Annotated in this window: 55 protein-coding genes and 1 tRNA gene (2 of these 56 only partly in view); 27 read left to right on the top strand and 29 right to left on the bottom strand. The window is 73.4% G+C overall.

Annotated elements, in window-relative coordinates:
- Nucleotides 1–1,065: the 5' portion of an adenylosuccinate synthase gene (locus ACIRBY_RS12380; protein ID WP_390688174.1), read on the bottom strand. Its footprint begins 219 nt before the window's first position; 1,065 of the gene's 1,284 nt are visible here — the first part of the coding sequence; it begins with the start codon at nt 1,063–1,065; the stop codon falls past the left edge of the window.
- Nucleotides 1,066–1,249: 184 nt separating this feature from the next.
- Here ACIRBY_RS12380 and ACIRBY_RS12375 point away from each other — a divergent pair, with 184 nt between their 5' ends.
- A complete protein-coding gene (locus ACIRBY_RS12375) occupies nt 1,250–2,086 on the top strand; it encodes a diacylglycerol kinase (protein WP_403900543.1) in 837 nt (278 codons plus the stop codon).
- 62 nt (nt 2,087–2,148) lie between these two features.
- Here the strand turns inward: ACIRBY_RS12375 and ACIRBY_RS12370 are convergent, their stop codons facing one another.
- Complete coding sequence (locus ACIRBY_RS12370; protein WP_403899860.1) at nt 2,149–2,664, bottom strand: GbsR/MarR family transcriptional regulator; 516 nt, start codon at nt 2,662–2,664, stop codon at nt 2,149–2,151.
- 63 nt (nt 2,665–2,727) lie between these two features.
- On the opposite strand from ACIRBY_RS12370, the gene ACIRBY_RS12365 reads away from it, so the two are divergent.
- Nucleotides 2,728–3,627, top strand: coding sequence for an ATP-binding cassette domain-containing protein (locus ACIRBY_RS12365; protein WP_403899858.1), 900 nt, complete (start codon nt 2,728–2,730; stop codon nt 3,625–3,627).
- Nucleotides 3,624–5,216, top strand: a complete 1,593-nt coding sequence (locus ACIRBY_RS12360; protein ID WP_403899856.1) for an ABC transporter permease — start codon at nt 3,624–3,626, stop codon at nt 5,214–5,216. The genes ACIRBY_RS12365 and ACIRBY_RS12360 overlap by 4 nt, the downstream gene beginning before the upstream one ends.
- A 4-nt stretch (nt 5,217–5,220) precedes the next feature.
- On the opposite strand, the gene ACIRBY_RS12355 is transcribed toward ACIRBY_RS12360, so the two are convergent.
- From ACIRBY_RS12355 to ACIRBY_RS12325, 7 genes are all read right to left on the bottom strand, one after another.
- Nucleotides 5,221–6,438 (bottom strand): cytochrome P450, encoded by a 1,218-nt coding sequence (locus ACIRBY_RS12355; protein ID WP_403899854.1) that lies wholly within the window; start codon nt 6,436–6,438, stop codon nt 5,221–5,223.
- A gap of 9 nt (nt 6,439–6,447) precedes the next feature.
- Nucleotides 6,448–7,107, bottom strand: a complete 660-nt coding sequence (locus tag ACIRBY_RS12350; RefSeq protein WP_403899852.1) for a response regulator — start codon at nt 7,105–7,107, stop codon at nt 6,448–6,450.
- Nucleotides 7,104–8,432: a sensor histidine kinase gene (locus ACIRBY_RS12345; RefSeq protein ID WP_403899850.1), complete on the bottom strand. Its 1,329-nt coding sequence runs from the start codon at nt 8,430–8,432 to the stop codon at nt 7,104–7,106. Before ACIRBY_RS12345 ends, ACIRBY_RS12350 begins: the two co-directional genes overlap by 4 nt.
- 87 nt (nt 8,433–8,519) lie before the next feature.
- Complete coding sequence (locus tag ACIRBY_RS12340) at nt 8,520–9,191, bottom strand: response regulator (protein ID WP_403899848.1); 672 nt, start codon at nt 9,189–9,191, stop codon at nt 8,520–8,522.
- Nucleotides 9,188–10,510, bottom strand: coding sequence for a sensor histidine kinase (locus tag ACIRBY_RS12335; protein WP_403899846.1), 1,323 nt, complete (start codon nt 10,508–10,510; stop codon nt 9,188–9,190). Before ACIRBY_RS12335 ends, ACIRBY_RS12340 begins: the two co-directional genes overlap by 4 nt.
- Nucleotides 10,511–10,520: 10 nt before the next feature.
- Nucleotides 10,521–11,726, bottom strand: a complete 1,206-nt coding sequence (locus ACIRBY_RS12330) for an acyltransferase (protein WP_403899844.1) — start codon at nt 11,724–11,726, stop codon at nt 10,521–10,523.
- Entirely contained in the window at nt 11,719–12,711 is a 993-nt protein-coding gene (locus ACIRBY_RS12325; protein WP_403899842.1) for an alpha/beta hydrolase, read from the bottom strand. Before ACIRBY_RS12325 ends, ACIRBY_RS12330 begins: the two co-directional genes overlap by 8 nt.
- Nucleotides 12,712–12,906: 195 nt before the next feature.
- Between ACIRBY_RS12325 and ACIRBY_RS12320 the strand changes: the two genes are divergently transcribed.
- Entirely contained in the window at nt 12,907–13,386 is a 480-nt protein-coding gene (locus tag ACIRBY_RS12320) for an HIT family protein (protein WP_403899840.1), read from the top strand.
- A gap of 52 nt (nt 13,387–13,438) precedes the next feature.
- Here ACIRBY_RS12320 and ACIRBY_RS12315 read toward each other — a convergent pair whose 3' ends face one another.
- The 4 genes from ACIRBY_RS12315 to ACIRBY_RS12300 form a co-directional block, all read right to left on the bottom strand.
- Nucleotides 13,439–14,080 (bottom strand): LysE family translocator, encoded by a 642-nt coding sequence (locus tag ACIRBY_RS12315; protein WP_403899838.1) that lies wholly within the window; start codon nt 14,078–14,080, stop codon nt 13,439–13,441.
- A gap of 5 nt (nt 14,081–14,085) precedes the next feature.
- Nucleotides 14,086–14,481, bottom strand: a complete 396-nt coding sequence (locus tag ACIRBY_RS12310) for a nuclear transport factor 2 family protein (RefSeq protein WP_403899836.1) — start codon at nt 14,479–14,481, stop codon at nt 14,086–14,088.
- Between the two features lie 98 nt (nt 14,482–14,579).
- The gene (locus tag ACIRBY_RS12305; protein ID WP_403899834.1) at nt 14,580–15,071 is read right to left on the bottom strand and encodes a MarR family winged helix-turn-helix transcriptional regulator; all 492 of its coding nucleotides are present in this window, start codon (nt 15,069–15,071) and stop codon (nt 14,580–14,582) included.
- A complete protein-coding gene (locus tag ACIRBY_RS12300; protein ID WP_403899832.1) occupies nt 15,064–15,705 on the bottom strand; it encodes a DJ-1/PfpI family protein in 642 nt (213 codons plus the stop codon). The genes ACIRBY_RS12305 and ACIRBY_RS12300 overlap by 8 nt, the downstream gene beginning before the upstream one ends.
- Nucleotides 15,706–15,920: 215 nt before the next feature.
- On the opposite strand from ACIRBY_RS12300, the gene ACIRBY_RS12295 reads away from it, so the two are divergent.
- The 3 genes from ACIRBY_RS12295 (at nt 15,921) to ACIRBY_RS12285 (ending at nt 18,808) form a co-directional block, all read left to right on the top strand.
- Nucleotides 15,921–17,273, top strand: coding sequence for an aspartate aminotransferase family protein (locus tag ACIRBY_RS12295; RefSeq protein WP_403899830.1), 1,353 nt, complete (start codon nt 15,921–15,923; stop codon nt 17,271–17,273).
- 108 nt (nt 17,274–17,381) lie between these two features.
- Nucleotides 17,382–18,047: a GntR family transcriptional regulator gene (locus ACIRBY_RS12290; protein WP_403899828.1), complete on the top strand. Its 666-nt coding sequence runs from the start codon at nt 17,382–17,384 to the stop codon at nt 18,045–18,047.
- 110 nt (nt 18,048–18,157) lie between these two features.
- Nucleotides 18,158–18,808: a hypothetical protein gene (locus ACIRBY_RS12285; protein ID WP_366449808.1), complete on the top strand. Its 651-nt coding sequence runs from the start codon at nt 18,158–18,160 to the stop codon at nt 18,806–18,808.
- Nucleotides 18,809–18,846: 38 nt separating this feature from the next.
- Here the strand turns inward: ACIRBY_RS12285 and ACIRBY_RS12280 are convergent, their stop codons facing one another.
- Nucleotides 18,847–19,572, bottom strand: a complete 726-nt coding sequence (locus tag ACIRBY_RS12280) for an SLATT domain-containing protein (protein WP_403899826.1) — start codon at nt 19,570–19,572, stop codon at nt 18,847–18,849.
- Between the two features lie 277 nt (nt 19,573–19,849).
- Here ACIRBY_RS12280 and ACIRBY_RS12275 point away from each other — a divergent pair, with 277 nt between their 5' ends.
- From ACIRBY_RS12275 to ACIRBY_RS12245, 7 genes are all read left to right on the top strand, one after another.
- A complete protein-coding gene (locus ACIRBY_RS12275) occupies nt 19,850–20,194 on the top strand; it encodes a YbaB/EbfC family nucleoid-associated protein (protein WP_042816379.1) in 345 nt (114 codons plus the stop codon).
- A gap of 68 nt (nt 20,195–20,262) precedes the next feature.
- Nucleotides 20,263–20,862 carry a recombination mediator RecR gene (gene recR, locus ACIRBY_RS12270; protein ID WP_351887389.1) on the top strand — a complete coding sequence of 200 codons (600 nt, stop codon included), beginning with the start codon at nt 20,263–20,265 and terminating at the stop codon, nt 20,860–20,862.
- Nucleotides 20,855–21,502 (top strand): DUF5063 domain-containing protein, encoded by a 648-nt coding sequence (locus ACIRBY_RS12265; RefSeq protein WP_403899823.1) that lies wholly within the window; start codon nt 20,855–20,857, stop codon nt 21,500–21,502. Before recR ends, ACIRBY_RS12265 begins: the two co-directional genes overlap by 8 nt.
- 89 nt (nt 21,503–21,591) lie before the next feature.
- Nucleotides 21,592–22,872, top strand: coding sequence for an aspartate kinase (locus ACIRBY_RS12260; RefSeq protein WP_007264986.1), 1,281 nt, complete (start codon nt 21,592–21,594; stop codon nt 22,870–22,872).
- On the top strand, nt 22,869–23,945 hold the full coding sequence (locus tag ACIRBY_RS12255; protein WP_403899821.1) for an aspartate-semialdehyde dehydrogenase: 1,077 nt from the start codon (nt 22,869–22,871) through the stop codon (nt 23,943–23,945). Before ACIRBY_RS12260 ends, ACIRBY_RS12255 begins: the two co-directional genes overlap by 4 nt.
- A gap of 184 nt (nt 23,946–24,129) precedes the next feature.
- Nucleotides 24,130–24,888 (top strand): SigE family RNA polymerase sigma factor, encoded by a 759-nt coding sequence (locus ACIRBY_RS12250; RefSeq protein ID WP_403900541.1) that lies wholly within the window; start codon nt 24,130–24,132, stop codon nt 24,886–24,888.
- Complete coding sequence (locus tag ACIRBY_RS12245) at nt 24,885–26,051, top strand: hypothetical protein (RefSeq protein ID WP_403899819.1); 1,167 nt, start codon at nt 24,885–24,887, stop codon at nt 26,049–26,051. The genes ACIRBY_RS12250 and ACIRBY_RS12245 overlap by 4 nt, the downstream gene beginning before the upstream one ends.
- Here ACIRBY_RS12245 and ACIRBY_RS12240 read toward each other — a convergent pair.
- Nucleotides 26,029–26,853 (bottom strand): SURF1 family protein, encoded by an 825-nt coding sequence (locus ACIRBY_RS12240; RefSeq protein WP_403899817.1) that lies wholly within the window; start codon nt 26,851–26,853, stop codon nt 26,029–26,031. The two genes, ACIRBY_RS12245 and ACIRBY_RS12240, sit on opposite strands and share 23 nt — an antisense overlap.
- Nucleotides 26,854–26,896: 43 nt before the next feature.
- Entirely contained in the window at nt 26,897–28,744 is a 1,848-nt protein-coding gene (locus ACIRBY_RS12235) for a prolyl oligopeptidase family serine peptidase (RefSeq protein WP_403899815.1), read from the bottom strand.
- A 99-nt stretch (nt 28,745–28,843) separates the two neighbouring features.
- On the opposite strand from ACIRBY_RS12235, the gene ACIRBY_RS12230 reads away from it, so the two are divergent.
- The 3 genes from ACIRBY_RS12230 to ACIRBY_RS12220 all read left to right on the top strand — a co-directional run bounded on the left by ACIRBY_RS12230 (nt 28,844) and on the right by ACIRBY_RS12220 (nt 30,985).
- On the top strand, nt 28,844–29,011 hold the full coding sequence (locus ACIRBY_RS12230; RefSeq protein ID WP_403899813.1) for a hypothetical protein: 168 nt from the start codon (nt 28,844–28,846) through the stop codon (nt 29,009–29,011).
- 68 nt (nt 29,012–29,079) lie between these two features.
- On the top strand, nt 29,080–30,381 hold the full coding sequence (gene codA / locus ACIRBY_RS12225; protein WP_403899811.1) for a cytosine deaminase: 1,302 nt from the start codon (nt 29,080–29,082) through the stop codon (nt 30,379–30,381).
- A gap of 10 nt (nt 30,382–30,391) precedes the next feature.
- Nucleotides 30,392–30,985 (top strand): HD domain-containing protein, encoded by a 594-nt coding sequence (locus ACIRBY_RS12220; RefSeq protein WP_403899809.1) that lies wholly within the window; start codon nt 30,392–30,394, stop codon nt 30,983–30,985.
- 46 nt (nt 30,986–31,031) lie between these two features.
- Here the strand turns inward: ACIRBY_RS12220 and ACIRBY_RS12215 are convergent, their stop codons facing one another.
- From ACIRBY_RS12215 to ACIRBY_RS12205, 3 genes are all read right to left on the bottom strand, one after another.
- The gene (locus tag ACIRBY_RS12215; RefSeq protein ID WP_403899806.1) at nt 31,032–32,357 is read right to left on the bottom strand and encodes a chloride channel protein; all 1,326 of its coding nucleotides are present in this window, start codon (nt 32,355–32,357) and stop codon (nt 31,032–31,034) included.
- 234 nt (nt 32,358–32,591) lie between these two features.
- Nucleotides 32,592–32,665 (bottom strand) — tRNA-Pro (locus ACIRBY_RS12210).
- A 97-nt stretch (nt 32,666–32,762) separates the two neighbouring features.
- Nucleotides 32,763–33,701, bottom strand: a complete 939-nt coding sequence (locus ACIRBY_RS12205; RefSeq protein ID WP_403899803.1) for a metallophosphoesterase — start codon at nt 33,699–33,701, stop codon at nt 32,763–32,765.
- A 68-nt stretch (nt 33,702–33,769) separates the two neighbouring features.
- Between ACIRBY_RS12205 and ACIRBY_RS12200 the strand changes: the two genes are divergently transcribed.
- Nucleotides 33,770–34,231, top strand: a complete 462-nt coding sequence (locus ACIRBY_RS12200; RefSeq protein ID WP_403899801.1) for a GatB/YqeY domain-containing protein — start codon at nt 33,770–33,772, stop codon at nt 34,229–34,231.
- Nucleotides 34,232–34,315: 84 nt separating this feature from the next.
- Here the strand turns inward: ACIRBY_RS12200 and ACIRBY_RS12195 are convergent, their stop codons facing one another.
- On the bottom strand, nt 34,316–36,652 hold the full coding sequence (locus ACIRBY_RS12195) for a transglycosylase domain-containing protein (protein ID WP_403899798.1): 2,337 nt from the start codon (nt 36,650–36,652) through the stop codon (nt 34,316–34,318).
- A gap of 397 nt (nt 36,653–37,049) precedes the next feature.
- Here ACIRBY_RS12195 and ACIRBY_RS12190 point away from each other — a divergent pair, with 397 nt between their 5' ends.
- Nucleotides 37,050–37,400 (top strand): WhiB family transcriptional regulator, encoded by a 351-nt coding sequence (locus ACIRBY_RS12190; protein WP_052291094.1) that lies wholly within the window; start codon nt 37,050–37,052, stop codon nt 37,398–37,400.
- A gap of 38 nt (nt 37,401–37,438) precedes the next feature.
- Here ACIRBY_RS12190 and ACIRBY_RS12185 read toward each other — a convergent pair whose 3' ends face one another.
- Nucleotides 37,439–38,746, bottom strand: a complete 1,308-nt coding sequence (locus ACIRBY_RS12185; RefSeq protein ID WP_403899795.1) for an ArsA family ATPase — start codon at nt 38,744–38,746, stop codon at nt 37,439–37,441.
- Nucleotides 38,743–39,729, bottom strand: a complete 987-nt coding sequence (locus ACIRBY_RS12180; RefSeq protein WP_403899792.1) for an ArsA-related P-loop ATPase — start codon at nt 39,727–39,729, stop codon at nt 38,743–38,745. The genes ACIRBY_RS12185 and ACIRBY_RS12180 overlap by 4 nt, the downstream gene beginning before the upstream one ends.
- A 46-nt stretch (nt 39,730–39,775) precedes the next feature.
- Between ACIRBY_RS12180 and ACIRBY_RS12175 the strand changes: the two genes are divergently transcribed.
- From ACIRBY_RS12175 to ACIRBY_RS12155, 5 genes are all read left to right on the top strand, one after another.
- Nucleotides 39,776–39,937 (top strand): DUF4177 domain-containing protein, encoded by a 162-nt coding sequence (locus ACIRBY_RS12175; RefSeq protein ID WP_007264966.1) that lies wholly within the window; start codon nt 39,776–39,778, stop codon nt 39,935–39,937.
- On the top strand, nt 39,934–40,407 hold the full coding sequence (locus tag ACIRBY_RS12170) for a RidA family protein (RefSeq protein WP_403899789.1): 474 nt from the start codon (nt 39,934–39,936) through the stop codon (nt 40,405–40,407). The genes ACIRBY_RS12175 and ACIRBY_RS12170 overlap by 4 nt, the downstream gene beginning before the upstream one ends.
- Nucleotides 40,408–40,636: 229 nt before the next feature.
- Nucleotides 40,637–41,548, top strand: a complete 912-nt coding sequence (locus tag ACIRBY_RS12165; protein WP_403899786.1) for an NUDIX hydrolase — start codon at nt 40,637–40,639, stop codon at nt 41,546–41,548.
- Nucleotides 41,545–42,390 (top strand): MBL fold metallo-hydrolase, encoded by an 846-nt coding sequence (locus ACIRBY_RS12160; RefSeq protein WP_403899783.1) that lies wholly within the window; start codon nt 41,545–41,547, stop codon nt 42,388–42,390. The genes ACIRBY_RS12165 and ACIRBY_RS12160 overlap by 4 nt, the downstream gene beginning before the upstream one ends.
- The gene (locus tag ACIRBY_RS12155) at nt 42,387–42,689 is read left to right on the top strand and encodes a hypothetical protein (RefSeq protein WP_403899780.1); all 303 of its coding nucleotides are present in this window, start codon (nt 42,387–42,389) and stop codon (nt 42,687–42,689) included. The genes ACIRBY_RS12160 and ACIRBY_RS12155 overlap by 4 nt, the downstream gene beginning before the upstream one ends.
- Nucleotides 42,690–42,696: 7 nt before the next feature.
- Here ACIRBY_RS12155 and ACIRBY_RS12150 read toward each other — a convergent pair whose 3' ends face one another.
- Together ACIRBY_RS12150 and ACIRBY_RS12145 are read right to left on the bottom strand one after the other, a co-directional pair.
- Entirely contained in the window at nt 42,697–43,506 is an 810-nt protein-coding gene (locus ACIRBY_RS12150; protein WP_403899777.1) for a nucleotidyltransferase domain-containing protein, read from the bottom strand.
- 154 nt (nt 43,507–43,660) lie between these two features.
- Nucleotides 43,661–44,335: a Crp/Fnr family transcriptional regulator gene (locus ACIRBY_RS12145; RefSeq protein ID WP_042811540.1), complete on the bottom strand. Its 675-nt coding sequence runs from the start codon at nt 44,333–44,335 to the stop codon at nt 43,661–43,663.
- A 302-nt stretch (nt 44,336–44,637) separates the two neighbouring features.
- On the opposite strand from ACIRBY_RS12145, the gene nth reads away from it, so the two are divergent.
- The 3 genes from nth (at nt 44,638) to ACIRBY_RS12130 (ending at nt 47,565) form a co-directional block, all read left to right on the top strand.
- A complete protein-coding gene (gene nth, locus ACIRBY_RS12140) occupies nt 44,638–45,513 on the top strand; it encodes an endonuclease III (RefSeq protein WP_403900539.1) in 876 nt (291 codons plus the stop codon).
- Nucleotides 45,514–45,629: 116 nt separating this feature from the next.
- Nucleotides 45,630–46,349, top strand: a complete 720-nt coding sequence (locus tag ACIRBY_RS12135) for an NUDIX hydrolase (RefSeq protein ID WP_403899773.1) — start codon at nt 45,630–45,632, stop codon at nt 46,347–46,349.
- Nucleotides 46,350–46,362: 13 nt separating this feature from the next.
- Nucleotides 46,363–47,565, top strand: coding sequence for a MarP family serine protease (locus tag ACIRBY_RS12130; protein ID WP_403900537.1), 1,203 nt, complete (start codon nt 46,363–46,365; stop codon nt 47,563–47,565).
- A 420-nt stretch (nt 47,566–47,985) separates the two neighbouring features.
- On the opposite strand, the gene ACIRBY_RS12125 is transcribed toward ACIRBY_RS12130, so the two are convergent.
- The 5 genes from ACIRBY_RS12125 to ACIRBY_RS12105 form a co-directional block, all read right to left on the bottom strand.
- Entirely contained in the window at nt 47,986–48,960 is a 975-nt protein-coding gene (locus ACIRBY_RS12125; RefSeq protein ID WP_403899770.1) for an alpha/beta fold hydrolase, read from the bottom strand.
- Nucleotides 48,957–49,415 carry a phage holin family protein gene (locus tag ACIRBY_RS12120; protein WP_403899767.1) on the bottom strand — a complete coding sequence of 153 codons (459 nt, stop codon included), beginning with the start codon at nt 49,413–49,415 and terminating at the stop codon, nt 48,957–48,959. The genes ACIRBY_RS12125 and ACIRBY_RS12120 overlap by 4 nt, the downstream gene beginning before the upstream one ends.
- Nucleotides 49,416–49,469: 54 nt before the next feature.
- Complete coding sequence (nhaA, locus tag ACIRBY_RS12115) at nt 49,470–50,927, bottom strand: Na+/H+ antiporter NhaA (RefSeq protein WP_403899764.1); 1,458 nt, start codon at nt 50,925–50,927, stop codon at nt 49,470–49,472.
- A gap of 237 nt (nt 50,928–51,164) precedes the next feature.
- Entirely contained in the window at nt 51,165–53,120 is a 1,956-nt protein-coding gene (gene acs / locus ACIRBY_RS12110; protein WP_403899761.1) for an acetate--CoA ligase, read from the bottom strand.
- A gap of 272 nt (nt 53,121–53,392) precedes the next feature.
- Nucleotides 53,393–54,664, bottom strand: the 3' portion of a protein-coding gene (locus ACIRBY_RS12105) for a SulP family inorganic anion transporter (RefSeq protein ID WP_403899758.1). 1,227 nt of this gene lie beyond the right edge of the window; the window shows 1,272 of its 2,499 coding nt (coding positions 1,228–2,499); the start codon falls outside the window, past its right edge; it ends in the stop codon at nt 53,393–53,395.

Genomic DNA, 54,664 nt, shown 5'->3' with positions numbered 1-54,664 from the left:
CTCCTCGACGCGCTTGCCGTCGATCTCGTACGCGACGCAGACCGGGATCTCCTCCCAGCCGGTGAGCACGTCGAGCTTGGTGAGGAAGAAGTCCGTCAGGCCGTTCACGCGGGTCGCGTAGCGGGCGATCGGGGCGTCGAACCAGCCGCAGCGGCGGTCGCGCCCGGTGGTCACGCCGCGCTCGCCGCCGATGCGGCGCAGCGCCTCGCCGTCCTCGTCGAACAGCTCGGTCGGGAACGGGCCGGCGCCGACGCGCGTGGTGTAGGCCTTGAGGATGCCGATGACGCGGCTGATCTTCGTCGGGCCCACGCCGGTGCCGGTGCAGGCGCCGCCGGCGGTCGGGTTCGAGGAGGTGACGAAGGGGTACGTGCCGTGGTCGACGTCGAGCAGGGTGCCCTGGCCGCCCTCGAAGAGCACGACCTTGTCCTCGTCCAGCGCGTTGTTGAGGATCAGGGTGGTGTCGGCGACGTACGGCTTGATCTGCTCCGCGTACTGGAGCATCTCCTCGACGATCGCCTCGACCTCGATGGCGCGCCGGTTGTAGAGCTTGGCGAGGAGCTGGTTCTTGTTCTCCAGCGCCGCCTCGACCTTCTGGCTGAGGATCGACTCGTCGTACAGGTCCTGGACGCGGATGCCGACGCGGTTGATCTTGTCCGCGTAGGTGGGGCCGATGCCGCGGCCGGTCGTACCGATCTTGCGCTTGCCGAGGAAGCGCTCGCCGACCTTGTCGAGGGTGACGTTGTACGGCGTGATGAGGTGCGCGTTGCCGCTGATGAGCAGCTTGGAGGTGTCGATGCCGCGCTCGTTCAGGCCGCGCAGCTCGGAGAGCAGGACGGCGGGGTCGACGACGACACCGTTGCCGATGACCGGCGTGCATCCGGGGGAGAGGATGCCGGAGGGGAGGAGGTGCAGCGCGTACTTCTGGTCGCCTACGACGACCGTGTGGCCGGCGTTGTTGCCGCCCTGGTAGCGCACCACATAGTCAACGGAACCACCGAGCAGGTCGGTGGCCTTTCCCTTGCCCTCGTCACCCCACTGAGCTCCGAGCAGCACAAGAGCGGGCACAGGCGTACACCTCTTCCGGATGGGGCATGTCCAAGGTCAGGGGGCGTACGACGATGTACACCGCAGGCTGAGCCGTCGGACCGGTGCCCCGGAATAGACGAAGGCCCTGGCGCAATAGCGCAAGGGCCTCTTGCACAAAGATGCTACCCGAGGAAGGACCGAGGTGTCGGCTCCAGAGCCCACCATGAGCCATGCGGGCGCGCCGGTAGGCGGTCTGCTCGTGCTCGTCGACCCGGTCGCCCGCCGTCTTGACGGCGAGTCCGTGCGCATCGCGAAGGATGTGCTGTCGGCGGGGGCCGCGGCGAAAATCTGTCTCCCGGACTCGCAGGAGGAATTTGCGCGGGCGCTCGCCCGCCGCGGTCATCGGCGGCCCGTGGTGGTGGGTGACGACGGGGCGCTGGTGCGGGCCGTGGGGCTGCTGCACCGGGAGCACCGGGAGCCGGAGCCGGGGGACGGCGCGGTCTCCCTGGTGCCCGTGGGGCCGGCCGGGTCGCTGGCGCTGGCCCGCTCGCTGGGGGTGCCGCTGTCGGCGGTGTTCGCGGCGCGGGCGGCCCTGGACGGGGTGACGCGGACCCGGGACCTGCTGGTGGACGACTGCGGCGGGGTGGTGCTGGGCGGGCTGAGGATCGCCGCGCAGCCGGCGCCGGCCCTGTGGCGGGCCGGGGGGTACCGGTCGCTGCTGCGGACGCTGCTGCCGGCTCCGGCGGCGGCGCGGGGCGCGGGCCGGCCGGTGCAGTCGCTCCGGGTGGAGGTCGACGGGGCGGTGCTGGTGGACGGGGACCGGCCGGTGGAGGACGTGGCCGTGCGGGCGCGGGAGGACGGCGGGCCGGCGCGGGTGGTGGTCCGCCTCTCGGGCGGGGCGCCGCTGACGGGCAGCGGGGAGGTGGTGACGGTGTCCGCGGCCGGCCCCGCCACGGATTTCCGCTACCGCGCCGACCACGCCCCGCCCGGTGCCCCGGTCCGCCGCCGGACGTGGACCCGCCACCCGGGGGCGTGGTCCCTGACCCTGCCGAGGGGCTGACGGCGGGGGCGGAGGTTCCGGCCCCGCCGGCGTGTGGGGCGCGGGCTCGCCCCCCCGGGCGGCTACGGCAGGCGGAGGCCGGCCCGGTGGACGCGCCAGCGGTCCATCAGGCCGTGCATCTCCTCCTGGAGGAACGCGAAGAACGCCGCCGTCTCCGCGACCCGCGAACCCGCGGGGGTGTCCGTGCCCAGGCCGGCCGCGCCCTCGCGCAGGGTCTGCTCGAAGCGGGTGAGGGCCTGGTCCCGGCGGGTGAAGGTCTCGTACCAGAGCTCGTTGTGCAGCACGTAGCGGTCCCGGCGGGAGCCCGGCTCGCGCTCCCGGCTGACCATGTTGAGCTGCGCCAGGTAGGCGACGGCGCCCGATACCGCCGCCGGGCTGATCCGCAGGGCGGCGCCCAGCTCCGCCGAGGTCATCGCACCGCCGTCGCTCGCGAGCAGGCAGGAGAAGACCCGGGCGGCCATGCGCTGCATGCCCGCCTCGGTGAGCTGCGCGGCGAACCGCTCGACGAAGCGGGAGACCGCTTCCCCGTCACGCGTCGCGGCGTCCTGCACTTCGGCCTGTACGTCGTCCCTCGTCACACCCTGAACTTTACGCGATTCGCTATCTTCACAATTTTGTGAAAGGAGCGTACGTTCGGAGGCATGACGAAGGCCATCGGCGTCACCGGACTCCACAAGGCGTTCGGCCGCACCCGCGCCCTGGACGGGCTCGACCTGGACGTAGCCACCGGCGAGGTCCACGGCTTCCTCGGCCCCAACGGCGCCGGCAAGTCCACCACCCTCCGGATCCTGCTCGGCCTGCTGCGCGCCGACGCAGGGACCGTCACCCTGCTCGGCGGCGACCCCTGGGCCGACGCCGTCGCCCTCCACCGCCGCATCGCGTACGTCCCCGGAGACGTGACGCTCTGGCGGGAGCTCACCGGCGGCGAGGTCATCGACCTCTGCGGGCGCCTGCGCGGCGGCCTCGACCGGGCGCGGCGGGCCGAGCTGCTGGAGCGGTTCGAACTCGACCCGACCCGCAAGGGCCGCACCTACTCCAAGGGCAACCGCCAGAAGGTCGCCCTGGTCGCCGCCTTCGCCTCCGACGCGGAGCTCCTGGTCCTGGACGAGCCCACCTCCGGCCTCGACCCGCTGATGGAGGAGGTCTTCCAGGGCTGCGTCGCCGAGGCGCGCGACGCGGGCCGCACCGTGCTGCTCAGCTCGCACCTGCTCAGCGAGGTCGAGGCGCTCTGCGACCGGGTCAGCATCGTCCGCGCCGGCCGCACCGTGGAGAGCGGCAGCCTCGCCGAGCTGCGCCACCTCACCCGTACGTCGATCACCGCCGAGCTCGCCGGCCCGCCGAACGGCGTCGCGCAGCTGCCCGGCGTCCACGACGTGGAGGTGCGCGGTGCGCGCGTCAGCCTCCAGGCCGACACCGACCGGCTGGACGCCGTGCTGCGCGCCCTCACCGCCTCGGGCGTGCGGTCGCTGACCGCGACCCCGCCCACCCTGGAGGAGCTTTTCCTGCGCCACTACGCGCCGGAGGCGGTGGAGGGGCGATGACCGGCCGGTTCGCCGGCACCGGGACCCTGCTGCGGCTGGCGGTGCGCCGGGACCGGGTGACGGCGCCGGTCTGGGTGCTGGTCACCGGGCTGCTGGTGGTGAGCATGCCGCGCTCGCTCGGCAGCGTGTACGCCACCGCCGCCGAACGGGCCTCCGTCGCCGCCTCGATGAACGCCAACGGTTCGATGCGCGCCTTGTACGGGCCGGTGTCCGGCGAGTCCCTCGGCGCCCTCACCGCCTGGCGGGCGGGGGTCTTCGGGGCGGTGCTCGCCGCCGTGATGAGCCTGGTCGTCGTCGTCCGGCACACCCGCGAGGAGGAGGAGACGGGCCGTCAGGAGCTGCTCGGGGCGGGCGCGGTGGGCCGCCGGGCCCCGCTGACGGCGGCCCTGCTCGCCGCGTTCGCCGCCGACGCGGCCGTGGCCGTGCTCGTCGCGGGCGGCCTCGCCGGGCAGGGGGCCTCCGGGGCCCTCGCCCTCGGGCTGGGCATCGCCGGGACGGGAATGCTCTTCGCGGGCGCGGCGGCCGTCGCCGCCCAGCTGACCGGGAGCGCCCGGGCCGCGAAGGGTCTGACGGCGGGCGTGCTGGGGGCCGCGTTCGTGCTGAGGGCGGTGGGCGACGCCGGGACCCCGGGCGGGAGGTCGGCCCTGACCTGGGCCTCGCCGCTGGGCTGGCTGGAGAACGTACGGGCCTTCGCGGGCGAACGCTGGTGGGTGCTCGGCCTGTTCGCCGCCGGTGCGGCGGCGCTGACGGGCGGGGCCTACGTGCTGGCGGGCCGGCGCGACCTGGGTGCGGGCCTCCTGCCCGACCGGCCGGGCCCGGCCGAGGGGCGGCTCGGATCGGCCGGGGCGCTGGCCCGGCGGCTCCAGCGGGGCACCGTACTCGCCTGGAGCGCCGCGTTCCTGATCGCCGGTCTGGTCTTCGGGGGGATGGCGGACGGCGCCGCCGAGGTGGTCGGCGACAACGAGCGGACCCGCCGGATCATCGAGCGGATGGGCGGGCAGAGCGGGCTGACCGACGCCTTCCTCGCGGCGATGGCCGGGCTGCTGGGCATGGCCGCCGCGCTGTTCGCCGTCTCCTGCGTGCTGCGGCTGCACGGGGAGGAGACCTCGCAGCGGGCCGAGCCGCTGCTCGCGAACGCCGTCGGCCGGCTGCGCTGGGCCGGCGGGCACCTGACCGTCGCCTTCGGGGGCTCGGCGCTGATCCTGCTGCTGGCGGGGATCGGCCTGGGACTCGGGCACGGCGGGGGCGACGGGGCCGGTGCGGGCCCGGCCGCGACCGTCGGCGCCTGCCTGGCGCAGCTCCCGGCGGTGTGGGCGGTCGGGGCGCTCGCGGTCCTGCTGTACGGGGCGGCCCCCCGGTACGCCGTCGCCGCGTGGGCGGTGGCCGGTGCGGCGCTGGCCCTCGGCTGGATCGGGCCGGCCCTCGGGCTGCCGCAGGCGGTCATGGACCTCTCGCCCTTCGCCCACCTGCCGAAGCTGCCCGGCCCCGGTGCCTGGGACCCGGCCCCGTCGCTGGTGCTCACCGCCCTGGCGGCGGCCCTGACGGCGGCCGGTCTGGCGGCCCTGCGCCGCCGGGACCTGGCGGCGTAGCCGCTCAGAACTCGACGAGCAGCTCCCGCAGCCCCCGGATGACGTAGCCGTCCTGCCACTGCGGCTCCCGTACGAGCCGCATCGGCGGGACCTTCTCGTCCAGCAGGGCCCCGAAGGAGGAGGTCAGCTCCAGGCGGGCCAGCGGGGCGCCCAGGCAGTAGTGGATCCCGGCCCCGAAGGCCAGGTGCGGATTGTCGGCCCGCCCGAGGTCCAGCGCGTCCGGGTCCGCGAAGCGCGCGGGGTCCCGGTTCGCGGACCCGAAGAGCAGGGCGACCTCGGCCCCGCGCGGGATGACGGTGTCCCCGACCTCGATGTCGTCGAGCACCCAGCGTTCGAACATCTGGAGGGGCGTGTCGTAGCGGAGGAGTTCATCCACAGCTGTGGACAACTTTTCCGGACCGGAGGATCCGGGGAGCGCGCGCAGCCCGGCCAGCTGCTCGGGGTTGCGGAAGAGGGCCCACCAGCCGTTGACGGTGGTGTTGACCGTCGCCTCGTGCCCGGCGTTCAGCAGGAGGACGCAGGTGGAGATCATCTCCTGCTCGCTGAGCCGGCCCCCCTCATCGTGGGCGGCGATCAGCGCGGAGATCAAATCCGTGCCGGGGCGCCGGCGCCGCTCGGCGATCAGCTCCCGCAGATAGGCGCTGAACTCCACGCTGGCCGTCACCGCCCGCCGCGCGGTCTCCGCGTCCGGCCGGAGCTCGAACATCCCGCAGATGTCCGCCGACCAGGGCCGCAGCAGCCCCCGGTCCGACCCGGGGATCCCCAGCAGCTCCGCGATCACCGCCACCGGCAGCGGCTCGGCAACGGCCGTGAGCAGGTCCCCGCCCCCCTCGGCCAGCAGCCCGGCCGCCAGCTCCCGCGCCATCCGGTCCACGGCGGGCGCGAGCCGCTCGACGGTGCGCGGGGTGAACGCCTTCGACACCAGCCGCCGCACCCGCCCGTGCGCGGGATCCTCCAGGTCCAGCAGGCCGTTGCCGTTGAGCACGTGGAAGGGCTCGTGCTCCGGCGGCGGCGCCTGGCGCCCGAACTCCTCGTGGCCGAACCGGTGCAGGTACGTCCGCCCCAGCCGGCGGTCCCGCAGCAGCGCGCTCACATCGGCGTGGTGCGACACCAGCCACTGCCCGGTCGCCTCCGACCACTCGGCCCGCCCCCGCTCGCGCAACTCCCGGTAGGCGGGGTACGGATCGGCGACGAAGGCGGCGTCCCACGGATCAAAACCCATCCCCGCAGCCTAAGCCGGTGTCACCAGCCGTGTCTCGTAGGCGTACACCGCCGCCTGCGTACGGTCCCTCAGCCCCAGCTTCACCAGGATGCGGCTCACATGCGTCTTGATCGTCGACTCCGCGACCAGCAGCCGGTCGGCGATCTCCGCGTTGGACAGGCCCTGCGCGATCAGCACCAGCACCTCCGTCTCCCGCTCCGTCAACTCCCCCACCCCCGACGGATCCGTGGTCCGCTGCACGTCCGACAGCTTCGAGAACTCCACGATCAGCCGCTTCGTCACCGAGGGGGCCAGCAGCGCCTCCCCGGCCGCCACCACCCGCACGCCCTCCGCCAGCTGCCGGGCGGACGCGTCCTTCAGCAGGAACCCCGACGCCCCGGCCCGCAGCGCCTGGTACACGTACTCGTCGAGGTCGAAGGTCGTCAGGACCAGCACCTTGGCGTCCGTGTCGGCCGCCACGATGTGCCGCGTCGCCTCCAGCCCGTTCATCTCCGGCATCCGGATGTCCATCAGCACCACGTCCGGCCGCAGCGCCGCCACCCGGGCGATGGCCTGCCGGCCGTCGACCGCCTCGCCGACGACCTCGATGCCCTCCATCGCGTTCAACAGGACGGAGAAGCCCTCGCGGACCATCATCTGGTCGTCGACGATCAGCACCCGGATCGTCATACCGGAGCCTCCTCGGGCCGCGGCCGGCTGCGCACCGGCAGGAACACCGCCACCTCGTACCCGCCGCCGGAGCTCTCCCCGGCCGTCATCTCCCCCTCCAGCATCGCCACCCGCTCCCGCATGCCCGTGATCCCGTGCCCGGCGCCCGGCGAGGGCCGGACGTCCCCGACCGCCGGACCGTTGACGACCCGTATGCCCAGTCCGCCCAGCACGTACGAGATCTCCACCCCCGCCACCGCACCCGGGGCGTGCCGCAGGCTGTTGCTCAGGGCCTCCTGGACGATCCGGTACGCCGACAGCTCCACCCCCTGCGGCAGCTCGCGCACCGCACCCGTGACCGTCTTCTCCACGCTCAGCCCGGCTTCCCGGACATTGGCCAGCAGCCCGTCCAGGGAGGCCAGCGTCGGCTGCGGCGCCTCGGGGGCCTCGTAGTCCGCGGACCGGACCACGCCCAGCACCCGGCGCAGCTCCGTCAGCGCCGCCACCGCGTTCTCCCGGATGGTGGCGAAGGCGGCCTCCAGCTCCGGCGGCGGGTTCTTCACCCGGTACGGGGCCGCCTCCGCCTGGATCGCCACCACCGACATGTGGTGGGCGACCACGTCGTGCAGCTCGCGGGCGATGGTCGTCCGCTCCTCCAGCAGCGTCCGCCGGTCCCGCTCGACGGCCGTCACCTCCTGCTGCGCGGTGACCTCCTGCTTCGCCTCCCGCCGGGTGTTGCGGACCGTGACCGCGAGGAGCGCCACCGCCGAGGTGACCGCCATGGGCGCAGGCTGCACCGAGTCCGCCGAGCCGGCGAGGACCGGCAGGACCGTCCCGAACAGCAGCGTGACGACCCACATCCACCCGGCGACCCGGGGCCGGGTCCGCAGCGCAACGAAGGTCATCACGGCGAGATGGCCGGTGAACGTGGCCGGCGACCAGGGCCAGACCATGATCCGGTCCTGGAGGACGGAGAGCACCGCGGCCACGGCCAGGGCCGCCCAGAACGCCCCCACGGGCCGCACCAGGGTCATCAGCACCGGCGCCGCCGCCAGCACCCCGATCACCAGGGCCTGGACCGGAGGCATCCCGTCGAAGTGGTCGGTGTTCCCCAGCAGGAACACGAACAGCGCCACCGCCCCCACCGCCGCGTGCGGCAGGTAGGCCGCCCTCGGACGTATCCGCCGCGGCAGCAGCCGGGGCAGCCGTCCGTCCGCCCTCATCGGGGCGAGGGGCCGGTAGGCGAAGGCGTCCGTGAGGAGGTCTTCCCGCAGGCTCCGGATCAAGCCCGAAGCCAGCCGCAGTTCGGGAGGCCGGGGTGTCGCCCCGGTGGTCGTCTGGGTCATGTCCTCACCGTAGGCCGGGGCCGGGCTCGTCCGCGTCGCCGCCGAAGGGGATTTCCCCGGGTCCCCCTCAAGTACTACGCGGGCCCGTCAGTAGCCCGTCGGACGGACCAGACCCGTCTCGTACGCGAACACCGCCGCCTGCGTGCGGTCCCTCAGACCCAGCTTCACCAGGATCCGGCCCACATGCGTCTTCACCGTCTGCTCGGCGAGCACCAGGTGCCCCGCGATCTCCGCGTTGGACAGCCCCTGGGCGATCAGCGACAGCACCTCCGTCTCCCGCTCCGTCAGGTCCTGGATCCGCGCCCTGGACGGCGCCCGCGGGGCGCCCAGCCGCGAGAACTCGGTGATCAGGCGCCTCGTGATGTTCGGCGACAGCAGCGCCTCGCCGGCCGCCACCACCCGTACCGCCTCGGCCAGCTGCTCGGCCGACGCGTCCTTGAGGAGGAACCCGGAGGCACCCGCGCGCAGCGCCTCGTACACGTACTCGTCCAGGTCGAAGGTGGTCAGCACGAGCACCTTCACGGCGCAGTCCGGCGTGCCCGTGATGACCGAGGTGGCCTCGATGCCGCCCATCCCGGGCATGCGGATGTCCATCAGGACGACGTCCGGCCCGAGTTCGGCGGCCTTCGCCACGGCGTCCGCGCCGTCGACGGCCTGGCCCACCACCTCGATGTCGGGCTGGGCGTTCAGGAGCACGGTGAAGCCCTGCCGGACCATCATCTGGTCGTCGGCGACCATCACCCTGATCGGAGTGCTCATACGTCCTTCTTCGTCTCGTGGGAGGACCCGCCGGGCGGGTCCGTGGGAAGGACGGCGCTCACCTCGTACCCGCCGTCGGGGCGCGGCCCGGCGGCCAGTTCGCCCCCCAGCATGCCCGCCCGCTCGCGCATCCCGAGCAGCCCGTGCCCGGCTCCCGGCGAGGGCGGAGCCTGCCGCGTCGGAGCCGAGTTCGCGACGCACAGGTGCAGTTCGCGCGGCCCGTACGCGATCCCGACCTCCACCCGGGAACCCGGGGCGTGCCGCAGGCAGTTGCTCAGCGCCTCCTGCACGATCCGGTACGCCGTCAGCTCGACGCCCGGGGTCAGCGCCCGCCGTATGCCGGCCACCTCGGTGGTGACCTCCAACCCGGCACCGCGCACGTTGTCCACGAGCCCGTCCAGCTCGGCGAGGGTGGGCTGCGGGTGGTGCGCGCCGGCCGGGTCGTCGGGCTGTTCGGACCGCAGCACGCCCAGCACCCGGCGCAGCTCCGTCAGGGCCTCCAGGGCGTTCTCCCGGATGCCCGCCAGGTTCTCCTTCAGCTCCTCGGACGGGTTCTCCACCAGGTACGGGGCGACCTGTGCCTGGATGGAGATCACCGACATGTGGTGGGCGACCACGTCGTGCAGTTCGCGGGCGATGCGGCTGCGCTCCTCCAGGAGGGTCCGCCGGGCCCGCTCCTCCTCGGTCAGGGTCTCCTGGGCGACCAGCTGGCTGCGGGCCAGCCGGGTGGCCCGCAGGGCGTACCCGAGGAGCCCGGCGAAACCGAGGACGAGGAGCGCGCCGATCACGCTGCTCTGGCTGTGCCCGGGCTTGAAGAACATCTCGGCCGCGCCGGTGCACGCGACGGAGACGCCGATGACCGCGGCCGTGACCTTCGGCGGCACCCGCAGGGCCACGAGCAGGACCAGCGGCGCGAAGGCGAAGGGCCCGATCGGGGTCCAGGGCCAGGTCTGGCCCGGACCCACCCCGTCGTGGATCGTCCAGGCGATGAATCCGGACGTCACCAGCCCCAGCCACCAGGCGGCGACCGGCCGGAACATCGCAGCCCCGATGGAGAAGCCGGTGAACAGGGACAGGACGACCATGCTCGGATCGTGCACGTCGTACAGGTCCTGGAGCTGAGCTGACGTCATGAAGCCGAAGAAGACCGCCAGGTACCCGACCAGGGTGTGCGGCAGCCGGGCCAGCCAGCGCGGCCGTTTCATCGGGGGCAGCGGGTCCCGCCCGAGGGTGAACAACTGCCGGCCCACCCCACGCGGGGTGCTTGCGTCCGGGACGGGGGACGGGACCGGGGCCGGGGGACCGCTCTTCTCCTTCACGACGCCCAGCCTAGGCACGCGTGATCACCCGGCCGGGTGCCGGGCGGCGCCCGCCGGGGAGGGGGGCTTCCACCGCGGCGGTGGGGCGGGCGGCCCGGGGCCGGGGCCGCTCGTGGATCCGGAACGCGGTCCAGCAGACGGCCAGGGCGGCCGCGAACACCGGCAGCCACAGCAGCCGGGCGGCGATCCAGCCCGCCGAGGCGGGCACCGTGTGCAGCCCGGGCAGGTCCGTGGAGACCAGCAGCCCGAGGGCGGTGACGGCCATCATCGAGGTCTGGTGCCAGAGGAACACGGTCATCGCCGACAGGTTCAGCAGGGCCACCTTCGCCCAGGTCCGCGGCCGGCGCATCGCCCGGGCCAGCGGCTCGCGCACCAGCAGGGCCAGCCCGCACTGGGCCAGACCGAAGGAGGCGGCGGCCAGCGTCGGCGGGTTGAGGTTCGATATCGCCGCCCCGGGCACCCCCACCATGGACGCCGGGTACCCGCCCCAGAGGACCAGAGCGACGGTGGCGGCCCCGGCACCGCCCAGCAGGAGCAGGGCCGGACGCCGCCGGGCGAACGCGCCCCGGGCCCAGGCGGCCCCCAGGGTGTAGGGGACGAGCCAGCCGGCGGCGACATTGACCCAGCCGACCCACAGCGGCCCGCCGAAGCCGAACCGCCACGCGTCGACCCCCGCCACCACGGCCAGGGGCCACACCGGGCTGAGCCGGGCCACCAGCGGAGTCGCGGCGGTCAGCGCCGCGAACACCAGCAGGAACCACAGCGGCGACCACACGAGCGTGAGCAGGGTCCGCACGGTGTCCCACTCGGCCCCGCCCAGCAGCAGCCCGCCCGCCACCACCGCCCACAGGGCGATCACCGCCGCCACGGGACGGAACAGCCGCCCCAGGCGCTGCCCGACCCAGGCCCGGTACGCGACCCCGCGCGCCCGCGCCGACGCGTACCCCTGGGCGGCGACATGGCCGCCGACCAGGAAGAACACGGCCAGGGTCTGGAACACCCAGGACACCGGGGCCAGCCAGGGCATCTGCGCCAGCGGGCTCGTGCCGCGCAGGGTGCCGCCGTCGGTCGTCAGGGCCGTGACCAGCCAGTGCCCGAACACCACACCGAGGATCGCGAGGGCCCGCAGGGCGTCCACGGACCTGTCCCGCCCGGCCGGGGTCGCACGGTCGACGCGCTCCGCGAGCGCGGCCCAGCGGTCGCGTACGTCACGCACGAGGGGCCTCCGAACCGAGGACGATGCGGGCCAGGGCGTCGAGGGAGGCGGTGCCGGGCTTGAGGTAGTCGCTGTGCCCGGCGGTGCCCGCGGCGAAGATCCGGGCGCCGAAGGCGGGGTCCACGGGATCGGTGCCGAACCCGATCCCGCCGAGCCGGACATGGGGAACGTCCCCGATCCAGTCGCCGCTGCCCCGGCCGGCCCAGACCCGGGCGCGGGTCGGCAGTTCGGCGGCGGAGGACGCCCCCGTGCCCGGGCTGCCGAACAGGGCCATGTCCGCCACGTCGGAGCCGGTCGCCGTACGGGCGCAGACCACCGAGCCGTAGGAGTGGCACAGCAGCGACACCCGGGCGCCGGCCGCGGCGAGCCCCCGCAACCGGGAGAGGAACGGCCCCAGCTCGGCGGCGGCCCGGTCGGCGCGGTCGGCGGTCAGCACCGTGGTGCTGACCGTGCCCGGGGTGTCGTACCCGAGCCAGGCGACCACCGCGGAGCGCGGGTGCTCCCGCGCCAGCCGCCGTTGGAGGCTGAGCGCGCCGTCCCGGAACCGCCGGTAGGTGTCCAGGGTCGTGTCGGAGCCGGGCACCAGCACCGCTATGCGGTCGGCGGTGCCCAGATCGCCGAACACCTCCACGGCCCGGCCCCGGCCCCGCCCGTCGAAGTCGAGGAACCGGGCCCCTTCCGCTCCCGCCGCCGCCATCTCCCGCAGCTTCGCCGCCCGCCCGCCGCGGCCCGCCTCCTCGGCCATCCGGGCCGCCGCGGCGAGGTTGGCGAGGTTGGCGGCGTAGTGCTCCTGCGGGGAGGCGGACGCGGCGAGCACCGCCGGCGCGGGCGCCGGCACCCGGGGGGACGCCGCGGCGGACACGGGGACGACCACGGCCGCCGCGACCAGCGCGGCCAGCAGCGTGCGCCCGATCCGGCCGCCGCGTCCACGACGCGCGCCCCCGCGGACGCCGTTCCCGCTCCCCCTGCCGAGACTGCTGGTCATGGCGGTGCCCCCCGTGCTTCGCTCCCGATCGGGCACTCGCCCGCTCCGGTATCGAAGTTAGGAACCGGCACCCCTCGTCGGCGTCCCGCTGCGGAGCGGGCTTCGGGGATGGCTCTCAGGTATGACACGCCCTACCTGAGAGCCAGTTGCCCCCAGGCGGGCAGGCCGGGACGGCCGCTCGGCTAGGGTCCGGGAATGAGCACCGACGACTGGCGGCACGACCGCATCGGCAGCGCGCACCGGGGGCAGAACCCCACCGTCCTGCGCCGCCTCGACGCCGGATTCGCCGCGATCGGGGACCGCCAGTTCCTCCCCGGCTACTCCGTCCTGCTGGCCGACGACCCGGCGGTGACGCGCCTGTCCGACCTCCCGCCGGCCCGCCGGACCGCGTACCTCACCGACCTGGAGCGGTTCGCCGAGGCCGTCGAACGCGCCTGCGCGCGCCTCGACCCCGCCTTCCGCCGCGTGAACATCGAGATCCTCGGCAACACCGACCCGTACCTGCACGCGCACATCTGGCCCCGCTACGACTGGGAGCCCGCCGATCTCGTCCGGATGCCGGTCTGGCGCTACACGGACGAGGAGTACTGGCGCGGCGAGCGCCACGCCCTGGCGCCCCGCCACGACGCGATGCGGGCCGCCATCACGGAGGAACTGGACCGCCTCGTCGCCTGACGGCGGGCCGAGGCGCGTGAAGCCCCCGACCACGACCGCGCCCCCGCCGCCGCTACGGCGCCGAAGCCGCCACCCGCACCCCGAAGCCGATCAGGACCACGCCCGTCACCCGGTCCATCGTCCGGCGGACCCGAGGCCGGGCGAAGAAGCGCCGGGCGCGCGAGAGCACGTAGACGTACGTGCCCAGCCAGGCCAGGGTCAGCAGCACGTGGACCAGCACCAGCAGCGCCATCCCCGCGGCCGGGCCCAGGCCCGGCGGCGCCAGGGTGGGGAGCAGCCCCGTGTAGAACACGGCGATCTTCGGGTTGAGGGCGTTGCCGACCAGCCCGGTCCGCCACGCGCCGCCCCGGTCGCGCCGGCCGCCGTCCCCGGCACCACCGCCGTCCCCGTTCCCCTCCGCCCGCGCGTCCGCCCCCGGCCGGCGCAGCGACTGGACGCCGAGGAAGCACAGGTACGCCGCCCCCGCCAGCTTGACCACCAGGTACACCTCCGCCGACGCGGCGAGCAGCGCCGCGAGCCCGGCCACGGTGAGGGCGCCCCAGAGCAGCAGCCCGGCGGCGACCCCGCCGACGGTGCGCAGCCCGTCGGCCCGCCCCCGGGTGACCGCCCGCCGGGTCACGACGGCCATGTCGGGCCCGGGTACGAGGGTCAGCAGGGCCAGGACGCCGGTCGCCGCCGCGAGTTGCGTGAGCACGCGGCTCAGTCTGCCACCCGCTCCACTGCCAGGGGCTCGACGTAGCCCGCCCTCCAGCGGGGCGCGGGGTCCTGTCCAGGGCTGGTCCAGTACTCCCGGGCGGCGACGACCTCCCCGTCGCGCACCGTCCAGAGGGAGACGGCCCGGTACAGGACGTGGTCCTCCGGTATCTCCACCTCGGTGACGACGAGGTCCCCGTCCGCGAGGATGTGCAGGACCTCCACCGCGCCGACGGACCGCTCGCCGGCGTCGGGTCCCTCGTCGCTGAGCACGGCGACGAAGTTCGCCCGGCCCACGATGCGCTCCCCGCTGACCGGCCATTCGACGACCGCGTCCTCGGCGACGAGGGCGGCCACACCGTTCCAGTCGCGTGCCCCGATCCGCTCCCACAGTCGTGCCACTACCCTCGACGGCTCCATGTGCCGCAGTGTGCGGTGGGGTGCTCGTGCCCAACAAGCTCTGTCCGCAGGCTTATCGACTTCGACACATTCGATGCGCCTCAGCCGTCGCCGGGGCCGGACGCGGAGAGCGCCGCCAGCGCCCGCGACAGGCGTTCCAGCGTGGCGGCGGCCTCCGCGAAGGCCGTCTCGCCCAACAGGGCCGCCAGCCGGGCCGCCAGCTCCGCGTGGCCGGGGTCGATGCGGGCGATCGCGGCCCGGCCCTCCTGCGTCGGGCGGAGCAGTTTCGCGCGGCGGTGCGCCGGGTTCGGGACGTACTCGGCGAGCCCCTCGGCGGCCAGCAGGTCCGCCACGCGCTGCACGCTCTGCCGGGTGATCCCCATCCGCCGGGCGATCCCCGCGACGGGCAGCGGCTCCGTCAGCACCGCGCCCAGCACCTGCCACCACGCGGCCGTCAGCCCCGCCGGGCGGGCCAGCTCCTCGGAGACGGCCAGGAACTGCCCGTTCAGCTGGAAGACGCCGAGAGCGGTCCGGCTGAGCAGGTCCTGCCGCTCCCGCCCGGACAGGGGCTCCGCCGGCAGCGGGTCAGGCATCGCCGGCCTCCGCCGCCGCCATCAGGACCGGGAAGGCGCTCGCGTCGGAGTCGTGGAACAGCCGGTACCACGCGTCCAGCACCTCCGGCTCGTACACGCCCAGCCGGGCGAAGACCTCCCGGGCGAAGGCCACCGGCTCGGTCGGGCCCGCGGTGATCAGGTCCCCCGCGGTGACCGCGTCGGCCTCCACGTACCGGTCGGCTCCTCCGTACCCCGGTTGCGCGCCGAGGTAGGCGGCGGCCGCGCTGGTGTGCGGGCGGTCGTCCAGCAGGCCTTCGCGGGCGAGGCCCGCCGTGGCCCCGCAGATGGCCGCGACGGGCACTCCGGCCGCGAGGAACGCGCGGGCCTTGGCGGCGAAGGGGGCGAGCTCGTCACCGGTGTCCCACAGCCGCGCACCCGTCAGGATCAGCAGCGAGGAGTCCTCGGGGCGCAGGTCGGCGAGGGACAGGTCGGGCTGGATGCGGACGCCGCCCATGGTGGTGACCGGTACCCCGGCCGCCGGGCCCACCGTGCGGATCCGGTGGCCGCGCTGGGTGAGGTGCGCGGTGGTGTGGCCGGTCTCCCAGTCCGCGTACGTGTCGTAGACCGCGAGGTGGACGGGCTTGGCGGCAGGGGTGCCGGGAGTACCGCTCATGGGACGCCTCCAGGGTGGGAGAGGGCGGAAGAGGGCGGAAAGCGGCGGAAGAGCCGAAAACCGGTGCGAGCGGGGTGGAGGGGACGGCACCACGCTCCCACGTTGACAGCATGCTGTCAATGGAGTCTCGGGCAGACAGACTGCCGAGGGCGGCCCCCCACCCCCATACAGTCCGCCGATATCCCTTCCCACCTGCGCACTTCTAGCGTGGCGCCATGACCCCTCATGTCACCGGCGCGTCCGTCAAGGCCGCCGACCGCGCTCACGTCTTCCACTCGTGGTCCGCCCAGGCCCTGATCGACCCGCTGGCCGTCGCCGGGGCCGAGGGCTCGTACTTCTGGGACTACGACGGGAACCGCTTCCTCGACTTCTCCTCCCAGCTGGTCAACACCAACATCGGCCACCAGCACCCCAAGGTGGTCGCCGCCATCCAGGAGCAGGCCGGCCGGCTCTGCACCCTGGCGCCCGGGTTCGCCGTGGACGTCCGCTCCGAGGCCGCACGCCTCATCGCCGAGCGCACCCCCGGGGACCTCGACAAGATCTTCTTCACCAACGGCGGCGCCGAGGCCGTGGAGAACGCCGTCCGCATGGCCCGGCTGCACACCGGCCGCCACAAGGTGCTGTCCGCCTACCGCTCGTACCACGGCGCCACCGCCGCCGCGATCAACCTGACCGGCGACCCGCGCCGCTGGCCCTCGGACACCGCCTCCGCCGGCGTCGTGCACTTCTGGGGCCCGTTCCTCTACCGCTCGCCCTTCCACGCCACCACCGAGGCCGAGGAGTGCGAGCGCGCCCTCGCGCACCTCGCCGACACCCTCGCCTTCGAGGGCCCGCAGTCGGTCGCGGCGGTCATCCTGGAGTCGGTGCCCGGCACGGCCGGCATCATGACCCCGCCGCCCGGCTACCTGGCCGGCGTGCGCGAGCTCTGCGACCGCTACGGCATCGTCTTCATCCTCGACGAGGTCATGTCCGGCTTCGGCCGCACCGGCACGTGGTTCGCCGCCGAGCACTGGGACGTCACCCCCGACCTGATCACCTTCGCCAAGGGTGTGAACAGCGGCTACGTGCCCCTCGGCGGCGTCGCCATCTCCGGCGCCATCGCCGAGACCTTCGCCACCCGCCCCTACCCGGGCGGACTGACCTACTCCGGCCACCCCCTGGCCTGCGCCGCCGCCGTCGCGACGATCAACACGATGGCCGAGGAGGGCATCGTCGAGCACGCCGCCCGCATCGGCGCCGAGGTGATCGGCCCCGGGCTCGCCGAGATCGCCGAGCGGCACCCGTCGGTCGGGGAGGTCCGCGGCCTCGGCACCTTCTGGGCGGTGGAGCTCGTACGCGACAAGGAGACGCGCGAGCCGCTCGTCCCGTACAACGCCTCCGGAGCCGACAACGCGCCCATGGCGGAGTTCGCGGCTGCCTGCAAGGCGTCCGGCCTGTGGCCGTTCGTCAACATGAACCGGACGCACGTCGTCCCGCCGTGCACCGTCACGGAAGCCGAGGCCAAGGAGGGCCTGGCCCTCCTCGACGAGGCCCTGACGGTCGCCGACCGGCACACCGCGGGAGCCTGATCATCCGCATAGCGGTCGGTATCTCCGGATGACGGCGGGGAACCGATCGGTTTCGGCCGCGCTGCCTGGCCTAAGGTGTCCGAAGTTCTACCGAGGAGACGGACCCCTATGCCAGGCAGCGGCGGTGTCACCCGCAGCACCCTGCGACAGCAGATCGCGGACGCGCTGCGCGACGAGGTGCTCGCGGGCCGTCTGCCCCCGGGCACCGAGTTCACGGTCAAGCAGATCGCCGAGCAGTACGAGGTCTCCGCGACCCCGGTGCGCGAGGCGCTGGTCGACCTCGCCGCGCAGGGCCTGCTGGAGTCGGTGCAGCACCGGGGGTTCCGGGTCCGGATCTACACGGTCGACGACTTCCGGGGCATGATCGAGGCCCGGATGCTGATACTCGACGGGATCTTCCGCCGGCTCGTCGAGTGCGGGACGGCGCCCGGTTCCGCCGAACGGCTCGTGTCGGTGCGCCGCCGCGCGGAGGAGGCGCGGCGGGCCGCCCGCAGCGGTTCGCTCGAAGTCCTGATCGGCTACGACCTGCGGTTCTGGCGGGAGCTCAGCGGCCTGGTCGGCAACACCTACATCACCGAGTTCCTGCACCGGATCCGCGTGCAGTGCTGGGTCTTCTCCGTGCCGCACCTCCAGGAGGCCCCCGAGCTGGGGAACGCGCTCTGGGACGGGCACGGGGAGCTGGTCGACGCGGTGACGCTGGCCGACGCGGAGGCGGTGCGCCGCATCGTGCGCGGGTACAACCAGCACGGGCTGGACTGGGCCGCGACCCTCTGAGGCGCCCGTCCGCCGCCGTGTCGCTGCGCCGGGTTCTGCGCACCCCTTCGCGGAGCGTGTCCGGCGCACTACGCTGACGGGATCGGCGGCAACGACTGATCGGAGCCCGCGTGGCCTGTGACCTGTGGCTGGTCCCCCTTGTCGACGTGCTGTGCCACAGCCCCGACAACCCCTTCGCGGAGGAGATCGCCGCGTACGACAAGGCGCTGGGCGAGGCGGGTCTGCCGTCGGTGCCCGTGTTCGCCTACATGCCGGGCCTGAGCGGGGACGTGGCCCCGGTGGCCGGCTTCGACTACGACGCCCTGCACTTCCTGCGGCGGGCGTACCTGCTCCAGATCTGCGGCCTGCCGGTGACCCCGGTGGACGAACTGGGCGGGGACTACGAGCAGCTGCTGGAGATGTTCGAGTCCACCGCGCAGCAGTCGCACCTGGTGTGGCACTACGACCACGCCGGGGCGTACGTCCCGGTGGACTTCCCGGCACCGCTGGCCAACGAGGAGCTGCTGGCCGGCGGCGGTCCGCTGGGGTCGGCGCAGGGGCTGCTGCGGGAGCTGGCCTTCGTCGCCCCGGCGATCGGGATAGACCCGGCCAATCCTCCCGCGGCGCCGGCGCCGCCGGGCGGCCCGACGGCGCTGGAGGAGCCCGCGGGACCGATCCCGTACGACGCGAGTCCCTTCGCGCGGGAGCGGCACGTCTGGCTGGGCCTGCACGCGGCGGCCACCCGGAGCCTGGGCCAAGGCTCGATGATCATCTTCAGCTGACCCGCCGGACCCGGGTCCCCGCCCCGCACCCGCGGCCCTCAGCGGGGCTGCTCCGGGGGACGCTGGCGGGGCATGTTCGGGCGGGTGCCCGGGGGGAGGGGGAAGCGGGCCGGGGGCACGCCCGGGTCCGGGCGGGCCGGGGCGGCGGCCAGGGACTGCATGGCCAGCGGCGTCGGCCCCGCCCGGAACTCCACCATCCAGTCGGCCGTCTCGGAGCGCACGAGTTCCGCCACGTCCTCGGAGAACCTGCGCAGCACCGTCAGACAGCGCTCGGCGGCCTCGCTCGCCGTGCCCTCCGTCGGCCCCAGCACCTCGCGCACGTTCTCCGAGGCCCAGTCGAACTGGAGCGTCTGGAGCCGGCGCTGCACCGCCTGCGCCGTGGCCACGTCCCGCATCCACCCCGAGGTCAGGCCGAAGAACCGGTCGCAGGCCAGGCAGGCCGCGGCCAGCAGCAGCGAGAGGTAGCCGTACGGGGCCGCACCCGGGGCCGACCCGGTCAGCTCCAGCAGCGGCATCGCGGCGCCCGTGACGGCGCCCAGGGCCGCGCCGGCCCGCAGGGTCCGCGCGCCCCGGCGCTTCCAGGCCCGGTCCGACAGGTACCACTCGGCGGTGCGCAGGGCGTCGGCCTCCACCCGCCGGTAGAGCTCGTCGAGCCGTTCGGCGGGCTCGCCCCAGTCGCCGAGGGGGAACGGCCGCCCGGTGAGGTCGCCGTCCTCTGCGGGATCCCGGGGTGGCCCCTCGGGCTGCATCTCCGGCTGACTCACCCGGGCACTCCCTCTGCCTGCACTGACGTGTCGTGGTGCGCGTGTGCGCAATGGTGCGCATGCTCTTCCTACCTTCGAATGACACGCGATGGACAACGAATCCCCGGTTTTCCGCCCGCAAGGAGGTCTCCATCAGGGACGCGCACGCCCCGTCTCTCACCCGAAAGAGTTGGTCCTCCCGGCGTAGGGCGCGCCGCCCGGGGAGCACGTAGGCTCGGATTGACCGAGCGTTCCCGACGGCCGCAGCCAGGCCGATGCGCAGATGGAGTGAGTACCCGTGATTCCCGGTGGTGGCCAGCCCAACATGCAGCAGCTGCTCCAGCAGGCCCAGAAGATGCAGCGCGACCTCGCCACGGCCCAGGAGGAACTGGCCCGGACCGAGGTCGAGGGCCAGGCCGGCGGCGGCCTGGTGAAGGCGACCGTCACCGGTTCCGGTGACCTGCGGGCCCTGGTCATCGACCCGAAGGCCGTCGACCCGGAGGACACCGAGACCCTCGCCGACCTGGTCGTCGCGGCGGTCCAGGCGGCCAACGAGAACGCCCAGGCGCTCCAGCAGCAGAAGCTGGGCCCGCTGGCCCAGGGCCTGGGCGGCGGCAGCGGCATCCCCGGCCTCCCCTTCTAGCCCGCCCCTTCCCGTCCCGCCCCCGTTCCCTGTAGAACACAGCACCAGAACCGAAAGAAGGCAGTCCGTTGTACGAAGGCGTGGTCCAGGACCTGATCGACGAGCTGGGCAGGCTGCCCGGCGTCGGGCCCAAGAGCGCGCAGCGGATCGCCTTCCACATCCTGCAGGCCGAGCCCACCGACGTCCGCCGCCTCGCGCACGCGTTGCTGGAGGTCAAGGAGAAGGTCCGGTTCTGCGCGGTCTGCGGGAACGTGGCGCAGGAGGAGCGGTGCGGCATCTGCCGCGACCCGCGCCGCGACACGACGGTGATCTGTGTGGTGGAGGAGCCGAAGGACGTCGTCGCGATCGAGCGGACCCGCGAGTTCCGGGGCAAGTACCACGTCCTGGGCGGGGCGATCAGCCCGATCGAGGGCGTCGGCCCCGACGACCTGCGCATCCGCGAGCTGCTGGCGCGGCTCGCGGACGGGACGGTGACCGAGCTGATCCTCGCGACCGACCCGAACCTGGAGGGCGAGGCGACCGCCACCTACCTCGCCCGCATGATCAAGCCCATGGGCCTGAAGGTCACCCGCCTGGCCAGCGGGCTCCCCGTCGGGGGAGACCTGGAGTACGCGGACGAGGTCACGCTCGGGCGGGCCTTTGAAGGAAGGCGACTTCTTGATGTCTGACGCAACGCTGCACGCCCTGGGACAGGATCCGGACGACTTCGCCGCCTCGATCGCGGACCAGATCGAGTCCTTCATCGTCGCGGTCACCGAGGTGGCCAAGGGCGAGGACCCGGACAGCGCCGTTCCCTTCCTCCTCCTGGAGGTGTCCCAGCTGCTGCTGGCGGGCGGCCGGCTGGGCGCGTACCAGGACGTCCTGCCCGACGAGCGCTACGAGCCCGACCTGGGCCCGGAGCCGGACGTGGACGTCCTGCGCGAGCGCTTCGCCGTGATGCTGGAGCCGGTCGACGTCTACTCCGAGGTCTTCGACCCGTACGAGCCGCGCAAGGCGCCGGTCGCGCACCGGATCTCCGACGACCTGGCCGACGTGGTCGCCGACCTGCGGCACGGGCTCATCCACCACCAGGCGGGCCGGGTCACCGAGGCGCTGTGGTGGTGGCAGTTCTCGTACTTCACCAACTGGGGGCCGACGGCCTCGGCGACGCTGCGCGCCCTCCAGTCGCTGATCTCGCACGTCCGCCTCAACCAGCCGCTCGCGGCCCTCGACGGGCTGGACACGGACGAGGACCTCACCGAGGAGGACCTCGTGGAGCAGGCGGGGCGGGTCATGGAGCAGGAACTCGGTAGGCTCGGCCGTAAATAATCCCATCTCATGATGTGGTACGGGGCGGTCGGATCGCGGCCGCTCGTTAGACTGCACCCGCAATGAGACGGACCGAGCGAGGAGCGCACGTGGGCCTTGTCGTGCAGAAGTACGGAGGCTCCTCCGTAGCCGATGCCGAGGGCATCAAGCGCGTCGCCAAGCGGATCGTGGACGCCAAGAAGAACGGCCACCAGGTGGTCGTCGTGGTTTCCGCGATGGGCGACACGACGGACGAGCTGATCGATCTCGCCGAGCAGGTATCGCCGATGCCTGCCGGGCGCGAATTCGACATGCTGCTGACCGCCGGAGAGCGGATCTCCATGGCCCTGCTGGCCATGGCGATCAAAAACCTGGGCCACGAGGCCCAGTCGTTCACCGGCAGCCAGGCAGGCGTGATCACCGACTCGGTCCACAACAAAGCGCGCATCATCGATGTGACGCCGGGCCGTATCCGTACCGCGCTGGACGAGGGCAACATCGCCATCGTCGCCGGCTTCCAGGGCGTGTCCGCGGACTCCAAGGACATCACCACCCTGGGCCGCGGCGGCTCGGACACCACCGCCGTGGCGCTGGCCGCGGCGCTGGACGCCGAGGTCTGCGAGATCTACACCGACGTCGACGGCGTCTTCACCGCGGACCCCCGCGTCGTGAAGAAGGCCCGGAAGATCGACTGGATCTCCTCCGAGGACATGCTGGAGCTCGCGGCCTCCGGCTCCAAGGTGCTGCTGCACCGCTGCGTCGAGTACGCACGCCGCTACAACATTCCGATCCACGTCCGTTCGTCCTTCTCCGGACTGCCGGGTACCTGGGTCAGCAACGAGAAGCCCGAGTCGCAAGGGGACGAGCAGGTGGAGCACGCCATCATCTCCGGAGTCGCCCACGACGTCTCCGAAGCCAAGATCACCGTCGTCGGCGTTCCGGACAAGCCGGGCGAGGCCGCGGCGATCTTCCGCGCCATCGCGGACGCCGAGATCAACATCGACATGATCGTCCAGAACGTGTCGGCGGCCTCCACGGGCCTGACGGACATCTCCTTCACCCTCCCCAAGACCGAGGGCCACAAGGCCATCGACGCCCTGGAGAAGGCGAAGGCGCAGATCGGCTTCGACTCCCTGCGCTACGACGACCAGATCGGCAAGATCTCCCTGGTCGGCGCGGGCATGAAGACCAACCCGGGCGTCACCGCCTCCTTCTTCCAGGCGCTGTCCGACGCGGGCGTCAACATCGAGCTGATCTCCACCTCGGAGATCCGCATCTCGGTGGTGACCCGCCAGGACGATGTGAACGCGGCCGTCATCGCGGTCCACACGGCCTTCGGCCTCGACTCCGACAGCGACGAGGCGGTCGTCTACGGAGGCACCGGACGATGAGTCCGCACCGGTCGGCCCCGGCCCCGGCGCTCGCCGTGGTCGGGGCGACCGGGGCGGTCGGATCGATCCTGCTCCAGATCCTGTCCCAGCGGGCGGACGTCTGGGGCGCCATACGCCTGATCGCCTCCCCGCGCTCGGCCGGCCGCGTGCTGGCCGTCCGCGGCGAGGAGACCGAGGTGCTCGCCCTCACCGAGGACGCCTTCGAGGGCCTCGGCACGGGCGACGTCGTCCTCTTCCTGACCCCGGCCGAGGTCTCGGCGCGCTGGGCGCCCGTGGTCACCGCGCGCGGTGCCGTGGTGGTGGACCAGTCCGCCGCCTTCCGGGAGGACCCCGAGGTGCCGCTGGTGGTGCCCGAGGTCAACGCCCGCGCCGTACGGAGCCGCCCGCGCGGCATCGTCGCGGGCCCGGACTGCGTGACCGCCGCGATGATCGCCGCCCTGGGCGCGCTGCACGCCGAGTACGGGCTGGCCGAGCTGGCCGTCTCCTCGTACCAGGCCGCGAGCCGGGCGGGCCGGGCCGGCTCCGAGGCGCTGCGGCGCCAGCTGTCGCTGGTCGCCGGGAGCGCGCTGGGGGAGCAGCCCGGGGACGTGCGCCGGGCCGTGGGCGAGGACACCGGGCCGTTCGCGGCTCCGCTCGCGCTGAACGTGGTCCCCTGGTCCGGTGAGCTGCGCGCGGACGGCTGGTCCTCGCACGAGCTGGCCGTACGGGCGGAGACCCGGCGGATCCTCGGCCTGGAGTCCCTGCCGGTCTCGGTGACCTGCGTCCAGGTCCCGGTGGTGACCGGGCATTCCCTCACCGTGCGGGCCCGCTTCGAGCGGGAGGTGGCGGCGGCGCACGCCCGGGAGATCCTGGAGGCGGCGCCCGGGGTGGTCCTCGTGGACGATCCCGCGGCGGGGGAGTGGCCGACGCCGGCGGACGCGGCCGGCACGGACCCGGCCTGGGTGGGCCGGCTGAGGGGCTCGCTCGACGACGCCCGGGCGCTGGAGTTCTTCGTCTGCGCGGACAATCTCCGCAAGGGCGCCGCGCTGAATGCCGCTCAGATCTCGGAACTGATCGCGGGTGAATTCGCGTAATCCGCTTTGTAGGATCGGCTTCGATCCCTTGATCAAGGTGATGGCCCGACTGCCGCCTGGATAAATGGGGCAATCGGGAAGAGCGGGTACGCATGAAGGCAATGGGGAAATTGCTGAATACTCTGCCTCGCGCGTACAACCCTGACGGGGGGACGCGTGTCCAACGGGCGTGGCAGAGGCACTCTTGGACTTCGCCGTCGTACCGGCGCGCTCGGGGATCCTTCCCCCGCGCCGGCGCGCCGGCGCTCACGGCGGCTTTCCTGTGATCGTGCCCGTCCCGCAGGCCGGCGCGCCCGCCGCCGCGCCGCCCGACGGGACGGTCCCGGACGGCCGCGTGCCCTCGCCCCGTGACGGCGCGGCGCCGGCCGGCGCCGCCGACGGGGCCGCGGCGGACACCGCCGCAGCGCCCGCAGCCGCAGGGGAGGCCGGCGCGCCGCAGGTCGTGGCCGGGACCACCGTCGACCACCTCACCGAGACCTACCAGGCCCACTACCGCTCGCTCCTCGGCCTGGCCGCCCTCCTCCTCGACGACACCGCCTCCTGCGAGGACGTGGTCCAGGAGGCCTTCATCCGCGTCCACTCCGCCCGCAGCCGGGTGCGCGACCGCGACAAGACCCTGGCCTATCTCCGCCAGACCGTCGTGAACCTCTCGCGCTCGGCGCTGCGCCGCCGCATCCTCGGCCTCAAGCTGCTGTCGAAGCCGATGCCGGACATGGCCAGCGCGGAGGAGGGGGCGTACGACCAGCTCGAGCGCGACGACCTGATCAGGGCCATGCGCGGACTCCAGCGCCGCCAGCGCGAGGTGCTGGTGCTGCGCTATTTCGCGGACATGACGGAAGCCCAGGTCGCCGAGACGCTCGGCATATCGCTCGGCTCGGTCAAGGCGTACGGATCGCGGGGCATTGCCGCGCTGAGGGTGGCGATGGAGGCTGCGCAGTCATGAGGGACGACCACAGGAACCCGTCGCACCCCGCCGGTCCGGCCGCGGCCGACGAGCAGGTGCTCCGCAGCCTCTTCGCCGGGGCCGTGCAGGGCCTCGAACCCTCCGAAGGGGCCCTGGAGCGGCTGCGCCACGCCGTGCCCGCACGCCGGGCCCGCAAACGGCAGGCCCTGCTCGGCGCGGCGGTGGCGGTGCTCCTGGCCGGCACCGCCGTCCCGGCGGCGCTGCACCTGGGCGACGAGGACGAGGGCGGCAGCGCCGCCGGGCACTCGGCGATGGCGGGCCACGGCGAGGCGCAGGGCCCGCACCCCGGCGACCCGTTCGACGGAGACTCCCGCGGCGCGGCCCGGCCGCATCCCGCCCAGTCCGCCGGAAAGGGCCAGGGCCCGACGGCCGGCGGCACGGGCGAACGGTCCTCCCCGCAGCCCGGCGGATCCCCGTCCGGCGGCGTGACGGCGGGCCCCTCCGGCAGCGGAGCCCCCGCGGCCGCCGCCGGCAACGGCCCGCAGCCCCCGGCCGGGGCGGCCGCCGCGGCCCCCGGGTGCACCGCCGACCAGCTCGGGGTGGCGGGCAGCGCGCGCGCCCCCGAGGCCGACGGCAAGGTCTACGGCGTTTTCAAGGTCACCAACGTCTCCGCCAAGGGCTGTACGGTCACCGGCCCCGACACCGTGACGGCCGCCTCGGTGGCCCACGGCCCGCCGCCCGCGCAGCCCCCCGGGGTGACGGTCACGGGCCACAAGGCGGGGGACCCGGCGAGCGGGCTGCCCGACCCCTCGGCGGAGGCCCCGGCGCTGCTGCTCCAGCCGAAGCAGGCGTACGAGGTCCTCTTCGCCTGGGTGCCCTCCCCGCAGTCCTGCCCGGCGGCCCCCGGCCCCTCGGCCACGCCGCGGCAGCAGGACGGTACGGCGCAGAGCCCGGCGGGCCGGTCCGACGGCGGTCCGGCGAACACTCCCGCCGGCGGGGCGGCGGACACCCCGGCGGGGGCCGGCGACACGGCCGGCGGAACGCAGCGGCCGAGCGGACCTGTGGACCCGGACCCGGCCGGAGTGGCGGTCTCCCACACCCCGGCCACCGCCGCGGGCGCCCCCGTCACCCAGACCACCATCCCGCAGGCCTGCGGGGGCACGGTCTACCGGACGGGACTCATTCCGCAGCCGGCGCCGTAGCGGGAGCCGCCTTCGCGGGGGCGGCGTCGGGCGCGCCCGCCGGGCTCCCGGCCGGCAGCAGGCCCGCCTCGGCGTCGCGCAGGGTCTCCACCTCGCGCCGGTAGAACCGGAACCACATGAAGAGCACGAAGGCGACGAAGACGAACCACTCACCGGTGTAGCCGAGGTTCTGGAAGGCCTTCAGGTCGAGCCCGGTGTTGCTCGGCGCCTCCGCCGGGACGGGGACCATTCCGTCCGACGCGGTCTGCACCGTCAGCCAGGCGTCGTAGAGCGGGTCCTGCACCAGGTTGACCAGCGTGGCCGCCCCGATCACCCCGAGCTGGCCCGGCGGCAGCCCGCCCTGCGCGTGCACGCCCTTGGTGCCGGAGTTCTCCGAGGCCTGGAGGGCCCCCGTCACCTCGACCCGGCCGGCCGGCGGGGCCGGGGCCTTCGCCGCGTCCGCCGTACCCGGCATCCAGCCCCGGACCACGGGGACGGTCTTGCCCGAGTCGGTCCGCAGCAGGGTCAGGACGTAGAAGCCCTGCCTGCCGTCGAGGTCCCGCTCGGGGACCAGCAGCTGCCGCCCGTACTCGCCGGCCGCGGAGGCCAGCCGTCCGGAGGTCCTGGTGTCCACCGGCAGCAGCGAGTCCAGCGGCGCGGCCGCCTCCGCGGCGGGGCGCCCGGAGGCCGCCTCCCGGTGGCTGCCGACGCGGTCCTCGAACCGGCCCAGCTGCCAGGTCCCCATGAACAGGCAGAAGGGGATGGCGAGGGCGACGAAGACGTTGATCCCCCACCAGCGCGGGGTCAGGAGAAACCGGTGCACCCCACCAACGGTACGGGGGGTGCACCGGGAGCCCGGTGCCGGGTCAGCGCGGCAGCCCCTGCGGCAGGTGCTTCAGGGCGAATTCCAGCTCCATCCGGACCTGCTTGATCCGCTCCTCCACCACCAGCGAGCCGTGCCCCGCGTCGTAGCGGTACACCTCGTGGACCGCGCCGCGCGCCACGAGCCGGTCGACGTAGTGGTCGATCTGCCGGATCGGGCAGCGCGGATCGTTCACGCCCGCCGCGATGTACACGGGCGCCTTCACCGCGTCCACGTACGTCAGCGGCGAGGAGGCCTCGAAGCGCTCGGGGACCTCCTCGGGCGTGCCGCCGAAGAGGGTGCGGTCCAGGGACTTCAGCGCCTCCATCTCGTCGTGGTAGGCCGTCACGTAGTCCGCCACCGGTACGGCGGCCAGTCCCACCGCCCAGTCGTCGGGCCGCGTCCCGATGCCCAGCAGGGTCAGGTAGCCGCCCCAGGAGCCGCCGGACAGCACCAGCCGCGCCGGGTCCGCAAGTCCCGAGGAGACGGCCCACGCGCGGACCGCCGAGATGTCCTCCAGCTCGATCAGGCCGACCCGGTGCTTGAGGGCGTCCGTCCACTCCCGGCCGTAGCCCGTCGAGCCCCGGTAGTTGACCCGGACCACCGCGAAGCCGTGGTCCAGCCAGGCCGCCGGGGCCGCCGCGAAGGAGTCGGAGTCGTGCCAGGTGGGCCCGCCGTGGATCTCGAAGACGGTCGGGAAGGGGCCCTCGCCACGGCCCGCCGGGCGCTGCGCGAGCGCGTGGATCCGCCCGCCCGGGCCCTCCACCCACACGTCCTCCACCGGCACCGAACCGGGCGGCCGGAACCCGGGCGGGTCCAGCACGACCCCGCCCGCGGTGGACCGTACGGAGGCCGGCTCGGCGGCCGAGGACCACTGGTACTCCACCGTCCCGTCCGGGCGCGCCGTGGCCCCCGACACCGAACCCGGGGGAGTGTCCACCCGGACGAGCTCCCGAGCGGCCAGGTCGTAGCGCCACAGCTCGTCGCGCGCCTCGAAGCTGTGCTCGATGAGCAGCGCGGCCCCGTCGGGGTACCACTCGGCGCTCACGTCGCCCGGGAGCTCGATCGCGAGGTCCTCCTGGGCGCCCGTGGCCACGTCCCACACCATCGGCTCCCAGCGGCCGCGACGCTGGTGGCCGACCAGCAGCCGGGTGTCCCCCGGGACGGGCGCGAAGCCCAGCACCTCCAGGCCCAGCTCCTCGGTGCCGCCGCGCGAGTCGTCCAGCTCCGCGACGGTGGCCCCGTCGAGGGTGACCACGCGCAGCGCCGAGTGCATCGCGTCGCCGTGCTCGGTGTGCTCGATCGCGACCAGGGTGCCGTCGCGGGAGAGGTCGCCGACCCCGGCCGACTCGCGGTGCCGGTAGATCACGGCCGGGGCGCTGCCGCCGGGCCGGACGACGTGGATGGTGGAGCCCTCCTCGTCGGTGGACCGGCCGACCACCGCCGTCCCGTCGCGGCCGATGGCCAGCCCGGCGGGGTAGGAGGGTTCCAGGCCGGGCGTGGCGGGCTCGTCGGGGCCGCCGGCGAAGGGCTGGCGGACCCAGGTGCCGAACTCGTCGCCGTCGGTGTCGCAGAACCACCAGATCCACTCCCCGTCGGGGGAGAGGGTGCCGTCGGTGGTGCCGTGGGGGCGGTCGGTGGCCTGGCGCTGCGTGCCGGTGGCGCGGTCCCACGCGTAGAGCTCGTAGGTACCGGTGGCGTTCGACACGAAGAGCGAGCGGTCCGGGGCGTCCTCGGCCCATTCGGGCAGCCCCACGCGCGGGGCCCGGAACCGCTTCTCCCAGTCGGGCATCTCGGAAGCGGGGGTCCCGCCGGAGGTCAGATCGCTGTCGCTGCTGGTCATGCCCTCCATTCTTGCCTGACCGGCCGACGGGCCGCCGGGATGCCGACTGCGCCGAACGGGGGCATGGTGGAGGGCGTACGCCGAGCGTTTCCCGAAAGGGTGTTGATCATGACCAAGCAGGCCCGTACCGGTCATCACGGCCATCAGGACTCCGAGCGCGCGATGGCCAAGAACACGGCGGCCGAGGCGCGGGCCAAGGCCGCGGGCCGCGAGGCCCAGTCCCTCTCCGCGCAGACGCGCGGCATGCAGCAGAAGGCGCAGGCCAAGCGCGGCTGAACCCCCGACATCCGGTCACGGTCCGTGTTTCACGTGAAACACGGACCGCGTCGCCCTAGCCTGGCGGGATGCGGATGATCGTCCGGGGCGCCCGGCTGCTGCACGAGGAGGGCCTCCACGACGTGGAGGTCGCCGAGGACGGACGCATCGCACGCGTCCTGCCGTACGACGACCAGAAGGAGCCGCCCGCCACGGGCGTGCTCATCGAGGCCCACGGCGGGCTGCTCAGCGCCCCTTTCGTCGAGCCGCACATCCACCTGGACACCGCCCTGACCGCCGGGCAGCCGCGCCCTAACGCCTCCGGCACCCTCTGGGAGGGCATCGCCCGCTGGAGCGAGCGCAAGCGGACCCTGACCCGCGAGGACGTGATCGCGCGGGCCACCGAGGTGCTGCGCTGGCAGGCCGCCCAGGGCGTCCTGCACGTGCGCACGCACTGCGACGTCACCGATCCGTCCCTGACCGCCCTCGACGCCCTGCTGGAGGTCCGCGACCGGGTCCGGGACGTGGTGACCCTCCAGATCACGGCCTTCCCGCAGGAGGGCATCGTCTCCTTTCCCGACGGGGCGGCCCTGCTGCGCGAGGCCGTCGTGCGCGGAGCGGACGTCGTCGGCGCGATCCCCCACTTCGAGGACACCCGCGAGGACGGGATCGCCTCCCTGCGGACCGCCTTCGCGCTGGCCGAGGAGCACGGGCTGCGGGTCGACGCCCACTGCGACGAGATCGACGACGAACAGTCCCGCTTCGTGGAGGTCCTCGCCACCCTCGCCCTGCGCACGGGGCTGCGCGAGCGGGCCACCGCCTCCCACACGACGGCCATGGGCTCCTACAACGGCGCCTACAGCCTCAAGCTCCAGCGGCTCCTGTCGCGTTCGGGGATCAACCTGGTCGCCAACCCCTTCGCCAACCTCAACCTCCAGGGCCGCTTCGACGCCTACCCCAAGCGGCGCGGCCTCACCCAGGTCAAGGAGATGCTGGCCGCCGGGGTCAACGTGGCCTTCGGGCACGACGACGTGATGGACCCCTGGAACGCGCTCGGCACCGCCAACCCGCTCCAGACCGCCCTCGTCGGCCTGTACGCCGCCCAGCTCACCGGGGCCGAGGAGGTCCCGCTCGCCTTCTCCATGGTGACGGAGTGCGCGGCCCGCGTGCTCGGGCTGGGCCCGGACGAGTACGGCGTGACCGAGGGCGCGCCCGCCTCCTTCGTCCTCCTCCCCGCGCCGACCCCCGCGGAGGCGGTCCGCCGCCAGGTCCGCCCGCGGTACGTGGTCGCGCGCGGCACGGTCCTCGCCGAGACCCCGCCGGCACCGACCCGGCTGTGGTGGCCGGGAGAAGTCGGGCCGTCGGACGTGGACTTCACCCCGCCCCTCTAAGGTGCGGTGCATGACGTGGACCCTTCACAACCTTGACTCCGACACGGCCCGCCGCGCCTTCGAGATCGCCTCGGAGTACGCAGACCCCGCCCTGCTCAACCACTCCGTCCGCTCCTACGCCTTCGGCGCGGAGTACGCGCGCCAGCACGGCCTCGCGTACGACGCCGAGCTCTTCTACGTCAGCGCCCTGCTCCACGACCTGGGCCTGACCGCGCCGTTCGACAGCCACACCCTCCCCTTCGAGGAGGCCGGCGGCCACGTGGCCCGCGTCTTCACGGCGGGCCTGGGCTGGGACCCGGCCCGCCGGGCCCGGGCGGAGGAGGTGATCGTGCGGCACATGCGCGACGACGTCACCGCCGCCGAGGACGTCGAGAGCCACCTCCTCCAGGTGGGCACGAGCGCGGACGTCTCGGGCCTGCGCGTCCCCGACTTCGACCCCGCCTTCCGCACCGCCCTGCTGGCCGACCGCCCCCGCCTCGGATTCGGCGCCTCCTTCCTGGCCCTGGTCGAGGACCAGGCGGCCCGCAAGCCCTCCTGCGCGGCGGCCGCGTACGTCGCGGGCGGCGCGGCCGAGCGCATCGCGGCGAACCCGCTGGACGCGTAGCCGCAGGGGGACACCCGGGCCGCGGCCGGTCCGGGGGCCCGCGGGATCAGGCCGGCCGGGCGGCGGGCTCCGCCGGCCTGCGGCGCCGGTGCCCCACCGGCAGCTCGGCGGTGATCAGCGCGGCGACCGTCGCCAGGATCGCCACCGGCGTCATCCCCGGGCTGTCGACCAGCACCAGCGCCATCACCGCGCTACTGACCGGCAGCCGCAGCACGCTGGCCGCCCCCGCGGCCAGCCCCGCGGTCACGGCCGGCAGCACCCCCAGGCCCGGCAGCGGAGCCGCCAGCACCCCGGCCGCGCAGCCCAGGAAGAGGGCCGGGAAGATCGGGCCGCCGCGCAGGCTGCCCAGGCACAGGGCGTACGCGACCGTCTTGCACAGCAGGACGGCCACCAGCACCCCCACCGCCCAGGACTGAGGGTTCTCCACCAGCGGGGCCATCATGGCCTGCCCGGAGGAGGCCACCTCCGCCGGGGACCGGCCGGTGACCAGGGCGTAGACGGCCGCGCACGCCCCGGCGCCGAGCGCGCACAGCGCCGTACGGGCGACGGTCCGCCGGGTGACGTAGCCGGCCACGCGCCGACCCGCGCCCACCGTCAGCCGCAGCACCACCGCCAGGGCGACCGCCAGCAGCAGCCCCCAGCCCACGTCCGGCGCGTCCAGCCGGGGAACCGCACCGGGGATCCTGACGGTCAGGCCGCCGGTCTTCAGCCCGGTCCACCGGCCGAACCCGGTGAACACCAGCGCCCCCAGCCCGCTGGAGAGCAGCGCGGGCAGCATGACGGCGACCAGCTGCGGCCCGCCCACCCCCACCACCTCGATCAGCAGCACGGCCGCGATCAGCGGGCTCCCGAAGATCGCGGAGATGGCCGCGGCCGCGCCCGCCACCCCCATCAGCACACTGGCCTGCGGGGTACCCGGCCCGCGCGCCAGGTCCCGCAGCAGCAGCGCGAGGCCGCCGCCCAGGGCGATCAGCGGCGCCTCGGGACCCAGGACCGCACCGAACGGCAGGCTCGCGGCCGCGGCGAGCACCACCCCGGGCAGCGCCTTGGACGAGGTCCCGCCCATGGCCAGGCCGGCCGCCGGAACGTGCCCGCCCGCACCGGGCAGCCGGAGGGCCACCCAGCCCACGACGACACCCGCGACCAGCAGCAACGGCAGCGGCCACCACCACGGGGGCCCCTCCCACCCCAGTCCCTTCGGCAGGCTGTCCCACAACAGGTGCTGCAGCTCGTGCAGCCCGGCCAGGAACCAGAAGCACACCAGCGACACCGGGATGCCGATCAGCGCGCACAGCGCGAGCGTCTTGCGGTACTCGGGCGTCGTCAGCAGCCCCCGCAGCAGCTCCGCCTCCCCCGCCTGGGTCGCCGTCATGGCCACTCCTTCCGGGCCGCCGGGACGGCCCGCTCCGCCGGAGCCACCGCACCCGCGCCCGCACCTCTGCACCGGCCGCCGGCCCCTCCGGGCATTGCAGCACCCCCGGGCCCCACCCGCACCTCACGCGCGGCCACCCCGGTCACCCGAGGTCATCCGGTCACGCACGGGAACGCACAACAGCGAAGGGCCTGATCCACTGACGTGGATCAGGCCCTTCGCTGTCAAACACTGTCGGGGTGGCGGGATTTGAACCCACGACCTCTTCGTCCCGAACGAAGCGCGCTGCCAAGCTGCGCTACACCCCGATCGCCGCCCTGGCGTTTCTGCCTGGCGACATCGATTACTTTAGCGGACCCGGCGCCGGAGACGAAATCCGGTTCTCGCGAGGGCCCCGCGGGGGTCCTAGGCCCGGGGGGCCAGGGTCAGGAGGGTGGCCTCCGGGGGGCAGGCGAAGCGGACCGGGGTGAAGCGGTTGGTGCCGCAGCCCGCCGAGACGTGCAGGTAGGAGCGCTCGCCCCCGGTCTCGTACGTGGACAGGCCCTTCACCCGCTTCGTGTCGAGGTCGCAGTTGGTCACCAGGGCCCCGTAGAAGGGGACGCACAGCTGCCCGCCGTGCGTGTGCCCGGCGAGGATCAGCGGGTACCGGTCGGCGGTGAAGGACTCCAGTACCCGCAGGTACGGGGCGTGCACGACGGCGATCGACAAGTCCGCGTCCGCCTCCGGGCCGCCCGCGACCCGCTCGTAGCGGTCGCGCTTGATGTGCGGGTCGTCGAGGCCGGTGAACGCCAGCTCCATGCCGTTCAGCTTCAGCCGCGCCCGGGTGTTGGTCAGGTTGAGCCAGCCCGCCGCGTCGAAGGCGTCCCGCATCCCCTCCCACGGGTTGTGGACGGCTCCGACGACCGGCTTGTTGCCGTTCAGGCCGTGCCGGCCCTGGGCCTTCTCGATCAGGTAGCGCCCGGGGTTGCGCAGCCGCGGCCCGTAGTAGTCGTTCGAGCCGAAGACGTACACACCGGGGAACTCCATCAGCGGGCCGAGCGCGTCGAGGAGCTCCGGCACGCCCTCGGTGTCCGAGAGGTTGTCACCCGTGTTGACGACGAAGTCGGGGCGCAGCCCCGCCAGGGACTGGAGCCAGGCGCGCTTCTTGCGCTGCCCGCCGACCATGTGGATGTCCGACACCTGGAGCACGCGCAGCGGGCGGGCCCCGGCGGGGAGCACGGGGACGGTCACCCGGCGCAGCCGGAAGGAGCGGGCCTCGAACCCGGCGGCGTAGGCCACTCCCGCGGCCCCCACCGCCGCGATTCCGGCGGTGACCTTCAGGGGTACTCCGTAACGCGCGCGCATGGCCCCATGGTCGCAGACGCGGAAAACCGATGGGCGCCGCAGCCCCCGCACCTGGCAGACTCAAGGGCATGACCACGCTCAAGGCCAAGCTCCAGGAAGACCTCACCACCGCCATCAAGGCGCGCGACGAACTCGGTTCGTCCACGCTGCGCCTGACCCTCGCCGCCATCACCAAGGAGGAGGTCGCGGGCAAGGAGGCGCGCGTCCTCTCCGACGAGGAAGTCCTCAAGGTGATCGCGAAGGAGGCGAAGAAGCGCCGCGAGGCCGCGGAGGCCTTCGCCCAGGGCGGCCGCGACGAGCAGGCCGCGCGCGAGACGGCGGAGGGCGAGTTCCTCGACGCCTACCTGCCCAAGCAGCTCGGCGACGACGAGCTCGACGCGATCGTGGCGCAGGCGGTCGAGGAGGCCCGGGCGGCGGGCGCCGAGGGCCCGCGGGCCATGGGTGCCGTCATGAAGATCGTGAACCCGAAGGTGGCGGGTCTGGCGGAGGGCGGCCGCGTCGCCGCCGCCGTCAAGAAGCAGCTCTCGTAGGCGGGGCACCCGTCGGCAGGAGAAGAACGGGGAGGGCCCCGGCCGGATCATCCGGCCGGGGCCCTCCCCGTTCTCGTCGCCCTGTCACGGGGTCTTGTCGCCGCCGATCGTGCCCGGGTCCGCGGGCAGTCCGGGGATCGGGATGGTCGGCGGGTTGGCCGGGGTGTCGCCCGCGCCGCCGGCGCCGGCGCGGTTGTCCCCGGGCTTGTTGTCGCCGCCGGGCTTGCCGGGCTTCCCGGGCTTGCGCGGGGTCGTCGGCGGGTTCGGGGTGGTGCCCCGGCCGCCGCCGTTGTTGCCGTTCCCGTTCCCGTTCCCGTTGCCGCCGCCGCCCGCGACCGAGGGGTCGGGGATGTGGACGTTGGCGAAGGCCGGGGCCTCGCGGCCGGCGAGCGCGCCCGAGACCGCGTCCTTCCAGATCGGGCCGGGCAGACCACCGCCGAAGACCTTCGGGTAGTACTGGCCGCCGATGGTGATGTCCTCCATCGTGATCTTCTTCGCGCCGCCCGAGCCGACCCACACCGCACCGGACATGTTCGGGGTGTAGCCGACGAACCAGGCGTTGTACCGGCCGTCGGTGGTACCGGTCTTGCCCGCGTTGTCGCGGTCGGTCAGGCCGGCCTTCTCACCGGTGCCGGAGTCGACCACTCCGCGCAGCAGGGTGTTGATCGTGTCGGCGGTGTCCTGGGACATCGCCCGCTCGCACTTGCTCTTCGGCACCGCCAGGGCCTTGCCGTGGGCGTCGGTGATCGACTCCAGGGCGATCGGGGTGCAGTACACGCCCCGGTTGGCGAAGGTGGCGTACGCGTTGGCCATCGTCAGCGGGGACATCTCGGCGGAGCCGAGCGCGATGGACGGCTCCTCGGGCAGCTTCACCCCGCTGGCCGGGACCACGCCGAGCTTCTGCGTCATCTCCGTCACCGGGCAGAGCCCGATGTCCGAGATCATCTGCACGAAGTAGGTGTTGATGGACTTCTCCATCGCCGTCTTCAGCGCGTACGGGCCCTGCTCGTCCGCCGTCTCGTTCTCGGCGGTCTGCATCTTGCCCCCGGCCAGCGGCAGGTTCTGCCAGGGCGGCGAGCCCTCGCAGCGGGCCACCGGGCTCGGGTACTCCATCTTGTTCGGCGCCGAGTAGACCTTCGTCGGCTCCATGCCCTTCTCTATGGCCGCGGCCGCGATGAAGGGCTTGAACGTGGAGCCCACCTGGAAGCCGAAGTTGGAGCCGCCCATCCGCTTGTCGACGGAGTAGTTGATCTGGGTCTCGTTCTTCCCGAAGCCGTACGGCTTGGACTGGCCCATCGCCAGGACCCGGCCCGTGCCCGGCTGGACCATGGTCACGGCCGTGGCGATCGAGTCGTCCTGGTTGACGTGGTCCCGGATCGAGTTGTTCGCGGCGTCCTGCGACTGCGGGTCCAGGGTGGTGCGGATCGTCAGGCCGCCCTGGTTCCAGATCTTCGCCCGCTCCTCGCGGGTCTTGCCGAAGACCGTGTCGGACAGGAAGGTGTTGCGCACGTAGTCGCAGAAGAAGCCCGCGCCCTTGACCGCGGTGATGCAGCCGTTCTTCGGGCGGGTCACCTTCAGGGTGACCGGCAGCTTCTTCGCCTCGTCCGCCTGCGCCTGCGAGATGTCCTTCACGTCGGCCATCCGCTGGAGCACGACGTTGCGGCGCTTCATCGCCTCCTGCGCGTCGTTCACCGGGTCGAACCGGCTCGGCGACTGGACGACGCCGGCCAGCAGGGCCGACTCGTCCAGGGTCAGGTCCTTGGCCGGCTTGCTGAAGTAGCGCTGGGCCGCGGACTCGATCCCGTACGCCGCCTGCCCGAAGTAGGTGATGTTGAGGTAGTTCTCGAGGATCTTCTTCTTCCCGAGCTCCTCCTCGACCTGGATCGAGTACTTCAGCTCGCGGATCTTGCGGCCCAGGCTCTTCTGCTGGGCCTCGGCGACCTTGGCCGGGTCGTCGCCGGCCTCCTCGACGAAGACGTTCTTCACGTACTGCTGCGTCAGGGTGGAGGCGCCCTGCGCCGCGCCGCCCTCCTGCGCGTTGCGGTTGACCGCGCGCAGGATGCCCTTGAGGTCGACGGCGCCGTGCTCGTAGAACCGGGAGTCCTCGATCGCGACGATCGCCTTCTGCATGTACGGCGAGATGGCCGTGAGCGGTACCACCTGCCGGTCCCGCGAGTACACCGTGGCGATCAGGCCACCCTCGGCGTCCAGAATGGTGGTCCGCTGGCTCAGCGGAGGCGTTTTGAGATTGGCCGGGATCTCATCGAAGCCCTCGACGGTGCCCTTGGCGGCGAGGCCCAGCGCACCGGCGCCCGGGATCGCGATGCCGGCGAGAACGACTCCGGAGAGAACCGACAAACCGAGGAACCTGGTGGCCTGCTGCGGCCCCGTGAGCCCTGCGCCCGAGCGCTTCTTTCCCATGGAGGGAAGCCTACGTTCTCATTCGCCGGACACGTGCGAATGCCTTGGCCTAAGCTGTCCCCAACTGTCACAGCAGTGTGGTGCGACATCAACCCCTCGGCTTGATTTTCACCCTTCCCGAATGGGGTGGACGCATGTCCGAATCTCGCCCTTCGCTCTGACGGCGGCTCACTGGCGCTTCCCTGATTTCACCCGAATCGCCGGAATGGTCGGGCATGTCGCCGGATCACTCCGTCGGGTGATCTGCCGCTTACCCATAGTCCGTTCGGACCATTCAAGATTGGGCCCGTCGGGGGTGTTGCACCGTCCCCGCCTTCCGTAACGTCCTCAACTGGCAGCGGTGAATATGCCGCTACCGCCGTGGGGGAGCCTCGATTCGGGAGAGGACGGCACCGGGATGGGCTGGGTAACCGACTGGAGTGCGCAGGCAGCCTGCCGCACTACCGATCCGGATGAACTGTTCGTTCAAGGAGCGGCACAGAACAGGGCCAAGGCGGTGTGCACCGGATGCCCGGTGCGGACCGAGTGCCTGGCCGACGCGCTCGACAATCGTGTCGAGTTCGGAGTGTGGGGCGGAATGACCGAGCGGGAACGGCGCGCGCTGTTGCGCAGGCGTCCCACCGTCACCTCGTGGCGACGGCTGCTCGAAACCGCTCGCACGGAGTACGAGCGCAGTACCGGCATCCTCACCGTGGATGTCGCGGCGGAGATCGACGTGGAGTACGAGACCTACGCGGCAGCCGGGTAACCACCCGGGCGCCGCGCCGGCACCACTCCCACCCGCGGTCAGGCTCCGGCCGGAGCCCCGGCCGCGAGTCGCTCTCCGATGGCCCGCAGCCCGGCGAGGTCGTGCACATCGCCGGGCAGGGCGGCCACTTCGGCCACCGCCACCTCGGGATGCAGCGAGGTGAACCGGTCACGCGTGCGCTGTTCGCGCGCGATCACCTGCATCCGTTCCGCGTGCAGGCGCAGCAGTTCCGCGGTGATCGCGTCAGCGTCACCGGGACCGGCCGTGCCTTCCGCGCCCTCTGTGCCCTCTGTGCCCTCTGCGTCTTCCACGTCGTCCACGGCGGGGGAGCCGTCGTCGGCGGCGTCACGAAGTCCAGCCTTCCCGGACTCCTGATCGACAATGCCGCCTTCTTCAAGATTCTCTGCGGCCGCCAGGGCCCGCTCGGCCGACAACTGCGGCGCGTCGCTGCCGTGCACCCGGTTCAGCACCAGGCCCGCCAGCGGCATCTTCTCCGCGGCCAGCCGCTCCACGAAGTACGCCGCCTCGCGCAGCGCGTCCGGCTCGGGGGCCGCCACCACCAGGAAGGCCGTGCCCGGTGCCTGGAGCAGGCGGAACGTTGCGTCCGCACGGGTGCGGAACCCGCCGAACATCGTGTCCATCGCCGCCACGAAGGTCTGGACGTCCTTCAGCAGCGAGGCGCCCATCAGCTTGCTCAGCGTGCCGGTCATCATCGACATGCCGACGTTCAGGAACTTCATGCCGGCCCGCCCGCCGACCTTCGCCGGGGCCATCAGCACCCGGATGAACTTCCCGTCCAGGAAAGACCCCAGCCGTTTCGGCGCGTCGAGGAAGTCCAGCGCGGACCGGCTCGGCGGGGTGTCCACGACGATCAGGTCCCAGTCGTCCTTCGCCCGCAGCTGGCCCAGCTTCTCCATCGCCATGTACTCCTGCGTGCCCGCGAAGCCGGCCGACAGGGACTGGTAGAAGGGGTTCGCCAGGATCGCCCGCGCCCGCTCGCGGTCCGCGTGCGCCTCGACGATCTCGTCGAAGGTCCGCTTCATGTCCAGCATCATGGCGTGCAGTTCACCGCCGTCGCCGTCCACCCCGTGGACCCTGCGCGGGGTGTTGTCCAGCGAGTCGATGCCCATCGACTGCGCCAGCCTGCGCGCCGGGTCGATGGTCAGCACGACCACCTTCCGCCCGCGCTCGGCCGCCCGTACGCCCAGCGCCGCGGCCGTCGTGGTCTTGCCGACCCCGCCCGCCCCGCAGCACACGATGATCCGGGTCTCCGGGTCGTCCAGCAGCGCGTCGACCGCCAGCCGCTGCGGCGTGTCCAGGCCCATGGTGTTCCCGCCCCCGCTCATTCGGCGTCCGCCTGCTTGCGCAGCTCCGTCGCCAGCTCGTACAGCCCGGCCAGTTCCATCCCCGAGCCCAGCAGGGGGAGTTCGTACGCCGGCACGTCCAGCCCCGCCAGCACGCGGCGCTGCTCCCGCTCCAGCTCCACCCGGCTCGCGTGCTCGGCGGCCTGCGTCAGGAGCGGGTCCACCAGGCGTTCGGCCAGCCCGCCGCGCCGCGCCCCGCCGAGGCCCGCCCGGGACAGGGCCTTGGCGATCTCCGTGCGGCGGCCCTCCGCGGCCGTGCGCAGGGTGTCCTCGTCCAGGTGGTGCGGACGGACCATGTTGACGATGACGCGCCCGAACGGGAGTCCGACGGCGCGCAGTTCCCCGATCCCGTCGGCGGTCTCCTGGACGGGCATCTCCTCCAGCAGGGTCACCAGGTGCACGGCGGTGTCCGGGGACTTGAGCACCTTCATGACGGCCTGCGCCTGGTTGTGGATCGGCCCGAACCGGGCCAGCCCCGCCACCTCGTCGTTGACGTTCAGGAAGCGGGTGATCCGCCCGGTCGGCGGGGCGTCCATGATCACGTGGTCGTAGACGAACCGCCCGGACCTGTCCTTGCGCCGCACGGCCTCGCACGCCTTGCCGGTCAGCAGGACGTCCCGCAGACCGGGCGCGATGGTCGTCGCGAAGTCGATGGCCCCGAGCTTCTTGAGGGCGCGCCCGGCCGACCCGAGCTTGTAGAACATCTGGAGGTAGTCCAGCAGCGCCCGCTCCGCGTCGATGGCGAGCGCGTACACCTCGCCGCCGCCCCCGCCGGGCGCGACGGCGATCTTCCGCTCCTCGTAGGGGAGCGCTTCCGTGCCGAATAGCTGTGCGATGCCCTGCCTGCCCTCGACCTCCACGAGAAGAGTCCGCCTGCCCTCGCGCGCGAGGGCCAGCGCGAGTGCGGCGGCGACCGTGGTCTTGCCGGTGCCGCCCTTGCCGCTGACCACCTGGAGCCTGCTCACAACCTCCGAGCCTAACCACTCCCGCTCAGGCGCTACGCTCGCCCCCATGACCAAGAAGTTCGAATACGCGACGGTCCCCCTGCTGGTCCACGCCACCAAGCAGATCCTGGACACCTGGGGCGAGGACGGCTGGGAGCTCGTCCAGGTCGTGCCCGGCCCGAACAACCCCGAGCAGCTCGTGGCCTACCTCAAGCGGGAGAAGGCATGAGCGGCGTCGTCGAGGCCCGGATCGCCGAGCTCGGACTGACCCTCCCCGAGGTCGTCCCGCCGTTGGCCACGTACCAGCCGGCGGTGCGCTCGGGCGCGTACGTGTACACCGCGGGCCAGCTCCCGATGGTGCAGGGCAAGCTCCCGCTGACCGGCAAGGTCGGCGCGGAGGTCTCGCCCGAGCAGGCCAAGGAGCTGGCCGCGACCTGCGCGCTGAACGCGCTGGCCGCCGTGAAGTCCGTGGTCGGTGACCTGGACCGGATCGCCCGTGTGGTGAAGGTCGTCGGCTTCGTCGCCTCGGCCCCCGACTTCACGGGGCAGCCCGGCGTGCTCAACGGCGCGAGCGAGCTGCTGGGCGAGATCCTCGGCGAGAAGGGCGTGCACGCGCGCAGCGCGGTCGGCGTGGCGGTGCTCCCGCTGGACGCCCCGGTCGAGATCGAGATCCAGGTGGAACTCGCCCCGGACGCCTGAGCCCGCGCCTTCCCGAGGCGCGACTGCGTCGAACGCCCTGCGGGCCGGACCGCCCGCGGGGCGGTTCCGGCCCCACCGGCCTTCGGGGCGCGGGATCCGGGGCGGAGCCCCGGGGAACGGGCGGACGGCGGGGAGACGGCTCCGCGCAGCGGCCCGCCACCCCGCCCGCCCCCGGCGCCGGAGGAAGCGGGGCCTCGAACATCGGGCCGGATGGCCGTAGCATCCGGCCATGCCGAATGGTCAGCACGGACAGCCCTCGCCCGAGCAGCCCCCCGCCGGAGGCCAGTGGTACCCGCCGGAGTGGCCCGCCCGCATCCGCGCCCTGGCGGAAGGCGCCCTCACCCCGGCGGCGCCCAAGCGCGCCGCCACGGTGATGCTGCTCCGCGACACCCCCGCCGGCCCCGCCGTGCACATGCTGCGCCGCCGCGCCTCCATGGCGTTCGCCGGCGGCGCCTACGCCTATCCGGGCGGCGGTGTCGACCCCCGCGACGAGGACCACCGCATCGGCTGGGCCGGCCCGGACCAGGAGCAGTGGGCGGCGCGCCTCGGCACCGACGCCGCCACCGCCCAGGCGATCGTCTGCGGCGCGGTCCGCGAGACCTTCGAGGAGGCCGGCGTCCTCCTCGCGGGGACCACCCCCGACACCGTCGTCGGCGACACCACCGGGGACGACTGGGAGGCCGACCGCGAGGCCCTCGTCGGCCGCGAGCTGTCCTTCGCCGAGTTCCTCGACCGCCGCGGCCTGCTGCTGCGCTCCGACCTGCTCGGGGCGTGGGCCCGCTGGATCACCCCCGAGTTCGAGCCCCGCCGCTACGACACGTGGTTCTTCGTCGCCGCCCTCCCGGAGGGCCAGCGCACCCGCAACGCCTCCACCGAGGCCGACCGGACCGTCTGGATCCGCCCGCAGGACGCCGCCGCCGGCTACGACGCGGGCGAGCTGCTGATGATGCCGCCCACCATCTCCACCCTGCGCTCCCTGGAGCCGTACGGGGCCGCCGCCGACGCCCTCGCGGCGGCCGGCGCGCAGGACCTCGCCCCGGTGCTGGCCGAGGCCTCGCTGGAGGACGGCGTGGTCGTGCTCAGCTGGCCGGGCCACGACGAGTTCACCAAGCGCGTCACCCTCGGAGGAGGCGCCGTATGACCGACGCAGCGGCCCTGCCCGGCCAGCCCCGCGGAGCGGTCGTCTCCGGACCGGCCACCGCCCGCGCGGTCAACGTCCTGGCCCCCAACCCGTCGGCCATGACCCTGGACGGCACCAACACCTGGCTCGTCTCCGAGCCCGACTCGGACCTCGCCGTCGTCATCGACCCGGGCCCCCTCGACGAGGCCCACCTGCGGGCGGTCATCGCCACCGCCGAGCGGGCCGGCAAGCGGATCGCGCTCACCCTCCTCACCCACGGCCACTCCGACCACGCCGAGGGCGCCGGCCGCTTCGCCGAGCTGACCGGCACCAAGGTGCGGGCCCTGGACCCCGCGCTGCGCCTGGGCGACGAGGGCCTGGCCGCGGGGAACGTGATCCGCACCGGCGGCCTGGAGCTGCGCGTCGTGCCCACCCCGGGACACACCGCCGACTCCCTCTGCTTCCACCTGCCGGCCGACCGGGCCGTGCTGACCGGCGACACCATCCTGGGCCGGGGCACGACGGTCGTCGCGCACCCCGACGGGCGCCTCGGCGACTACCTGGACTCCCTGCGCCGCCTGCGCTCCCTCACCGTCGACGACGGGGTCCACACCGTGCTCCCGGGCCACGGGCCGGTCCTGGAGGACGCCCAGGGCGCCGTGGAGTACTACCTGGCCCACCGCGCCCACCGGCTCGCCCAGGTCGAGACGGCCGTGGAGGACGGCCTGCTCACCCCCGAGGCCGTCGTCGCCCACGTCTACGCCGACGTGGACCGCTCCCTGTGGCCGGCCGCCGAATGGTCCGTGCGCGCACAGCTCGAGTACCTTCGGGAGCACGGACTGATCCCGGGGGGACCTGAATGAACACGCTGTACCTGGCGCTCGCGCTGCTCGCCGTCGGCGGCTGGATCACCTCGACGGTGAACCTGCGCATGCGTGCCCTGCAGGACCGGGCCGACCGGCTGGAGCGGCGGCTCGGCCTGGTGCTGGAGCACCTGGGCGTCGAGGAGCCGGAGCCGGCGGGGCTGGACGCCGTGCGCGCGCTGATGCGCGAGGGCCGGACCGTCTCCGCCATCAAGGAGTACCGCCGGATCACCGGCGCGGGCCTGGCGGAGGCCAAGCGGGCCGTCGAGTCCCTGGAACCGGCCCCCGCCAAGGCCTAGCCGTCCGTCAGGCCGCCGGGCGCGGCGTCTTCGTGCCGTGCCGGGCCCCGTACTCCGCGGCCAGCCACGGCCCGAGGTCGTCCAGGTAGCGGCGCACCACGGCCGGGTCCTCGACCGGGTCGAGGGCCACGGCGGCCGCCTCCCGCAGCTGCGCCGCCCGCTGCGGGTAGTAGCGGCCGAAGACCTCCGCGGACTCGGCGAGGTCGCTGGTCCAGCCGCCCCACTCGGGCATGACCAGGGTGAAGGCGGTCCGCACCAGGTGCCGGGAGAAGGACCGGCTCATCCCGCGGAACTCCGCGGGCTCCGAGGCCGCCTCGAACCGGGCCCGCCAGCGGGGCAGCAGGGCGGCCAGGTCGCCGTTGGTCTCCCGCGCGAGCAGGCTGTCGGGGCGGTAGCGGGGCAGGTGCTCGGCCAGGTCGGCGCCGAGCAGCGGGGTGCACAGGCAGGCCAGGAACCAGCCCAGGTCGTGGCGCTCCCGCTCGCTGAGCAGCCGCTCCTTGCCGTACAGCAGGATGCCGACGCCGTCGATCTGCGGGAAGTCCTGGTCGAGGCCGCGGCCCAGCACCTCGGCCGTGTCCCGGTCCTCGTCGGACGGCTCCCGGTGCAGGGCGAGCAGCAGGTCGAGGTCGGAGCGCCCCGGCCGGGCCGTGCCGCGCGGCACGGAGCCGTACAGGTAGGCGCTGTGCAGCCGGTTCCCGTACGCCTCCGCCAGCCGGGCGCGCGCGGCGGCCACGAGGGCGGCGAACTCGGGCCGGATCCGCCCGAGGGACCCGTCCCGCTCGAAGTACCCGTCCGCGTCCAGCCCTCTGTGGTCCATGATCCCCACTCTGCCCGGCGCGCGGCCGGGAGCGAACGGATTTACGGCCCGTGCCGCCACCGTCCGGGCCCGCGCCGCCACCGCCGCGCCGGCTCCGAGAACGCACGGAGGGGCCCCGTCCGACACCCGGACGGGGCCCCTCCGCGAAGCTTCGTCAGCGCGAGCGCTTGGCGAGCCGCTCCACGTCCAGCAGGATCACGGCGCGCGCCTCCAGGCGCAGCCAGCCGCGGCCCGCGAAGTCGGCGAGCGCCTTGTTCACGGTCTCGCGCGAGGCGCCGACGAGCTGGGCCAGCTCCTCCTGCGTGAGGTCGTGGACGACGTGGATGCCCTCCTCGGACTGCACGCCGAAGCGGCGCGACAGGTCCAGGAGCGCGCGGGCCACGCGGCCCGGGACGTCGGAGAAGACCAGGTCGGACATCTGGTCGTTGGTCTTGCGCAGGCGCCGGGCGACGGCGCGCAGCAGCGCGGTGGCGACCTCGGGCCGGGCGTTGAGCCAGGGCTGGAGGTCGCTGTGGCCGAGGCCGAGGAGCTTGACCTCGGTCAGGGCGGTGGCGGTGGCGGTGCGCGGGCCCGGGTCGAAGAGCGACAGCTCGCCGATCAGCTCGCCGGGGCCGAGGACGGCCAGCATGTTCTCGCGGCCGTCGGGGGAGGTGCGGTGCAGCTTCACCTTGCCCTCGGTCACGACGTACAGCCGGTCACCGGGGTCGCCCTCGTGGAACAGGGCGTCGCCGCGTGCGAGGGTCACCTCGCCCATGGAGGCGCGGAGCTCCGCGGCCTGCTCGTCATCGAGCGCCGCGAAGAGCGGGGCGCGCCGCAGAACGTCGTCCACGAGTCTCTCTCCTATGTCGACCGGCCAATGGGGACCGTTCCCCATTTTGCCGGACGGCTCAAACAGTGCGATCAATCACAAGGATGCCGGACGGACGGGCGTGCTGTGCGGCGAGAGGCCGATCGGGGTGGTGTTACCTGAGGTCCGGGCGGGGTGTCAGCGTCCGGCCTTAGGCTGGCCGGGTGTCCAATAAGCCGGTGAGAGCACAGGCCAAGGGGTCCGCAGGAGTGACGGCGGCCCAGAATTCAGCCGTGGGCGAACAGGCCCCTGCGGCGGCGTCCGAAAAGGCCCGACCTGCCCCCCTGGGCAAAGCTTCGGCCAAGAAACCGCGGGCCGCCGGGACGGCCGCTCCCGCGGAGACCGCCGCGCCCGCCAAGCCGACCAAGCCGGCCAGGGCGCCCAGGCCCGAGTCCCGCCTCGCCATGGTCCGCCGGGCCCGCCGGATCAACCGCGAGCTCGCCGAGGTGTACCCGTACGCCCATCCGGAGCTGGACTTCCGCAATCCCTTCGAGCTCCTGGTGGCCACCGTCCTCTCCGCGCAGACCACCGACCTGCGCGTGAACCAGACCACCCCGGCCCTCTTCGCCGCCTATCCGACCCCCGAGGACATGGCCGCCGCCGTGCCGGAGGAGCTGGAGGAGATCATTCGGCCGACCGGGTTCTTCCGCATGAAGGCGAAGTCCCTCCTCGGCCTCTCGCAGGCCCTTCGGGACGACTTCGGGGGCGAGGTGCCGGGCCGGATGGAGGACCTGGTCAAGCTGCCCGGAGTGGGACGCAAGACCGCCAACGTGGTCCTCGGCAACGTCTTCGGAGTCCCCGGGATCACCGTCGACACCCACTTCGGACGGCTGGTGCGCCGGTTCAAGTGGACCGAGCAGCAGGACCCGGAGAAGGTCGAGGCGGAGATCTGCGCGATCTTCCCCCGGAGCGAGTGGACGATGCTCTCGCACCGCGTCGTCTTCCACGGCCGCCGGATCTGCCACGCGGTGAAGCCCGCGTGCGGCGCCTGCCCCATCGCCCCGCTCTGCCCCGCCTACGGGGAGGGCGAGACCGACCCGGAGAAGGCGAAGAAGCTGCTGAAGTACGAGAAGGGCGGCCAGCCGGGCCAGCGGCTCTCCCCGCCCCCGGACTACCCGGGGCTCCCCGCGGCGCCCCTGGCGACCCGTACGGGGCCCTGAGCGGGGCGCGACCGCCTGCCCGGGGGCGCGGCGGCCGCGGCTGCGCGCCCCCGGCGGAACGAATCGGTACCCGGTCCGCGTTCAGCGGACGGGGAGAACACGGACAGGGGTTGCCTATGACGCGCGGTACGCAGGACGAGACCACGGCCGCGGCCGACCGCCGGGCCGACGGGCTCACGCTCACGACCGCCGGCCTGCCGGGCTGGCTCGACCCCGTCGCCGAGGCGGCCCGTACGGTCCGGCCGCAGCAGCTCAGCCGCTTCCTGCCCCCCGAGGACGGCCGGGGCCGGCAGTCAGCCGTGCTGATCCTCTTCGGGGAGGGGCCGCGCGGCCCGGAGATCCTCCTCCAGGAGCGCTCCGGCAGCCTGCGCTCGCATGCCGGCCAGCCCTCCTTCCCGGGCGGTGCCCTGGACCCGGAGGACGGCGACCCGCACACCACCGGACCGCTGCGCGCCGCCCTGCGCGAGGCCCGGGAGGAGACCGGGCTGGACCCGGCGGGCGTGCAGCTGTTCGGCGTGCTGCCCCGGCTCTACATCCCGGTCAGCGAGTTCGTCGTGACCCCCGTGCTCGGCTGGTGGCGCGAGCCGTCTCCGGTCGGCCCGGTGGACCCGGCGGAGACGGCCCGCGTCTTCACGGTGCCCGTGGCGGATCTCACGGACCCCGCCCACCGGGTCACCGTGGTCCACCCGAGAGGCCATCAGGGGCCTGCTTTCACCGTGGAATCGGCCCTGGTCTGGGGTTTCACCGCCGGGGTCATCGACCGGATCCTGCACTTCGCGGGCTGGGAACGCCCGTGGGACCGCTCACGTCACGTCCCGCTCGACTGGCACGCATGAGACGGTGACCCTCGTGAACGTGCTGGACATCCTGTTGCTGCTCGCGGCCGTGTGGTTCGCGATCGTCGGCTACCGCCAGGGCTTCGTCGTCGGCGTCCTGTCGGTGATCGGCTTCCTGGGCGGCGGCCTCATCGCCGTGTCCCTGCTGCCGCTGATCTGGGACCGGGTGACGGACAACGGCACCCAGGTGTCCACCACCGTGGTGGTGATCGCCGTGGTGGTCATCATCATCTGCGCCTCGATCGGCCAGGCGCTGACCACCCATCTGGGCAACCGGCTCAGGCGCCACATCACCTGGTCGCCCGCCCGCGCGCTCGACGCGACCGGCGGCGCGCTGGTCAACGTCGTCGCGATGCTGCTGGTGGCCTGGCTGATCGGCTCGGCGCTCGCCGGCACCTCGCTGCCCACGCTGGGCAAGGAGGTCCGCAACTCCAAGGTGCTGCTGGGCGTGTCGCGGGTGCTGCCCACCCAGGCGAACACCTGGTTCTCCGACTTCAGCTCCACCCTCGCCCGCAACGGCCTGCCCCAGGTCTTCAGCCCGTTCTCGAACGAGCCCATCGCCGAGGTCAAGCCGCCGGACCCGGCGCTCGCCCGCAGCGTGGTGCCCCAGCAGGCCAAGCTCTCGATCGTGAAGGTCGTCGGCACCGCACCCAGCTGCAGCAAGGTCCTGGAGGGCACCGGCTTCGTCTTCGCGCCCGGCAAGGTGATGACCAACGCCCATGTCGTCGGCGGGGTCGTCGAGCCGACCGTGCAGGTCGGCGGCGAGGGCAAGCTCTACGACGGCAAGGTCGTGCTCTACGACTGGGAGCGCGACATCGCCGTCCTGGACGTGCCCAAGCTGCGCGCCCCGGCCCTGGAGTTCACCGAGAAGGATGCGACGAGCAGCAGCGACGCGATCGTCGCCGGCTTCCCGGAGAACGGCGCCTACGACGTCCGCGCGGCCCGTGTCCGCGGCCGGATCAACGCCAACGGCCCCGACATCTACCACCGGGGCACCGTCCGCCGCGACGTCTACTCGCTCTACGCGACCGTCCGCCAGGGCAACTCCGGCGGCCCGCTGCTCACGCCCGAGGGCCGGGTGTACGGCGTCGTCTTCGCGAAGTCGCTCGACGACCCGGACACCGGGTACGCCCTGACGGCGGACGAGATCCGGGACGACATCCGCCTCGGCCGGGTCGCCGACCGGCGGGTCGACACCCAGGGCTGCGCCCTCTGATCCGGGGCCGCGCCCCCGGGTTCCGGGTCCGACCCGGGGCCCGGGGGCGCGGCGCCGCTACCTCCGTGGACGGCGCGGCACTGCTACACCCGTGGATGGCGCAGCCGCGCCGACACCCAGCGGGCGCGGCGGCGCAGGATGCGCGGAATCCCGAGCCGGGGGTCGTGGCCTTCGCGGCCGGACCCCCTGTCGTGCGTGCCCGGCACCGTGGCCGAGCGGCGTTCGCGTGCGGTGTCACCGTGGTCGTGCGTCCAGCCCATACAACGAGCTCTGCCCGGCCTCCAAGGTCGGTAACCCCGTCCGGGGCGGCCAATTGGCCTATGCGCGGGGCAATTGAATGCCCGTAAGCCTTTCGTACGAACGAACCGCCGGACCATCATGAACCGGTCACCCGTCCGTCGGGTGTCGGCCAACGACCCGTCAGGGGCGGTCGGGCTCGGGGTCCTTGAGCCAGTTCACCAGCTCGGCGGAGAAGGCGGCCGGGTCCTCCTCGTGCGGGAAGTGCCCGAGACCGTCGAAGAGTCGCCAGCGGTAGGGGGCCTCGACGTACTTCCCGGATCCGGCGGCGCTCCGCGTCCGCATCACCGGGTCCTGCGATCCGTGCAGGTGCAGCGTCGGAACCCGTACGGGCCGCTTCATCCGGCGGTAGAACTGGAGCCCGTCCGGCCGGGCCATCGACCGCATCATCCAGCGGTAGGGCTCGATGGAGCAGTGCGCGGTGGACGGGATGCACATCGCCCGCCGGTACACGCCGAGCGCCTCCTCGTCCGGGCCGTCCTCCCCGAGTCGCGGCCCGGACCACTCCCGGATCAGCTGCCCCACGAGGGCCCCGTCGTCGGCGACCAGCTGCCGCTCGGGGATGAACGGCCGCTGGAAGCCCCAGATGTGGGAGCTCGCCCGGGTCTGGCCGAGGTCGCCCATCATGGCCGAGCGCCAGCGGCGCGGGTGCGGCATGGAGGAGACGACCAGCCGGCGCACGAGCTTGGGCCGCATCACGGCGGCCGTCCAGGCGAGGTAGCCGCCCAGGTCGTGCCCGACGAGGGCGGCGTCCGGCTCGCCGAGGGACCGTACGACCCCGGTGATGTCGAGCGCGAGGTTCGCCGGATCGTAGCCGCGCGGCGTGCGGTCGCTGCCGCCGACCCCGCGCAGGTCCATCGCGACCGCCCGGTACCCGGCGTCCGCGAGGGCGGTCAGCTGGTGGCGCCAGGTCCACCAGAACTGCGGGAAGCCGTGCAGCAGGAGGACCAGCGGCCCGTCGCCGAGCTCCGCGACGTGGAACCGGGCGCCGTTGGCCGCGACGTCCCGGTGGGTCACCGCCCTGCCGTCCGGCAGGTCGATCCGTACCGCCGTGGCGGCGGTGGGCGGAGTGCTGGAGTCCGGCGAGGGGGCTGTCATGAGGACGAGCGTGCCACACCCACGGCCTGGTCACTCAACGGCCGCGGATGCGGCTTGACGGTCCCCACCAGCGCGGCGGTCTCCTTGACGGACTCCATCGTCTTCACCGGCGGCTTGATCTTCTTGAACTTGGCCACCGCCAGCAGCCCGACCAGGGCCGCCAGCAGCCAGAACGCCACGCCGACGATGAGGAAGGACCAGGCGAGCCCGAGACCGAGGTTGTGGATGCCGTAGGCCGCGGCGAAACTCAGTACGGGGAGGGAGAAGAGCAGGAGCACGCCCGCCGCGATCGCCGCGCCGCTGCCGATGCCCGCGCGCTTGACGTCCTGCTTGATCTCCACCTTGGCGAGCGCGATCTCGTCGTGCACCAGGGCGGACATCTCGGCGGTGGCCGCGGCGACGAGCTGGCCGAGGGTGCGCTCGGCCCCCGCGGCCCCTTGGTCCACTGCGCTCATCTCTGTCTCCCTCTGTCGTCGTCTGCCGGCGGCTGTCCTCCGTCGTCAGTCAGATCATGCCGGACGGTCGGCCCGCGTGCTGGACCCGCCCGCGGCTTCGCCCCCGGCGGCGTCCGGCCCGGGGCCCGCCGACGGGCCCGCGGCAGGGGCGGCCGCGGCGGCCAGGCGGCGGTGTTCGGCGGCCTTCTCCTCGTGGATCCGCGCCATCCGCAGGTGGTACTCCGGGTTCTCCTCCTCGTAGATGTCCGGGATCCCGTCGTGGTCCTCGTCGCGGTCCTCGGCCTCGGTCAGCAGCCGGTAGGTGCGGTTGCGCAGCTTGAGCAGGACGGAGGCGACGATCGCCGCGATGAGCGAGCCGAACAGGACGGCGGCCTTGATCTCGTCGGTGAGGACGGGGTCGCCGGCGAAGGCGAGTTCGCCGATCAGCAGGGAGACCGTGAAGCCGATGCCGGCGAGGGAGGCCACGGCGAGCACGTCGGGCCAGACGAGGTCCTCGCTGAGCTCGGCCCGGGTGAAGCGGGCGGCGAGCCAGGTGCCGCCGAAGATGCCCACCGTCTTGCCGACGACCAGGCCGATGACCACGCCGAGGGTCTCGGGTCGGGTGAAGACCTGGGCGATCGCCTCGTCCGAGAGGGAGACCCCGGCGGAGAGCAGCGCGAAGAGGGGCACGGCCAGGCCGGCCGACAGGGGTCGGACCAGGTGCTCGATGTGCTCGCCGGGGGAGTGCTCCTCGCCCTCCCGGCGGGTGCAGCGCAGCATGAGGCCCATGGCGACGCCGGCGATGGTGGCGTGGACGCCGCTGTTGTACATCAGGCCCCAGATGACCAGGGCGAGCGGCACGTAGACGTACCAGCCGCGGACGCCGGCGCGCAGCAGGAACCAGAAGAGGACCAGGCCCGCGACGGCGCCGCCCAGCGCCGCGAAGTCGATCGTGCCGGTGAAGAACACCGCGATGATCAGGATGGCGAAGAGGTCGTCGACGACGGCCAGCGTCAGCAGGAAGGCGCGCAGCGCGGAGGGCAGCGAGGTGCCGATGACCGCGAGGACGGCGAGGGCGAAGGCGATGTCGGTGGCGGTCGGGACCGCCCAGCCGGTGGTCGAGCCGCCGCCGATCGTGTTGACCAGCAGGTAGACCAACGCGGGTACGGCCATCCCGCAGACGGCGGCGATGACGGGGAGGGCGGCGGCCTTGGCATCGCGCAGGTCGCCCGCGACGAGTTCGCGCTTGAGCTCGATGCCGGCGACGAAGAAGAACACCGCGAGCAGGCCGTCGGCCGCCCAGTGCTGGAGCGAGAGGTCCAGGCCCAGGGCGGCGGGGCCTATGTGGAAGGACCGGACGCTCTCGTAGCTGTCCGAGATGGCGGGGATGTTCGCCCACAGGAGGGCGGCGACGGCGGCCGCCAGCAGCAGGACGCCGCCGACGGTCTCGGTGCGCAGCGCATCCGCGACGAAGCGGCGCTCGGGGAGGGAGAGCCGCCCGAGGAGCTTGCGGCGGGTTGCGGACGTGGCCACGGGGGGACCTCCGGTCGGTCGACGGCATGACACATGCAGTTGCCGACCAGACTTCCCGGCGCACCCAGAGACGTGTATCGAAACTTTCAGGACTTTCAGACGTCAATTCTTGACGCTTCTCATATTTTACAGGGGTCCGCGGTGTCGTATCGGGTGATCTTCACCTTAAACGGACGGAGGGCGTCCGGCGCGCTGTGCGCCGGACGCCCTCCGGGGCGGTGTACCTCTCGCCGCAGGTCAGTCCTCGTCGGAGGCGCTGGGCAGCTTCGTCTGGATCAGGTCCATCACCGAGGAGTCGGCGAGCGTGGTGACGTCACCGACCGCGCGGTTCTCCGCCACGTCGCGCAGCAGACGGCGCATGATCTTGCCGGACCGGGTCTTCGGCAGCTCCTGGACGGGGAGGATCCGCTTGGGCTTGGCGATCGGCCCGAGCGTGGCGCCCACGTGGTTGCGCAGCTCGCCCACCAGGCCGTCCGTCTCCGAAGCGCTGCCGCGCAGGATCACGAAGGCCACGATCGCCTGGCCGGTGGTCTCGTCGGCCGCGCCGACGACGGCGGCCTCGGCGACGGCGGGGTGCGAGACGAGCGCCGACTCCACCTCGGTGGTGGAGATGTTGTGGCCCGACACCAGCATCACGTCGTCGACCCGGCCCAGCAGCCAGATGTCGCCGTCGTCGTCCTTCTTGGCGCCGTCGCCCGCGAAGTAGCGGCCCTCGAAGCGGGACCAGTAGGTGTCGATGAACCGCTGGTCGTCGCCCCAGATGGTGCGCAGCATCGACGGCCACGGCTCGGTGAGGACCAGGTAGCCGCCTCCGCCGTTCGCGACCTCGTGGCCCTCGTCGTCGACGACGGTGGCGCCGATGCCGGGCAGGGCGCGCTGGGCCGAGCCCGGCTTGGTCGCGGTGACGCCCGGGAGCGGGGAGATCATCATCGCGCCGGTCTCGGTCTGCCACCAGGTGTCCACGATCGGGCAGCGGTCGCCGCCGATGTGCTTGCGGTACCAGACCCAGGCCTCGGGGTTGATCGGCTCGCCGACCGAGCCGAGCACGCGCAGGCTCGACAGGTCGAACTTCGCGGGGATGTCGTCGCCCCACTTCATGAACGTGCGGATCGCCGTGGGCGCGGTGTAGAGGATGGTGACGCCGTACTTCTGCACGACCTCCCAGAACCGGCCCTGGTGCGGGGTGTCCGGCGTGCCCTCGTACATCACCTGCGTGGCGCCGTTGGCCAGCGGGCCGTAGACGATGTAGGAGTGCCCGGTGACCCAGCCGATGTCGGCGGTGCACCAGTAGACGTCGCTCTCCGGCTTCAGATCGAAGACGGCGTGGTGGGTGTACGAGGCCTGCGTGAGGTACCCGCCCGAGGTGTGCAGGATGCCCTTGGGCTTACCCGTGGTCCCCGAGGTGTAGAGGATGAAGAGCGGGTGCTCGGCGTCGAACGCCTGCGGGGCGTGCTCGGTGGACTGGCGGCCGACCACGTCGTGCCACCACAGGTCGCGGCCCTCGGTGAAGACGGTGTCCTGGCCGGTGCGGCGGACGACGAGGACGTGCTCGACCTGCGGGCACTTGGCGACGGCCTCGTCGATGGCGGGCTTGAGCGCGCTGGGCTTGCCGCGGCGGTAGCCGCCGTCGGCGGTGATCACCAGCTTGGCGTCGGCGTCCTGGATGCGGGAGGCGACGGCGTCGGCGGAGAAGCCGCCGAAGACCACCGAGTGGGCGGCGCCGACGCGGGCGCACGCGAGCATCGCGACGACCGCCTCGGGGATCATCGGGAGGTAGACGGCGACCCGGTCGCCCGCCTGGACGCCGAGCTCGGTCAGGGCGTTCGCGGCCTGCGAGACCTCGTCCTTGAGCTGCGCGTAGGTGATCGAGCGGCTGTCGCCGGGCTCGCCCTCGAAGTGGATCGCGACGCGGTCGCCGTTGCCGGCCTCCACGTGCCGGTCCACACAGTTGTACGCGACGTTCAGCCGGCCGTCAGCGAACCACTTCGCGAAGGGCGGGTTGCTCCAGTCGAGCGTCTCGGTGGGCTCGGCCTCCCAGGAAAGCCGTCGGGCCTGCTCCGCCCAGAAGCCCAGCCGGTCCGCGTCGGCCTGCGCGTACGCGGCTTCCTTCACGTTCGCGGCGGCGGCCAGATCGGCGGGCGGTGCGAACCGCCGCTCCTCTTTCAACAGATTGGCCAGGCTCTCGTTGCTCACGACATCTCCCTTTCCCAGGGTGTCCGTTGTTCCCCGGGCATAGCTGAGTCCCCGGGGACAGCTCATCAGTCAGATGCCCAGGTGACAAGGGGTTGCCGAAAATTGGTTTAGACCTATACCACGACTGGGCCCGTACCCGGCCTCCGCACGCACGCACGGCGTGTCGGCGTCGGCCGGCGGCGCGCGAACGGCCCCCTCCCGCCGACAGGGTGCGGGAAGGGGCCGACAGCTCGCACGGATACGGGAGGGTATCGGTTCCGGCGGGCCGCTGGTCAGGCGTTCTGGCCGACGCTGTCGAAAACCCGACAGTCGAAGAAGTCCTCGCCGGCGGAGAGGAGATAGGCCTGGGCCTCACCCACGTGGAAGTACATCCCGTGCAGCTCGAGCGTTCCCTCGGCGAGGCGCCGGGCCACCGATTCGTGGGCCCGCAGGTGCTCCAGCTGCTGCACCACGTTGGTCAGGCAGAGCTGCTCCACGGCATCGGCCGGGAGCCGCCCGGAGATCCGGGCCCAGGCGTGGTGCCGGCTGCCCATCCGCTCCAGGCTGGGCAGACCGTGCCGCAGCCAGCGGCTCAGCGGGGTCGTCGGGGCGCCCGGGCGCGAGGTGAGGAGGGCCTGCATGGCCCCGCAGCCCGAGTGCCCGCACACCGTGATGCTGGCGACCTTCAGCACGTCCACCGCGTACTCGATGGCCGCGGCGACGGAGTCGTCGCCGGACTCCGCACCGGGCAGCGGGACGAGGTTGCCCACGTTGCGCACGGTGAACAGGTCGCCCGGGCCGCTGGCGGTGATCATGCTGGTGACCAGGCGGGAGTCCGCGCAGGTCAGGAAGAGCTGCGAGGGCCGCTGCCCCTCGCGCGCCAGCCGGGCCAGCTCCTCGCGCACATGCGGGGCGGTGTCCCGCTGGAAGGCGCCGATCCCGCTCGCGAGTTGGCCCGCTCCGGGCCGCCGGGAGGCCGCCGCCGGGGTGCCGCAGGCGCCGGCCGCATCGGCCGCACCGGGAGCGCCGGGGGTCGGACGCGCGGGAGCGCCCGCGGCCCCGCCCCCGGCTTCGCCGCCCGCCGGTGCGGGCTGGGCCGCCTGGACCGCCCGGTGGTCGCAGTGGTTCTGCCAGGGAGTCCAGGGGCGGCAGCACTGGTGCGCCCCCCGGCCCGCCTCGGCCCGGTGTCCGCCGGCCGCCGCACCCTCCCGCGCGCCCCCGCCGGGTTGCCCGTCCCCCAGGGGGCCGCGGTCGCCGGACGGGCCCGGGGGCCCGCCGGAGAACGCCGCACCGCCCCGGCCGGTCAGTTCGAGCGCACCGCCGTGCGCCAGGTGCGACTCCTGCCAGTCGTGCAGGGCCTCGTAGGCGGCGTGGTCCATGAACGAGCCGTCCAGCTCGACCACCGCGCGCCCGCCGTGCGGAACCTGGTTCAGCACCCGGCTCAGCCGGGGCACCGCCAGGAAGGTCAACTGCCCGCGCACCGCGACCCGGTGGACGCCGTCGACCTCCGCGACCGTGATCCGCGTCCGGGCCAATCGGCGCAGGGCCAGGGCCACGGCGACCGC

This window comes from Streptomyces sp. NPDC096136, from assembly GCF_044763325.1.
Taxonomy (GTDB): Bacteria; Actinomycetota; Actinomycetes; order Streptomycetales; family Streptomycetaceae; genus Streptomyces.
The sequence above is the reverse complement of the archived record's forward strand: the minus strand, read 5'-3'. Positions and strand labels throughout refer to the sequence as shown.

Coding starts and splice junctions, on each gene's coding strand:
- ACIRBY_RS12230 (WP_403899813.1), top strand. CDS start 28,844: ATGACCAAGCAGGCCCGTACCGGTCATCACGGCCATCAGGACTCCGAG.
- ACIRBY_RS12265 (WP_403899823.1), top strand. CDS start 20,855: ATGTCTGACGCAACGCTGCACGCCCTGGGACAGGATCCGGACGACTTC.
- ACIRBY_RS12135 (WP_403899773.1), top strand. CDS start 45,630: ATGACGCGCGGTACGCAGGACGAGACCACGGCCGCGGCCGACCGCCGG.
- ACIRBY_RS12300 (WP_403899832.1), bottom strand. CDS start 15,705: ATGAGCGGTACTCCCGGCACCCCTGCCGCCAAGCCCGTCCACCTCGCG.
- ACIRBY_RS12235 (WP_403899815.1), bottom strand. CDS start 28,744: ATGGAGGGCATGACCAGCAGCGACAGCGATCTGACCTCCGGCGGGACC.
- ACIRBY_RS12125 (WP_403899770.1), bottom strand. CDS start 48,960: ATGACAGCCCCCTCGCCGGACTCCAGCACTCCGCCCACCGCCGCCACG.
- codA (WP_403899811.1), top strand. CDS start 29,080: ATGCGGATGATCGTCCGGGGCGCCCGGCTGCTGCACGAGGAGGGCCTC.
- ACIRBY_RS12190 (WP_052291094.1), top strand. CDS start 37,050: ATGGGCTGGGTAACCGACTGGAGTGCGCAGGCAGCCTGCCGCACTACC.
- ACIRBY_RS12200 (WP_403899801.1), top strand. CDS start 33,770: ATGACCACGCTCAAGGCCAAGCTCCAGGAAGACCTCACCACCGCCATC.
- ACIRBY_RS12185 (WP_403899795.1), bottom strand. CDS start 38,746: ATGAGCGGGGGCGGGAACACCATGGGCCTGGACACGCCGCAGCGGCTG.
- ACIRBY_RS12360 (WP_403899856.1), top strand. CDS start 3,624: ATGACCGGCCGGTTCGCCGGCACCGGGACCCTGCTGCGGCTGGCGGTG.
- ACIRBY_RS12215 (WP_403899806.1), bottom strand. CDS start 32,357: ATGACGGCGACCCAGGCGGGGGAGGCGGAGCTGCTGCGGGGGCTGCTG.
- ACIRBY_RS12290 (WP_403899828.1), top strand. CDS start 17,382: ATGCCAGGCAGCGGCGGTGTCACCCGCAGCACCCTGCGACAGCAGATC.
- ACIRBY_RS12340 (WP_403899848.1), bottom strand. CDS start 9,191: ATGAGCACTCCGATCAGGGTGATGGTCGCCGACGACCAGATGATGGTC.
- ACIRBY_RS12295 (WP_403899830.1), top strand. CDS start 15,921: ATGACCCCTCATGTCACCGGCGCGTCCGTCAAGGCCGCCGACCGCGCT.
- ACIRBY_RS12305 (WP_403899834.1), bottom strand. CDS start 15,071: ATGCCTGACCCGCTGCCGGCGGAGCCCCTGTCCGGGCGGGAGCGGCAG.
- ACIRBY_RS12165 (WP_403899786.1), top strand. CDS start 40,637: ATGCCGAATGGTCAGCACGGACAGCCCTCGCCCGAGCAGCCCCCCGCC.
- ACIRBY_RS12325 (WP_403899842.1), bottom strand. CDS start 12,711: ATGACCAGCAGTCTCGGCAGGGGGAGCGGGAACGGCGTCCGCGGGGGC.
- ACIRBY_RS12320 (WP_403899840.1), top strand. CDS start 12,907: ATGAGCACCGACGACTGGCGGCACGACCGCATCGGCAGCGCGCACCGG.
- ACIRBY_RS12255 (WP_403899821.1), top strand. CDS start 22,869: ATGAGTCCGCACCGGTCGGCCCCGGCCCCGGCGCTCGCCGTGGTCGGG.
- ACIRBY_RS12350 (WP_403899852.1), bottom strand. CDS start 7,107: ATGACGATCCGGGTGCTGATCGTCGACGACCAGATGATGGTCCGCGAG.
- ACIRBY_RS12170 (WP_403899789.1), top strand. CDS start 39,934: ATGAGCGGCGTCGTCGAGGCCCGGATCGCCGAGCTCGGACTGACCCTC.
- ACIRBY_RS12155 (WP_403899780.1), top strand. CDS start 42,387: ATGAACACGCTGTACCTGGCGCTCGCGCTGCTCGCCGTCGGCGGCTGG.
- ACIRBY_RS12220 (WP_403899809.1), top strand. CDS start 30,392: ATGACGTGGACCCTTCACAACCTTGACTCCGACACGGCCCGCCGCGCC.
- ACIRBY_RS12355 (WP_403899854.1), bottom strand. CDS start 6,438: ATGGGTTTTGATCCGTGGGACGCCGCCTTCGTCGCCGATCCGTACCCC.
- ACIRBY_RS12195 (WP_403899798.1), bottom strand. CDS start 36,652: ATGGGAAAGAAGCGCTCGGGCGCAGGGCTCACGGGGCCGCAGCAGGCC.
- ACIRBY_RS12205 (WP_403899803.1), bottom strand. CDS start 33,701: ATGCGCGCGCGTTACGGAGTACCCCTGAAGGTCACCGCCGGAATCGCG.
- ACIRBY_RS12375 (WP_403900543.1), top strand. CDS start 1,250: ATGAGCCATGCGGGCGCGCCGGTAGGCGGTCTGCTCGTGCTCGTCGAC.
- ACIRBY_RS12175 (WP_007264966.1), top strand. CDS start 39,776: ATGACCAAGAAGTTCGAATACGCGACGGTCCCCCTGCTGGTCCACGCC.
- ACIRBY_RS12245 (WP_403899819.1), top strand. CDS start 24,885: ATGAGGGACGACCACAGGAACCCGTCGCACCCCGCCGGTCCGGCCGCG.
- ACIRBY_RS12150 (WP_403899777.1), bottom strand. CDS start 43,506: ATGGACCACAGAGGGCTGGACGCGGACGGGTACTTCGAGCGGGACGGG.
- ACIRBY_RS12120 (WP_403899767.1), bottom strand. CDS start 49,415: ATGAGCGCAGTGGACCAAGGGGCCGCGGGGGCCGAGCGCACCCTCGGC.
- ACIRBY_RS12345 (WP_403899850.1), bottom strand. CDS start 8,432: ATGACCCAGACGACCACCGGGGCGACACCCCGGCCTCCCGAACTGCGG.
- ACIRBY_RS12160 (WP_403899783.1), top strand. CDS start 41,545: ATGACCGACGCAGCGGCCCTGCCCGGCCAGCCCCGCGGAGCGGTCGTC.
- ACIRBY_RS12365 (WP_403899858.1), top strand. CDS start 2,728: ATGACGAAGGCCATCGGCGTCACCGGACTCCACAAGGCGTTCGGCCGC.